Genomic DNA, 55604 nt, shown 5'->3' with positions numbered 1-55604 from the left:
CGGACTGATCGACACCACGGAGATGTATCTCCGCACCATCCTCGAGTTGGAAGAGGAAGGTGTGGTCCCCATGCGCGCCCGTATCGCCGAGCGGCTCGACCAGAGCGGGCCGACCGTCAGCCAGACGGTGGCGCGGATGGAGCGCGACGGCCTGGTGGCGGTCGCCAGCGACCGGCATCTGGAGCTCACGGACGAGGGCCGTCGGCTGGCCACGCGCGTGATGCGCAAGCACCGTCTCGCGGAGTGCCTGCTCGTCGACGTGATCGGTCTGGAGTGGGAGCAGGTGCACGCCGAGGCCTGCCGCTGGGAGCACGTGATGAGTGAGGCGGTCGAGCGGCGCGTACTGGAGCTGCTGCGCCACCCGACCGAGTCGCCGTACGGGAATCCGATCCCGGGCCTGGAGGAGCTGGGCGAGAAGGACGGCGCCGACCCGTTCCTGGACGAGGGCATGGTCTCGCTGGCGGACCTGGACCCCGGGACCGACGGCAAGACGGTCGTCGTACGCCGCATCGGTGAGCCCATCCAGACGGACGCGCAGCTGATGTACACGCTGCGGCGGGCCGGTGTGCAGCCCGGCTCGGTGGTCAGCGTGACGGAGTCCGCGGGCGGCGTCCTGGTGGGCAGCGGCGGCGAGGCGGCTGAGCTGGAGTCGGACACCGCCTCACATGTTTTCGTAGCGAAGCGCTGACGGCGAGTGATCGGTCGGGTTAGGGTTCCCATCTCCTCACAGGGTCGGCCGAAGGGGCGGCTCTGGCGTGGAGAGGTTGCCCCGGGCGCCGATCAGTGGGGGTGGTGCCCGGTCGGTTCACCCCTGCCACAGGGGTGGCCGAACGCACCACGCTCATCGAAGCCATCGATGACCCGGCCAGACACGTACGCCAACGGGCCTTTCTTTGCGGGCAGTTGACCGTTCCTGAGCGCAGCGCATTCACGGGTTGCGTGTAAGTCTGTCTCTGGGAGGAGGGGGGAGACATATGCGCCACGAAACGTTCGAGGGCCCCGGCGCCCTGCGGCGCCGGGGCCTGTCCTCCCCTGTGCTGACCCGGAGCCCCGAGCTCCCAGGGTCATCCCCTGCGGACCGATTTCCCCGAGCGGCCCGCCTCCCGCAGAAGATCTCCCCTCGGCGGCGGCGATCAATCCCGGAGCGAGGTCACTCGAACGAGGGGTGTTACCGTGCATGGAGCGCACTTTCGAACGTGTTTTCGATAACGTGGTGACGAAACCAGCGCACGGAACGCAGGAACAAGCAACGGGCACAACCAGCAAGCACAGGCACCAGGAGCAGCGGAACGACGAGCCAGTACGGGAGCGGCGGCCGACTCGTGTGGGACGAGGAAGCCGAGTGGATCAAGGGGGGTGCCAACGTATGGTGCGGCGCATCGACGTGACCGGAGCAGGCGGTGTAAGCCTCGCCGCCTGGGAGTTCGCCGATCCTCCCAAGACCGGGGAGGTCGACCGGACGCCGGGCGTGCTGTTACTGCACGGTCTGATGGGCCGCGCCTCGCACTGGGCGTCCACCGCCCGCTGGCTCTCCGAGCGGCATCGCGCCGTCGCACTCGACCAGCGCGGCCACGGCCAGAGCGACAAGCCCCCCGAGGGCCCGTACACCCGCGAGGCGTACGTCGACGACGCCGAGGCCGCACTCGAACAGCTCGGTCTCGCCCCGGCCGTACTGATCGGCCACTCCATGGGAGCGCTGACCGCCTGGCAGCTCGCCGCGAAGCGCCCCGACCTCGTCCGCGGCCTCATCATCTGCGATATGCGGGCCTCCGCGCTCGGCGCGGCCTCACAGCGCGAATGGGAGGCGTGGTTCAAGTCCTGGCCCGTCCCCTTCGCCACCCTCGCCGACGTCCGCAAGTGGTTCGGCGAGGACGACCCCTGGGTGGAGCGCCCGAACCCCTCCCGCGGCGAGTTCTACGCCGAGGTCATGGCCGAGTCCGACGACGGCTGGCGCCCCGTCTTCGACCCCGCCCAGATGCTCAAGTCCCGCGAGACCTGGGTCTACGACGCGCACTGGGAGGAACTGGCCCAGGTCCGCTGCCCCGCCCTCGTAGTCCGCGGCCTCGATGGAGAACTCGGCCGCGCCGAGTCCCAGGAGATGGTCCGCGTCCTCCCGCACGGCCAGTACGCGGAGGTCGCCGACGCCGGCCACCTCGTGCACTACGACCAGCCGGATGCTTGGCGGGCGGCGATCGAGCCGTTCTTGGACGGCGTGCTCACGGGGTGAGACGACGCGCGCTCAGGGGCGAGACCTTGGCCGAACCCCTGAGCGCGCCCCTGCCTCACCCCTTGCTCACCGCCGTCAGAATCTCCGGCAGCCGCGCCGCCGTCCGCGGTGCGGAGACTCGCAGCCCCAGCAGCGTGAGACCCGCGCCGTACGCCGTCCCGAGCGGCAGCAGCAGCCACGTCCAGTCCTCGCCGCCCGCCGACCCATGCAGCCAGATCGCGAGCGCGATGACCGGCGCGCACAACAGGGCCGCCGCGAGCATGCCGCCGAAGATGGAGATCCAGGCGAGGCCCCCCTGACCGGGGGCCACGTTCTTGTAGCCCTCCTGCGGGATCGAGTACGGGTAGCGCGCGGAGGACCAGGCGCCGGTGGCCAGCATCGCGCCGAGCAGGGCGAAGGACAGGCCCAGGGCTTCGGGCAGGGCGGGCCAGTCGCCGAGCATCGCCGTGGTCAGGACGGTCACGAACGTCGCGTACGGGAGCGTGATCACCAGGAGCGCCAACGCCCGGCCCCGCAGCTCGACATACGCGTCCCGCGTGGAAGAAATGGTCAGGGCGACCATCCAGAACGCGGACGTGTCCTGCCCGAACTGGTTGTACATCAGGACCCCGAGCATCCCGGCGGCGAAGCAGGCGATGTAGATCGATCCGGTGCCCTGCAGCGCGTTGAACACTGGCACGATCAGCCCGATCGCGAGGTAGGTCACCCAAGCGGCCTTCGTCTTCGGATCGCGCCACACATACCGCAGGCTGCGCTCCATGACCGTGCCCGTACGCCCCGCGGGCAGCAGCCGGAACAGACCGGACGAGCGGCCCGCCGTGTCCCGCGCGGGCTCGGCGGCCTGCAGCGTGGAGCCGTCCGGCGAGGTCATCAACTGGGTCAGACTCCGCTGCCAGAGTGCCAGCAGGACCACCAACGCTCCGGCGCTCAGGGCGAGTTGGGCGACTCCAGTGGCGTACGAACCCTCGCTCACCGAGTCCACAGCGCCGATCGCCGAGGCGGGCGGCACCCAGCGCAGCACCTCGGCCGCCGGATCCAGCGTCGACAGGCCTGAGGAACCGAGCTTCTGCGCCCCGAAGTTGACGAGCTGCGCGCCCACGGCGATCACCAGGCCGCTCAGTACGGCGAGATCGCGGCCCTTACGGCTGCTCAGCAGCCGGATGTTGGCCGCCGCGACGGCACGCGCGAGGGCCACACAGACCAGCAGCGCGAGGACGATCGCGACGACCCCGGTGACGTACGCGGCCATGCCGTGCGCCATCGCGATCACGGAACCGGCGAACATGCACAGCGTGAACAGCGGCCCGATCCCGACCAGCGAGGCCACCAGCAGGGCCCGCACGAGAGGGCGCGGTTGCAGCGGCAGCATCACCAGGCGGGTGGGGTCGAGGGTCTCGTCACCGCTGGGGAAGAACAGGGGCATCGTGGCCCAGCCGAGCGCCAGGATCGCGGTGAGCAGCACGGTGACGCTCGCCGCGTGCGCGTTGCCGCGCAGCACGATCAGGCCGATGAGCTGGAGCGCGGCGAAGAGCAGAGTGACGACGATCGACGCGACGTACGCGGCCCGCCGTCCGGCCGACTGCCGCAGACCGTTGCGCAGCAGGGACAGCTTCAGGCGTACGAAGACGGGGGTGATCGATTCTGCAGAGGTGGCCGTGGTCATCGGGCGCCGCCGCCCAGCCAGTCGAGGTCGGAGGTGGTGTCGCGGCCGTTCGCTCCGACGAGTTCGAGGAAGGCCTGCTGGAGGGAGCGTTCCGTGCCGCGCACCTCGGCGAGCGTTCCGTGGGCGCGGATGCGGCCCGCGGCCATCACGGCGACCCAGTCGCACAGCGACTCGACCAGCTCCATGACATGGGAGGAGAAGACGACGGTGGCGCCGGAGGCGGTGTAGCGCTCCAGGACGCCGCGGATCGTCTGCGCGGAGACGGGGTCGACGCCCTCGAACGGCTCGTCCAGGAAAAGGACTTCGGGGTTGTGGAGCAGGGCGGAGGCGAGGGCGATCTTCTTCCGCATCCCGGTCGAGTAGTCGACGACCAGCTTGTGCTGGGCACCGGCCAGGTCCAGTACGTCCAGGAGCTGGGTGGCCCGCTTGTCGACCTCGGCACCGGGCAGCCCCCGCAGCCGCCCGGTGTACGCGAGGAGTTCCCGCCCCGACAGCCGCTCGAACAGCCGCAGCCCCTCGGGCAGCACCCCGATACGCGCTTTGACTTGAGCCGGATCCCGCCACACGTCATGCCCGACGACCTCGACGGACCCCTGGTCGGGCCGAAGCAGCCCGGTCACCATCGACAGAGTCGTGGTCTTCCCGGCCCCATTAGGCCCGACCAGCCCGATGAACCGCCCAGCGGGCAACTCCAGATCAACCCCCGCAACAGCAATCTGCTCCCCGAACCGCTTCCACAACCCCTGCACGCGTACGGCGACTTGAACCGCCGTTGTTCCCTCGGTCATGGGGGCACGATACGGGGGAGCGCCCCGTCAGGGGCCCCGTAGGGGCGCGGGGAACTGCGCGACCAGCCCCATCCGGCCCGCAGATGACGAACTGCCTACCCGCGGAGCGACCGCCGCACATCCCGCCCACACGCATAAGCGATCGGCGAGATCAACTCCTCGGCATCCGGCAGCCAACGATTCTCGGACGTGGGCCGACAGGCCCACTGAACCCTCCCGTGCGCCCCGAACCGCGTAGGCGGCGCAGCCACATACGCCCCCTCCCCGAGCACATCCAGATCCAGCGACGCAAGCGGCCACCCCAACTTCCGTACAAGATCGGGCACCTTCACGTTCGCCCCCGGCAGCACAAAGAACTGCACCCGCCGATCCGGCGTGCACGTCACCGGCCCCAGCGACAGCTCCATCCGCTTCATCCGGGCCAGCGCGAGGAACCCCGCCGTCTCCGGAACGGAAATCGCGTCGAACGTACGGCCCGTGGGCAGCAGAATCGACGCGGTCGGCCGCTTCGCCCACAGCCGGCGCGCAACGGTCGCACTGCCCGTCGCCTGCGTCGGCCAGTCCTCCCGCGCCGGATGCGCGCCGGGCGCGGCGCACGCGGGCTCGCCGCACGAGCAGCGCTGCACCCCGTCGACGGCTTCCAGCCAAGTGCCGGGAAACACGTCCCAGTGGCGCTCTTCGGCGTAGCGCACGGCGATGTCCTGCAGAGTCTCCCCGCGCTGCTTGGGGATCCGCGCGGTTTCGGTGCTCGTGATCGTCTCTTCCATGCTCAGCTCAACTGCGTCACCCATTTGGCGTTACGGCCCCGGCGTGCGCGGTGGGGGAGCACCGTTTTCGCATGTGGGGCGCATGGATGCATGGGTGGGGGCGCGCACGGGCAACGGCAGCGGGGGCTGGGTAGCCAGGTGTGGGGGACGGCACCAGCCATTACCCCGGCAATCCTCATATGTCCCGCATCTTCAGTATGTGGGCGGGGCATTGATCTTCGAGGCCGGAACTTTTCGCTCCTTTCACGAGCCGGAAGTTCGGCCGCTGAGGACACGTCTACTCGGTGCGTGGGCAGGCACCGCAGCCACAGGGGGTACGCCATGGCCGCAAGGCCGCTCGTCGCAAGGCAGCCGAACGAACGGCTGCAGGCGCTCATCCAGGAAGCGGGCTGCTCGAACGCCGGGCTGGCCCGCCGGGTCAATATGTGCGGCGCGGAACACGGTCTCGATCTGCGCTACGACAAAACGTCCGTGGCGCGCTGGCTGCGCGGACAGCAGCCACGCGGCCGGGCGCCGGCCATCATCGCCGAGGCGCTGGGCCGCAAGCTGGGCCGGACGGTCACGGTCGACGAGATCGGGATGGCGAACGGCAAGAACCTCGCCTCCGGGGTGGGCTTGCAGTTCTCGCCGACGGTCGTCGGCGCCATAGAGCAGGTCTGCGAGCTGTGGCGCAGCGACGTGGGGCGCCGTGACTTCCTGTCCGGTTCGTCCGTCGCCGCCTCCGCGCTCGTCGAGCCGAGCCGCGACTGGCTGATCTCCTCGCCGGACGCACAGGTGGCGCGCTCGGCGGGGCCACGGGTCGGGTCGGCGGACGTGGCGGCCGTGAAGGCGATGACGCAGGCGCTGGTGGATCTGGACCACCAGTACGGCAGCGGGCACGTACGCCCGGTGGTCGTGCACTACCTGAACAGCGTGGTCTCCGGGCTGCTGGCGGGCTCGTACCGGGAAGCGGTGGGGCGTGAACTGTTCGCGGCGGTCGCGCGGTTGACGGAGCTGGCGGGCTATATGGCCGTCGACACCGGGCAGCCGGGGCTCGCGCAGCGCTACTACATCCAGGCGCTGCGGCTCGCGCAGGCGGCGGGCGACCGCGGGTACGGCGGGTACGTACTTGCCGCGTCTATGAGCCACCTGGCCGCGCAGCTCGGGAATCCGCGGGAGATCGCGCAGTTGGCGCGCGCGGCGCAGGAGGGGGCGCGTGGGCGGGTGACCCCGCGTGCGGAGGCGATGTTCCACGCCGCGGAGGCGCGCGGGCATGCGCTCATGGGAGACGCGCGGGCCGCCCAGGTGGCGTCGGGGCGGGCGGTCAACGCCATGGAGTCGGCCGACGACGCCTCCGGGGACGATCCGCGGTGGATCGCGCACTTCGACGAGGCATATCTGGCCGATGAGTTGGCGCATTGTCATCGGGACCTCGGGCAGGCGCAGGCGGCCGCGCGGTGCGCGGAGGAGTCCCTCGCCGGGCACCCGGAGTCGCGCGCCCGGCGCCGCGCGATCGGGTTCGTCCTGCTGGCCACCGCGCAGGTGCAGCAGCGGGAGGTGGAACAGGCCTGCCATACAGGGATGAAGGCGGTCGAACTCCTCGACACACTCCGCTCCAACCGTGGCGCCGAGTACCTGGAAGACTTCCAGCAGCGGCTGACGCCGTACCAGGACGAGCCTGCGGTACGGGAGTTCGGGGCGCGGCTGGATCTGCAGGCCGCGGCGTAACGGGGCCATTAACAGCGTCCCGCGCGGCGATTCCGTTACGCGTGCGCGGTGGGGCGAGAGTCACGTCCTGAGCTGCGTGGCATCGGGTTGTGGGGACCCGGTAGCGTGAACCGACGATTCCGTAGGTCCCCCATACGTAGGAGTCCCGGTGACGCAGAACGGACAGGGCGAGGAGCCCGCGCCGCGCCAAGCGCGCGAAGGCATCGTGCTGCCGTCCGACGGCAGCGCCCCCCTCCTGCCCGGCGCCGCACCGGACCACACAACCCCGGCAGGCGGCCAGTCCTGGGACCAGCCCTGGGGCCCGGGCCGACCGCCACAGACTCCGCCGGGTCCGGAGCACGGCGGCCAGCCGGAGGGTTGGCCGGACCCGGCACAGAACGGGCAGGCGTCCGCCCCGTCGTGGGGCGCGCAGTCCGACGCCTCGTCTGGGTGGGACGGCGACCTGGGGGCGGGGTCGGGGTACGGGGTGCAGGGCTCTGCCCCGGGAACGGGGTACGGAGCGCAGGTCTCCGATCAGGCGTCGCAGTACGGAGCACAGGGCTCAGCCCCGGCACCGCAGTACGGGACGCAGGCTTCCGCACCGGAGCCGCAGCACGGGACGCAGAACGCCGACGCGCCGCCCCAGTGGGGCGCCGCCCCGTCTGCGCCGGGCGAGGGGGGCCACCAGCCCCCTCCGGCCCACGCATCGGCTCCCCAGGCGGGGCAGTCGGCTGACGCGGGAGGGCTTCCTCCGGAGGGCCAGACCCCGCCGCCACAGGGGGCTGAGGGGTACGGGGCACCGCAGACGCCGGGCGGCTCTGCGGGGCAGCCCCAGATCGGATACGGCGCTCCGCAGGCGGCTGCCGGCTCCACTGGTTCGCAGGCGCCGGATGCGTACGGCATGTCGCAGGCTGCCGATGGCCAGAATGCGCCGCTGCCTCCGGCGGAGAACCCGACGCCGCAGATGCCGGGTGGCTCCGCGGGACAGCAGCCCCAGATCGGATACGGCGCTCCGCAGGCGGCCGCCGGCGCCGGTTCGCAGACGACAGATGCGCACGGCATGCCGCAGGCTGCTCTTGGTCAGACGGCGCCGCTGCCTCCGTCGGAGAATCCGGCACCGCAGATGCCGGGTGCCCCGGCTGGGGCGCAGGCGCCGGGCGGCTACGCGCCCTTGCCAGATTTCGCCGGGCAGTCGGTGCCGCACGGATCCGGCAGGCACGGCGCCCCGCACGGGCCTGCTGAGCCCGCCGCCTCGCAGGCGCCCGATGTCTACGGCGCCTCCCAGCCACAGTCGGGTCAGGCGTCGCCGCTTCCCTCGGCTCAGCATCCGGCACCGCAGGGGGCCGCCCGCTCCACAGCTCAGCAGACGCCCGGCGCCCCCGCAGGCTCCCCGGCACTAGCCGCGTACGACCCCTCGCAGACCTCAGCCGGTCAAGCGGCACCCCTTCCTCCCGCCGAGATTCCGGCGCAAGCGCAGGGCAGGCACTCGGCGCCCCTGCCGCCCGCAGCTGGTGCTGATGAAGGCGCCACCCAGTACCTGCCGCCGGTTCCGGCCGGGGCGCCCGGTGATGAGGGGGCCACCCAGTACATCCCTCCGGTGGGTCCGGGGGCTCTGCCGCCGGAGGCGCCGGCGGGGTCCGAGGCCGAGGCGACGCGGTTCCTCGGGCGGGTTCGGCAGGGCGGTCTGGGGCCGATGCCCGCCGCAGGAGCCGCCGCCGCAGGGGCGGGCGCCGGGCCCATGCCTCCCGCCGCCGACGGCGACCCGGACGCCCAGGCCACGCAGTACATCCCGCCGGTTCCCGCGCAGCCCGGCGGGGGCGGCGCGGCGTACGGGATACGGCCGGGTGCGCCGGGTGATCGGCAGCCGCCGGCCGAGTTCGACAACCTCTTTCGGGAGTCCTCGGACGGTCCGAACGCCACGCAGCAGTTGCCGCAGGTCGACCTGCCGGGGGCGCCCGGCGGACGGGCCGCAGCCCGGCGCGAGCGTGGGGCTGCGGACAGCGGCCATGGCAACGGCAACGGTGGCAGGAGCCGGGGCCGTATCCCCCTCATCGCCGCCGTGGGCGTCGGCATCGCCGTGCTCGGTATCGGCGCGGGCGCCATGCTCAGCGACAGCGGAGGTGACGACGGCGGCGACGAGAACAAGACCGTGGCAGCCACCGCCCCCACCGCGGAGGAGTCGCCGTCCGCCTCCGCCGACCCGGCCAAGGCGCAGGCCGTGGCCCTCGACAAGCTCCTGGCGGACAGCAACGACAGCCGTGACGCGGTGATCAGGGCCGTATCCAACGTACGGACGTGCACCAATCTCGGTCAGGCCGCCACCGACCTGCGTAACGCTGCCACTCAGCGCAACGGACTGGTCACCCGTCTCGCGGGCCTTTCCGTCGACAAGCTGCCCAACCACGCCCAGTTGACCGCCGCCCTCAACAGCGCCTGGAAGGCCTCCGCCGCGGCGGACAACCACTACGCGGCCTGGGCCGACCAGGTAGCCGCCAAGAAGGGCTGCCCCAAGGGCAAGGCCCGCACCACGCCCCAAACGCGGGCGGGCAACCGCGAATCCGGCACCGCAACTACCCAGAAGGCGAAGGCCGCTCCGCTGTGGAACGCCATCGCCCAGACGTACGGCTTGACGGAGCGTCAGCCCACGCAGCTGTGACCTTCGCCGGTCTGGCGGCGCCTACCGGGTGGGTGCGTTCGGTTCATGGGCGACTGCAGGCCCGTCGTGGCTGGTCGCGCAGTTCCCCGCGCCCCTGACGGGGCGCTAGCCGGCGTTTTCGAGGATCCGGGACACGTTAGTGAACCCCTTCCGAGCCGCCACCAGTTGCCCGTCCCGCACCACCTGGAACGTCACGTTCGAGTTGATCAGCCGCGGGAAGCCGCTCGCCGCGATCAAGTCCGAGAAGGCCCAGCTCAGCGTGGGCGTCAGCCCGGCCGTTTCGATCTTCAGGCCGTCGTCCAGCGCCCGCCGCACCGTGCGGGCGGACACCTCGCCGTCGCCCAGTGACTCGACGGTCTTCTTCAGGACCTCGTAGGCGATCCACGTGGTCTGCACGCCCGCGTCCGAGGCGTCGATCCGGTTGTCGCCGAAGGCTTCCTTCTGGATCACGTCGCGCATCGCTTTCCACCGCGAGTCGCTCGACGCGGGGTACCAGCCGGTGACGTACGACCCCTCGTACGTACGGCCCGTGGCGTTGATCACCGACTGGTCGACGCTGCCGAGCACGGTCGCGGTCCGCACCGACGGATAGTCGTCGGCGATGCGCCGGAAGGAGTCCATGAAGGTGCTGGTGCGGTCGCCGAGCGCGGGCACCACGCACCCCTTCTTGCCCGTGGGGTCGGAGGTGGCCCGCTCGATCGCCTGCTCGGCATGCCGCGAGTACTCCGTGGCGTCGTCGGCGGCCCGCAGATCGGCGGCCTCCGCGTGCTTCTCGGCGGAGAGCCCGGAGTCGAGCAGTACCGGCAGCTCGTCACCGGCGATCGTGTCGGGGCGTACGAGGGCGACGGGGCCGCAGTTCGTGGCGAGCTCCCGGCCGAGTCCGGCCAGCAGCGCCGGCTGGCCGCCGTTGACGGGATAGGAGAGCGGACTGGTGAACTCGTCGTCGGTGAGGCCGTATCCGCCTATGTACGGGATGCCGGCCGCCTCCAGCGGGGAGAGGAGGGAACGGCCGTACTGGCTGTACGAGCCCACGACCGCGACGACGTCCTCCTTGACCGCGCGCCGGGCACACTCGGCGGCGCGCACCGAGTCGTTCTGGTCGTTGCAGGTGATGACGTTCAGCTTGCGGCCGTTGATGCCGCCGCCCTTGTTGATCCAGCGGGCATAGGCCTTCGCCATGGCGGGCATACCGGGCTTGTTCGTCGCCTTGGTCTTCTCCGGCGCCATGGTCATGACGGTGACGGTGTCGCCTCCGGAGCCCCCCGTGACCCCGGAGACCACCCCGCATCCAGCGGCCAGGGAGGCACACGCCACCAGGGCGCCCGCGGACAGCATGCTGGCCTTGACGCGTCGGGAGCTGAGACGGTGGGGGGTGCTACGCCTGCCGGTCATGAGCATGCACGATTCCGCCACATTCCAAATGCCCGAGTGATCTTGCTTCAACATTCGGTTACGCAAAGGTGAATAGCAGGGGTCCATGAGGACTGTTTCGGGCGGGAACGTACGATCGGTGACCGTGCAAGGTTCGGAGAAGTCTTCCCGTCATGGCCGCCGCTCATCCACCATGGGCGGCATGGCACTCAACGACATGCCGTGGTGGCGCTGGCGCAGCAATGTGCGCTCCGCGCTGCACATGCTCTCCGACCCCGGATTCCAGCAGAACGTCTGGCTCGCGGGCGTGGACGGGTACGGCGACGTCACCGACGCCGTGTACCGCCTCGTCGAGGACACCTGGCTGGACAACTGGTCCGCCGAGAAATACGTCGGCACGATCTTCCGGGACTCGCAGGAGGCGGCACTCGTCGACACCGCCGTACTGCGCGTACTGCGGATCATGCACCAGGTGGGTCCGGACGCGCCCGTCTCCGCGTACCTCGACCACCAGGCGTGGCCCGAGGCCATACGGGCCGCCCGCGACGCGCATGTGCGAATGGCGGCGAGCGACGGGGAGGACCCGGACGTACCGCCGCGCACACTCGAGGTCCTCCGGATCATGACTCGGTCCGCCTGACCGTATTCACGTATGCCCACCCCTCCGGCCGTACGTCCGTGAAGTGGGACGAGTACTCATCGTGTCGTACCGATATGGGACCCTGGCAGGCATGACCGAGCAGTCCGTGCGCAGGGCCGAGCCCGCCGCCTACCAGGCCGACCAGTACGTGCTGACCCTCTCCTGCCCGGACAAGAAGGGGATCGTGCACGCCGTGTCGAGCTACCTCTTCATGACCGGGTGCAACATCGAGGACAGCCAGCAGTTCGGCGACCACGACACGGGACTGTTCTTCATGCGGGTCCACTTCTCCGCGGAACCTCCGGTCAGCCTGGACAAGCTGCGCGCCAGCTTCGCCGCGATCGGTGACTCCTTCCAGATGGACTGGCAGCTGGACCGCGCCGAGGAGAAGATGCGCGTCGTCCTCATGGTCAGCAAGTTCGGCCACTGCCTGAACGACCTGCTGTTCCGCGCCCGGATCGGCGCGCTGCCCGTCGAGATCGCCGCCGTGGTGTCCAACCACACCGACTTCGCCGAACTCGTCGCCTCGTACGACATCCCCTTCCACCACCTCCCGGTCGCCAAGGACACGAAGGCGCAGGCCGAGGCGCAGCTCCTGGAGCTCGTGCGCGAGGAGAAGGTCGAGCTGGTCGTTCTCGCCCGCTATATGCAGGTCCTCTCCGACGACCTGTGCAAGCAGTTGAGCGGCCGGATCATCAACATTCACCACTCCTTCCTGCCGAGCTTCAAGGGCGCGAAGCCGTATCACCAGGCGCACGCGCGCGGTGTGAAGCTGATCGGTGCCACCGCGCACTATGTGACGGCCGACCTCGACGAGGGCCCGATCATCGAGCAGGAGGTCGAGCGCGTGGGCCATGAGGTCACGCCGGAACAACTCGTCGCCGTAGGGCGCGATGTGGAGTGCCAGGCGCTGGCACGCGCGGTCAAGTGGCACGCGGAGCGCCGGATCCTGCTGAACGGACGGCGCACGGTCGTCTTCGCGTAGGCGCTCCGCTGGGGGTGCGGTTCGAAGCTGCGGGTTCGTTGTGGCTGGTCGGGCCCCGCGGCGGAGCCGCACATGTCACAGCCCCGCGCCCCTGACGGGGCGCCGTATCGCGCCGGACTTCGGGAAGTCGGCTCAGCACGCTTCAGAAGCGCCCTGACGCCTGGCGTGTGGGCGTACGCCCCCTACATCCGGCTCATTGAAGCCGCCGCGAACAATACGTCCCTGATCGCCTCCCGGTCGCCCTTCTGTCCGGCCGCCGCCTCCAGGGGTGAGATATGGCCGGCCGCCAGTCGGCAGAACTCGACGCCGTCGAGCGCCACATGGGCCACTTCGAGGTCGGCGGACGCCAGCGCGCCGGGGGAGTCGAGCGGGATGAGCCACTCGCCACCACCGGAGCCCTCGATCTCCAGGCGCAGGGTGCGGCCTGGCGTACCGGCCGGCACGAGATGCCGCGCGCTGCCGGGCCCGGCGAGCCCCGCCTGGCGGCGGGCGGCCAGCACCCGGGGCAGCATGCGGGCGGCGAGTTCGAGTATCCGGTACAGCTGCCGCGGCGCGGGCGGCTCGTACGGATAGTCCACGGCGTCCGCGATGTCCGCGGCATGCACCCAGCACTCGAAGGCCCGGTCCAGCATCGCGTCCCGCAGCGGGAGTTCGAAGTCGCCGTACGGCACGGACAGCTGCCCGGAGCCTCCGCCCGCGAACGACGCCGTACGCACGAGGTTGTGGCTCTGCTCGCGCCAGGGTCCCCGTACGGACCGGGTGTGCGGGAAGTGCGCCGCCTGCCAGAAGGCCTCGGTGCGGCCCGCCGGGGTCTGCGCGGGCGCGGTGATGTCGCCGAGCGGGTCGTCGAGGCCGAGGGCGAGGGTGACGAGGCCGTCGACGGCCAGCAGGTGGGCGATGACCTTGGCGACGGTCGTACGCCGGCTCGTGGGCTTGTCGCCCTCGAACCAGTGCAGCCGTACGGGCGCGTGCCACTCGGCGTCGCCGAAGTCCTGGAGCAGCGCGTCGAGGCGGGCGGCCTCCGCGTCGTACGGGACGGCCCAGTCGGGCACCGGGATACGGGGCGGGCGTCGCTCGAGAGCCCCCTCGAGGACCCGGCAGCGCAGCCGCGGATCCAGGTCGAGGCTCTCCGGTTTGTGCAGCAGCCCGACGGCCTCGCGCAGCCGCAGCGCCTCGTCGGCGCAGGCCCCGCAGAGGCCGAGGTGCTCTTCGACGGCCGCCGTCTCCTCCGGCGAGCACGCGGCCAGCGCCCAGGCGCCGAGCAACGACTGCAGCACCCGGTGTTCGAGCAGCAGCGGCGCCGGCGGCGGATCGGGCAGCGGCATCCCGGTGTCCTCCACGGAGGAACGCGGCATGGGGATGGGCAGCGGGCCTCCGGACTCTTGACCGCTGCCGGGGCCCTTGGAGTCGCCCGGACCTTGCGGTCCGTTGCTGCTGTCCCAGCCGTTCTGGCCGGGTGGTCCGGCTACTCCGGGCGGCCCCTTGCCCTGGGCACCCACAGGGCCGAGGTGCTCCCCCTCCGCTTCCGCGTGCTCCCCAGGCGCGGCCTGCGCGTCGTGGGTGTCGCCCTTCTCTTCTCCGTCGTTCCCGTCGTACGCCCCGAAGTGGTCCGCGTCGCTCACCGTCCACCCCCGTCTTCGGGCAGGGCCCCGGACGGTCCGCTGTCGTGGGCGGTGGCCAGCAGTTGGAGGCCGAGACGGAGCCGGCGGCGGGCCTCGTCCTCGGTGACGTCCAGGTCGGCGGCGGCCTGGCGGTAGTCGCGGCGCTGTACGTACGCCAGGTCCAGGGCCGCGCGCAGCGGGGCGGGCATCGCCGTGACGATGTAGTCGGCGCGGGCGGCCACCGAGGCGCGACGCACCCTGCGCTCCAGTTCCTCCGCGCTGCCCGGGCCGCCCTCGGCGAGCGCGGCCGCCTCGGTCTCCCGCAGGCGCCGCACAGCGAGCCGGTGGGTCAGCGTGGCGATCCAGGAGCGGAGGGGGCCCTGCCTGGGGTCGTACGCGTCCGGGTTCTCCCAGGCGTGGGCGAACACCTCGCGGGTGATGCTGTCGGCGGCGCGTTCGTCACTGAGCACGCGATAGGCAAGAGCGTGCACAAGTGAAGAGAAACGGTCGTAAAGCTCACCGAGTGCGGCAGCCTCCCCTCGTGCGAGCCGCTGCTGCATCTTGCGGTCCCAGCGGGGCGGCGCGTCCCTGTCGGCCATGCGGCCCCCCTCACCCCGGTCGTGCCCGGCACCTGTCCCTTGTTCACCGGATTCTCCTCGGACCTCGTCGGATCCGCGTCCCCGGCATCTTCCCGAATGTAGTCGTCGGCCCTTACGGCGCACGTCCCTTTACGGCAATGCGCGCCCCTGAGAGGGCCGCGGATGGTAGTGCTCTCCTCACGCTGTGCATGCGCCTACCCTTTCTGCTTCTGATCAGACAGGATCGAAGTAGACCGCGTACGACCGAATCGGGGGGCGCCCGGGACCCAATTCAATTCGGGATTCGGGTGTTTCACGGAGCGAAGGTGGGGCAGCCGCGCACCCAGGGAAGTGTAGGAATCACTTCCCCTTCCGTCCCCTGGCTCTGAGGGCCTGTCGGGATCTACGGGGTCTACAGGGACCTTTCGGGGCCCGGTGCAGGGGCGCCTGGTTCAAGGTCAGCATCGTCGAGGGAGAGGCAGGCGCGTGACGCTCAGGGTGACCGACGGCGAGCAGGGCGGCTGGGCCGTGCTCCAGGTATCGGGCGAGATGGATCTGGTGACGTCACCGGTACTGCGACAGCGGGTGCACGATGCCGTGGCCGACGGCCGCCGCAGCATCGTGGTCGACCTCTCCGAAGTGCTGTTCTGCGACTCCAGCGGCGTCGGCGTACTGATAGCCACCCGTCGGCTGATCCGCTCCTGTCAGGGCGAGCTCCGGCTCATCCTCCCCGCCCAGGGAGCCGTGGACGGTTCGCATGTCAACCGCGTCCTGGGCGCCCTCGGCGTACGCCGCCTCTTCGACGTCTACCCGGACGTCGACGCGGCCGTGGACGACGAGTCGAGCCCGCTGTCGGCCTGAGCACCTGCGGGCCGAGCACCCGAGAACCGTTTCTGTCGGCGTGATCTTCGTCACGCGTAAACGCCGACTGCCCCTGAAATATCGCCCTTGAGACTTCGCCACGGCGTTGTCGCGGAATTCCCCCGTCCTTGGCACAAGCGTCGTTTTCTGCTCCCCAGGAGCGCCCGGCGTCGTACGCTCCCTGCCAGACGCACCCCATCTGATGTGTAAGGCGGCCTGAAAAGACATGGTCAGCACCGAGTACGAGCGACGGATCGCCGCCCGGTTCGCCACCTTCGACCAGGACGGCAACGGCTATATCGACCGCGAGGACTTCAGCGGCGCGGCCAAGAAGCTGCTCGCCGAGTTCGATACGACGGCCCGGTCCGACAGAGGGCAGGCCCTCTACATCGGCGCTGAGGCCTTCTGGCAGGGCATGGCCGGGATAGCCGACCGGGACGGCGACCAGCGGATCACCCGCGAGGAGTTCGTGAACGGCGCCGTCAAGCGGCTCCGCGACAACCCGGACCGGTTCGCCGACATCGCCCGCCCGTTCCTGGACGCGGCCCTCGCCGTGGCCGACAGCGACCAGGACGGCGCGGTGACGATCGATGAAGCCGCGCGCGTCCTCAAGGTCCTCGGAGTACCCGACGACCTCGCCACCACCGCGGCCGGCACCCTCGACGCGGACGCCGACGGCCGCATCACCGAGCCGGAGATCGTGACCGCCTTCGCCCGCTACTTCACGGTGCCCGAGTAGTTTTCGCCCCCTACTTCGTCCCCTACGTAGAGGCCGCATTACTTGATGCGGCCCCTGTAGACCCCGAAAAACGCTCCCTCAGCTTGTACTTGAGGACCTTCCGCAGCGTCTCGTTGCGCGGAAGGGCGTCCACCACCTCCAACTGCTCAGGCAGCTTGTGTACGGACAGCCCTTCCGCGCGGAGATACGAAGTCACCGCCTCCAGTGTCAACGCCGAAGCCCCCGGCGGCTGTTCGACCACCGCGCACACCCGCTCCCCGCGCTCGGCGTCCGGCAGCCCGATCACCGCGGCGTCTCCGACGTCCGGATGCCGGTGCAGCAGATCCTCGATCTCCTTGGCCGATATGTTCTCGCCCTTGCGGATGATGACGTCCTTCAGGCGGCCGGTGAGGACCAGATGACCGCTCTCCGTGAGCCGCCCAAGGTCCCCGGTGATGAGAAAACCGTCCTCGTCGAAGGCCTCGGCGGTCTGCGCCGGGTCCAGATAGCCCTGGCATACGGCCTCCCCGCGCAGCCGCACCTCGCCGTCCACAATCCGTATCTCCATGCCCTCCGGAGGCCGCCCCTCGGTCGTCGCGAGGTCCTCAGGGGTGTCGTCCGGCGACCCCATCGTGATCATCGGCACCTCGGTCATGCCGTACCCGTGCGTGAGTTGGACCCCCAACTCGCGCACGACGGCATGGTGCAGCTCCGGCGGTTTCGGTGCCCCGCCGCCCGCGAGCAGCCGCAGCGTCGGGATGACCGGAGTGCCGGGCTGCTTGCGCTGCTCAGCGAGGAACATCGAGTAGAACGCCGTCGACCCGCCCGCCACCGTCACCCCGTGCTTGCGATACCCCTCCAGGGACTCCGGCAGCGCGAACTTCTCGAAAAGCACCGCCGGGAACCCGTACAGCAGCAGCATCACCAGATAGTCCGGGCCGCCGATATGCGCGAAGGGAAACGCGATCGAGCCGACATCGTCCGCCGACAGATGCAGCGCGTGCGCCAGACACGACCCGCCCGCGATCAGCGACCGGTCCGTGTGCAGTACGCCCTTGGGGTCGGAGGTGGTGCCCGAGGTCCAGTAGATCCAGCGCACGTCGGTGCCGTCGGTGGGCGGCGGGGGCAGTACGTCCGGATCGCCGTCGGGCAGCGAGTCGTACGCCTCGAAGACGCCCCGCGCCCCGATGCGGTGCGCCATCTCCGTGTGGTCGAAGCCGCGCCACTGGCCCGGCACGGCGAAGTACGCGGCCTCGGACTCCCGTAGCGCGAAGGCGACTTCACGGTCCCGGTAGAAGGGGATGACCGGAGTCTGCACGGCCCCGAGCCGCGCCAGGGCCATCGCCAGCAGCACCGTCTCGATCCGCGTGGGCAGCTGCCAGGCGACGACCGAGCCGGGGCGCACTCCCATGTCGTACAGGCCCGCAGCGGCCCTCTCCGCCCCCGAACGCAGCTCCTCGAAGGTGAGGGTGCGGTCGTCCTGGAGGAGGACGGGACGGCGGGGCGTGAGCTCGGCACGACGCTCGACGAGCTCCCAGAAGGTGCGCGAGGTACCGAGGGCATGCGCGGTATCAGCAGTCACGACGGCTCCCCCAAGAGGCCTAAAACTGACGGCTAGTCAGATCGTAGCCAGGAGCGTAGGCCGCGCCGCCTTGTCGGTCCAGGGGTGCGGAGCTAGCCTTCTTTCTGACGGTCCATCAGATACGGGCCCTCGTACCCGCCCGCCGGAGGGGACTGAACCCATGACCGAACTGCCTCGGATCATCAGCGTCGACGACCACGTCATCGAGCCCGCGCACCTCTTCGAGACCTGGCTGCCGAAGAAGTACCAGGACCGCGGGCCGAAGCCGCTGACCGCCGGCATCGGGGACCTCGCGTACGTGGGCGGCAAGTACCAGATCACGATGGACCCGGACGGGCCGCCGACCGACTGGTGGATCTACGAGGACCTCAAGTTCCCGTACAAGCGCAATATCGCCGCCGTCGGCTTCGACCGCGACGAGATGACGCTGGAGGGCATCACGCGCGCGGAGATGCGGCCGGGCTGCTGGGACCCGGTCGAGCGCCTCAAGGACATGGAAGCCAACCACGTCGAGGCGAGCCTGTGCTTCCCGACCTTTCCGCGCTTCTGCGGGCAGACCTTCGCCGAGGCGCACGACAAGGAAGTGGCCCTGGCCTGCGTGCGCGCGTACAACGACTTCATGGTCGAGGAGTGGTGCGGCGACAGCGGCGGCCGGCTCATCCCGCTGTGCATCATCCCCCTGTGGGACATCGACCTCGCGGTCGCCGAGATCAAGCGGAACGCGGCGCGCGGCGTCAAGGCGGTGACCTTCTCCGAGATCCCCACCTACCTGGGGCTGCCGTCCATCCACTCCGGCTACTGGGACCCGTTCTTCGCGATCTGCCAGGAGACCGGAACGGTCGTCAACATGCACATCGGGTCGTCCTCCCAGATGCCCGCCGCCTCCCCGGACGCACCCCCCGCCGTCCAGGCCTCGCTCAGCTTCAACAACGCGATGGCCTCGATGATGGACTTCCTGTTCAGCGGCGTCCTGGTGAAGTTCCCGCAGCTCAAGCTCGCCTACTCCGAAGGACAGATGGGCTGGATTCCGTACGCCCTGGAGCGCGCCGACGACGTCTGGGAGGAGCACCGCGCCTGGGGCGGGGTGCGCGACCTGATCCCCGAGCCCCCGTCGACGTACTACTACCGGCAGATCTTCTGCTGCTTCTTCCGCGACAAGCACGGCGTCGCCTCGCTGGACGTGGTCGGCCGCGACAACGCGACCTTCGAGACCGACTACCCGCACGTCGACTCGACCTTCCCGCACACCAAGGAGGTCGCCCTCGACCATGTGAAGGGCCTCGACGACGAGACGGTCTACAAGCTGATGCGCGGCAACGCGATCCGCATGCTGGACCTGGACTTCGACAAGTAATGGACCTCGCGTACACGCCCGAAGAGGAGGAGTTCCGAGCGCGGCTGCGTGAGTGGCTGGGCAAGGTGCTCCCCACGCTGCCCCCGAAGCCGTCCCCCGACGACTGGCCGGCCCGGCGCGCGTACGACCTCGGCTGGCAGCGCATGCTGCACGACGCCGGGTACGCGGGCCTGCACTGGCCCGTAGACGCGGGCGGGCGCGGGGCGACTCCGACCCAGCATCTGATCTTCCTGGAGGAGACGGAAAAGGCGGGCGCCCCCTACGTAGGGGCCAATTTCGTCGGCCTGCTGCACGCCGGGCCGACGATCGCGGCCGAGGGCACCGCCGAGCAGCGGGCGCGCTGGCTGCCGCCCGTGCTGCGCGGTGAGGAGGTGTGGTGCCAGGGGTTCAGCGAGCCGGACGCCGGCTCGGACCTCGCGGCGTTGCGCACGCGCGCGTGGCGGGACGGCGACGACTACGTAGTGAGTGGGTCCAAAATCTGGACTTCCCATGCGGAAGTCGCCGACTGGTGCGAGCTGTTGGTGCGTACGGATCCCCAGGCGCCCAAACACCGGGGCATCTCCTGGCTCGCGATGCCGATGGACGCCCCAGGGATCACGGTCCGCCCCTTGCGCACCCTCGCGGGCTCCACCGAGTTCGCGGAGGTCTTCCTCGACGAGGTGCGGGTCCCGGTGGCCAACCGAGTCGGCCCGGAGAACGACGGCTGGCGCGTGACCATGGTGACCCTCTCCTTCGAACGCGGCACGGCCTTCGTAGGCGAGGTCGTGGCCTGCCGTCGCGTACTGGGCGAACTGGCCCGCGAGGCACGGAAGAACGGCCGCTGGGACGACCCGGTGCTACGACGCCGACTGGGCAGGCTGAACGCCGAATTCCGTATCTTGTGGCGGCTCACGCAGTGGAACGTCGGTGAGTCCGAACGGACGGGTGGCGTCCCCGGCATCGGGGGTTCGGTTTTCAAACTGAGGTACTCACACGCGCGGCAGGAGCTGTACGACACCGCCGCCGACGTCCTCGGCCCCGAGTCGCTCGACCTCTCCACCGAATGGACCCTGGACCGGCTGTCATCCCTCTCCTACACCATCGCCGCCGGCACCTCACAGATCCAGCGGAACATCGTGGCCGAGCGGATCCTGGGCCTCCCGAAGGGGCGGTGACCCGACACATGCGCTTCCAACTCACGGAGGACCAGCGGGCGTTGCAAGCAGGCGTACGTGAACTCCTCACCCGCCGCTTCGGACGCGAACAGCTCCGGGCCGCCGTGGACACCCCGGGCCTCGACCGCGCCCTGTGGCGCGAACTCGGCGAGGCGGGCTTCTTCGCGCTGCGGCTCCCCGAGGCGGACGGCGGTGTCGGACTCGGACTCCCGGAGGCGGTCCTGGCCTTCGAGGAGGCGGGCCGCGCCCTGCTCCCAGGCCCGCTGGTGGCCACCCACCTGGCGGCCGGCGAGGTCCCCGGAGCCGCCACCGGCGAATGTGTCGTCGCAGCCGTGGACGGCACCCTCGTGGAGTGGCTGGACGAGGCCGACGTCGTACGCGGGGACGTGACGGGAGCGGTCGCGATGCGCTCGGCGGACCCGCTGACGCCCCTTCACCGTGTCCCGCAGGCCGCCCCACCCGATCCCGTCGCGGCCCTGCTCACCGCCGCCGAGCAACTCGGATCGGCAGCGCGTACCTGCGAAGCGGCCGTGCAACACGCCCGGGCGCGCGAGCAGTTCGGGCAGCCGATCGGGGCCTTTCAGGCGGTCAAGCACCTGTGCGCGGAGATGCTGGTGCGCGTGGAGGTGGCCCGCGTCGCGGTCTACGCGGCCGCCGTCACCGCCGACCCGCTCGACATCGCCGCGGCCGGACTGCTCGCCGACGAGGCAGCCGAACGGGGCGCCCGCGACTGCCTCCAGGTGCACGGCGGCATGGGCTTCACATGGGAGTCCGACGTGCACCTTCACCTCAAACGCGCCTGGGTGCGGGCCAGGCGGGGACGCGGCACGGCGGACGCCGAGGAGGCACTCGCGGAGGATCTGCTGTCCCCGGCGGCACGGTAGGCGAGCCCCGTGAACGGCCGCCGCACGAGCCCTTTGTCGCCGATCGTGGCACCCCGAAACGGACGGATGCCACGGAATGTGGCAGACCGGAATTACCGTGCGTCGATATCGGGTTGTGTCCGAGGTGTGACTCGTCACGGCCTGGAGTCAGCGGTGAGCTCCGGTACCTTGTGTGGGATGCGAGTGGTTCTGAGGCCGAGCCATCCCGGTGTTGCCTTTGAGGCGGCTCCGGACCCGGCGATGCGCCGCCCTCGCAGGGCGGGATCAAGCCCCGGTCCAGCCCGTTCGACTCCCCGTGACGAGCGTCGCACAGTATGCCGTACGCATACTCCTTCGCGCTGGAATATGCCCGAAGCGCTTGTTGGGGTGACTGTACGTCAACCATGCTGTCACGCAAGGGAATCACAGTCCGTGATCCCTGTTCTGCCCATGATTGTGGCCCTCGGTCACGAGGCGATGTGTCCGCCGGTTCGGATGGTGTGAGCGGTGCAGGTGCTTCAAGTGCAGCTGGAGATCCGGCCCGACCCCGCAGAGGTGGGGCGAGCCCGGAGATGGGTCCGTTCGCGGATTGCCGGCTCGGCCATAAGAGTCGACGAGCCACTGGCCGAGACACTGATCCTCCTCGTCTCCGAACTGGTCACCAACGCCGTGGTCCACACCGGCAGTCCAGCCGTACTGCGCTTGTCCCTGCCGGGTGCGGCGCCCGACGCGGGTGCGGTGGACGGCACTTCGGGCCAGGCCCCCGCCACAGTCCGCCTGGAAGTGGCCGACACAAGCGCCCGCCCACCACGCCCCCGCTGCGTCGACAACGACGAAACAGGCGGCCGCGGCCTGGCACTGGTAGACGGCCTGGCCGACCGCTGGGGCTGGAGCCCAGAGGGCGCAGGCAAACGCATCTGGTGCGAGGTAGACCGCAGTTCAGCCCACAGCGCGACCACGACAACGTGCGAGACGGCTCCTGCGACGTACGAGGGCGGCACGGGGGCGTACTGCGCCGGCAAGTCGGCGTACGAGGACTTGGCGTACGAGGCGGTCTGAGAAAGCCGCGCCTGAGGGGGGCCGCAGGCCCCTTCAGGGGCGCGGGGAACTGCGCGACCAGCCACGACGAACCCGCAGTGTCGAGCGCGCATCCAGTGCTGGGCAAGGCGCACCCAGGGCGCGCCATCCGAAGCAGCGGCGCGGTCCAGCGCCCCTTTAGGGGCGCGGGGAACTGCGCGACAAGCCACAGCGCACCCGCACCTTCGAACCGCACCGCCAGCGCAGCGATAGCGCACGGAACGCACTCCGTTCAGAACCCGGAGGGACGGCCTGGCCGAGTGCGCCGGTCAATGCTTCCAGAACCACCGGCCAGGTGTTGACGTGACGTGTCCGTTTGATCACGCTTGTGGTCAGCGATTCGCCGTGAGGGGACGACGAGGGTTCCGGTGACGGGGAACCCTCGACGAGTGCGAGTCGCAATTCGGCGTCGGCTCCTACAGGGCCACGGGGTGTCCTCGCACGAGCGGGGTTCGTCCGAGGGGCAGGGCGGGTACGCCGGAGCCGGATGGCGGCGCGCAGTGCCGTGCTCGGGGCAGCGGAGCGCGCCGCCAGCCGATCAGTGCGACACCGGATCGGTGCGAACTCAGGACTGGGAGCCCGGGGGATCGGGAGCTCAGAGGATGGCGACCGGCGCCACAGGAGTTCCCGTGCCGCCGACGAACGGTTCAGGCATCGCCGACAGCAGAGACGTATAGCGGGATTCTTGTCCACAGGCTGTGGACAACTCTTCGAGATTCCAGTTCTGACCCTGAAGCATGCCCATCTCAACGAGATCGAGGGCATGGACAGGCAGCCACAACCCCTCTATTTCCGGCGGAAACACCTCAAAGGTGAGGGTGTCATTCGCGACCGCCGCGACATCGCGCGCGTGAAACCACTCCGGAGTACGCACGGACAGCCCGGGTGAGGGGTACGCGTACGCGTGCTTGTCGCCCGCCAGATAGAGCTGAATCTGCCCGGTGCGTACGAGAACGATGTCACCGGAGCGGACCGTGGTGCCCGCCAACTCCTCGGCCGCCTCCAGATCCTCCGGCGTCACCGCATGATCGCCCGCCAGGCGATCCGTCCCGCGCGCCCGGGCCACATCCAGCAGGACGCCGCGCGACACGATGTGCCGAGGCTTGTCGATACCACTGAACTCCGCGCCCGCGTGCGCCGTGACGGTGTCGGCCGGACGACCGTTGTAGATCTTCCCCGAGTGCGAGACATGGCTGAGCGCATCCCAGTGGGTCGCCGCCTGCAGCCCCATCGTCACGGCGTCGTCGCTGCAGGCGACCGTGCCGGGACCGAAGATCTCCTGGTTGATCTGCACCATGGCGTGCAGCGGGTTGACGCGCCCCGGGATCATCCCGGTCTGCACCCCGTCCTGCTGGAGGGGGAGCGCGAGCGGGACGCGCCGGCCGGTGCGGACGGTCGCGGCGGCCTCGCGTACGACCTCGTCGGTGATCAGGTTCAGCGTGCCGATCTCGTCGTCGGCGCCCCAACGCCCCCAGTTGTTCACGCGCTTGGCGATGTCATGGAACTCGGCCGGCAGTGACATCGGGGCCTCCCGGGGCTTGTCGTCAGGTATCTGACGGGTCGTAGAATCGCACTGAATCCGAATCTAACGGTCCGTCAGAAACTGCGGGACGGGAAGGGGCCGGTGTGGGGAACTTCTTGGCAGACAAGGTCGTCGCCGTAACCGGAGCGGGACGGGGCATCGGACGCGCCGTCGCGCTCGCGGCAGCCGCCGAGGGAGCGCGAGTCGTCGTCAACGACTACGGAGTCTCCGTCGACGGCGGTTCACCGACCAGCGACATCGCCGACTCCGTGGTGAAGGAGATCCTGACGGCCGGCGGTGACGCGGTCGCCGTCGCCGACGACATCTCCACGATGGCGGGCGGACAGCGCGTCGTCGACACCGCGCTGTCGTCGTACGGCCGGCTCGACGGCGTCGTCTGCGTGGCCGGGATCCTGCGCGAACGCATGCTGTTCAACATGTCCGAGGAGGAGTGGGACCCGGTCCTCGCCACGCACCTGAAGGGCACGTTCACGGTCTTCCGCGCCGCCTCCGCGGTGATGCGGAAGCAGGGCTCGGGCACGCTGATCGGCTTCACCAGCGGCAACCACCAGGGGTCCGTCTCCCAGGCCAACTACAGCGCCGCGAAGGGCGGCATCATCTCGCTGGTACGGAGCGCCGCGCTCGGCCTGCACAAGTACGGGGTGACCGCCAACGCGGTGGCACCCGTCGCCCGTACGCGCATGTCGGCGAACGTACCCATGGAGCTCAAGGAAATCGGCGAACCGGAAGACGTGGCGGCACTGGTCGTCTACCTGCTGTCGGCCCGGGCCCGCGACGAGGGAATCACCGGGCAGGTCTACACGATCGCCGGACCCAAGATCGCGGTGTGGGCGCAGCCGAGGGAGCTGCGGGCGGCGTACGCGGAGGGCACGCCCTGGACCCCGGAGCGGATCGCGGACTTCCTGCCGGGGACGGTGGGTGTGGATCCGATGCCGATGCTGGAGCAGTTGGAGGCGATGGCCAAGGCGGCTTCGGAGAAGACGCGGCCGAACGCATAACAACGCACTAAGGGGTTGCGGACGTATGGAGTTCGGGTTCAGCGCCGAGGACGAGGCCTTCCGGAGTGAGGTACGAGCCTGGCTGCGTACGCACCTTGTCGGCGACCCGCCCCGGCGGGAGTGGGAGCGCGAGCTCGGCCGGGCCGGCTGGATCGGGCTCGGCTGGGAGGCCGGCGGATACGGCAACCGCACCGCCAGCCTCATCCAGCAGGTCGTTTGGGCCGAGGAGTACGCTCGTTCCGACGCCCCCGCCCGGTCGGGTCACATCGGGGAGAACCTGCTGGCCCCGACGCTCCTCGCGCACGGTTCCGAGGAACAGAAGAGCCGCTTTCTGCCGCCGATAGCCCGCGGCGAGGAGCTGTGGTGCCAGGGGTACAGCGAGCCGGGGGCGGGGTCGGACCTCGCCGGGGTGCGCACCGCTGCCGTACGCGACGGGGCTACGTACCGGGTGAGCGGCCAGAAGATCTGGACCTCCCTCGCCCATGAGGCGGACTGGTGCTTCGTGCTGGCCCGTACCGAGCCGGAGTCGCGGCGGCACCACGGGCTGAGCTTTCTGCTGGTTCCGATGGATCAGCCGGGGCGGATCGAGGTGCGGCCGATCCGGCAGATGACGGGGACCAGTGAGTTCAACGAGGTCTTCTTCGACGGGGCGCACGCGCGCGTGGAGCACGTTGTCGGCGGCGAAGGGCAGGGCTGGCGGGTCGCGATGGGGCTGCTCGGCTTCGAGCGGGGGGTCTCCACGCTGGCCCAGCAGGTGGGCTTCGCAGAGGAGTTGGGGCGGGTCCTGAAGACGGCTGTCTCGACGGGTGCGGCGGACGATCCCGTCGTACGCGACCGTCTGGTGCGGCAGTGGGCCGAGCTGCGGACCATGCGGTGGAACGCGCTGCGGACCCTGGGCAGTTGGGGTCCAGGGTCTTCTGCGGACGCCGGGGCTCCCAGTGTCGCCAAGCTGCTGTGGGGTCGCTGGCATCAGCGGCTCGGGGAGCTGGCGATGCAGGTACGGGGCGGCGAGGCGACGGTCGGGCCGGCGGACTGGGCGCCTTCAGAACCGTACGAACTGGACCCCCTGCAACACCTGTTCCTGTTCAGCCGGGCCGACACCATCTACGGCGGCTCGGACGAGATCCAGCGCACCATCATCGCCGAGCGGGTGCTCGGCCTGCCGAGGGAACCGAAGGGCTGAGGTGGCCAAATGCGGGGCGTGATCTTCGACGGGAAGCAGGCTCAGGTCGCGGACGACCTGGAGATACGGGACGTGGGGCCGGGCGAGGTGCAAGTGGCGATCTCGGCGGCTGGGCTGTGCCACAGCGACCTCTCGGTGGTGGACGGGACCATTCCGTTCCCCGTTCCCGTGGTGCTCGGGCATGAGGGCGCGGGTGTGGTCGAGGCGGTGGGCGCGGGCGTCACGCACGTCCGGCCCGGAGACCATGTGTCGCTCTCCACGCTGGCGAACTGCGGTGCCTGCGCGGAGTGCGACCGGGGGCGGCCGACGATGTGCCGCAAGGCGATCGGGCGGCCGGGGCAGCCGTTCTCGCGGGACGGCCGGCCGGTGTACCAGTTCGCGTCCAACTCGGCGTTCGCGGAACGCACCTTGGTGAAGGCCGTCCAGGCGGTCCGCATCCCCGACGACATCCCGCTGTCTTCCGCGGCCCTGATCGGCTGCGGGGTGCTCACCGGCGTAGGCGCGGTGCTCAACCGCGCGCGCGTGGACCATGGTGACAGCGTGCTCGTCATCGGTACGGGCGGGATCGGGCTGAACGTCATCCAGGGGGCCCGTATCGCGGGCGCGTCCACGATCGTCGCCGTGGACGCGAACCCGGCGAAGGAGGCGGCGGCGAGGCAGTTCGGCGCGACGCACTTCCTCACGTCGACCGAGGGTGTGCGGGACATCCTCCCGACGGGCGCGGACCACGCCTTCGAGTGCGTGGGCCGAGTCGAACTCATCCGCCAGGCCATCGACCTGCTCGACCGCCACGGCCAGGCAATCCTGCTCGGCGTCCCGCCCGCCACCGCGGAAGCGACCTTCCTCGTCTCCTCGATGTACCTGGACAAGTCGATCCTGGGCTGCCGCTACGGCTCCTCCCGCCCACAGCGCGACATCGCCCTGTACGCCCAGCTGTACCGCGAAGGCCGCCTGCTGCTGGACGAGCTGGTGACGGCGACCTATCCGGTCGAGGACTTCGAGAAGGCGAAGGCGGACGCGGAGGCGGGGCGGGTGGCGAGAGGGGTGCTGACCTTCTGAGGCCCGAGGCCCGAGGCCCGGGGATGCCTCAACTCCCGCTGTTCACACGGAGGTTGTCCGACCGGAACGTACGCCGGTACGCGCTCGGTGTGACCCCGAGCGCCGCCTGGAGGTGCTGCCGCATCGACTGAGCCGTGCCGAAGCCGGCGTCGCGGGCCACCTGGTCGATGGACAGGTCGGTGGACTCCAGGAGGTGGCGGGCGCGTTCGACGCGCTGCTGGGTGAGCCACTGACCGGGGCTGACACCGGCCTCCTCGCGGAAACGGCGCGTGAAGGTGCGTACCGACATGGACTCCTGCTCGGCCATGTCGCGTAGCTGGATCGGTTCGTGGAGGCGGGCCAGCGCCCAGGCGCGGGCGGCGGTCGTGGTCGCCACCTGCGGCTCGGGCACCGGCCGCTGGATGTACTGCGCCTGGCCGCCGTCACGGTGCGGCGGTACGACGGTGCGGCGGGCCACGTCGTTGGCGACGGCGGTGCCGTGATCGCGGCGTACGAGATGGATGCACAGGTCGATCCCGGCCGCGACCCCGGCGGAGGTGAGGACGTCCCCGTCGTCCACGAAGAGCACGTCCGCGTCGACCTTGATCTTCGGGAAGAGCCGCTGGAAGTGCTCGGCGTGGAACCAGTGCGTGGTCGCCGGGCGGCCGTCGAGGCAGCCGGCGGCGGCCAGGACGTAGGCGCCGGTGCAGATGGAGACCAGGCGGGTGCCGGGCCGGATGTGACCGAGGGCGGCGGCCAGTTCGTCGGTGAGCACACCCTCCTCGAAGACCGAGCCGAGTTCGTACGAGGAGGGCACGACGACGGTGTCGGCCGTGGCCAGCGCCTCGGGGCCGTTCTCGACGAGCACGGCGAAGTCGGCGTCGGTCTCGACCGGGCCGGGCGGCCGGATCGAGCAGGTGACGACCTCGTACAGCGGCCGCCCCTCGGCGGTCCTCGCGCGGCCGAAGATCCGCTGCGGGATGCCCAGTTCGAAGGGGAGGAGCCCGTCCAGGGCGAGGACGACGACGCGATGCCGAGGCGGAAGACCACTCATGGCCCGATCCTAGCGAAGGCTGTCCTTCGGGCCACTCGATCGCGGTCGTCGCAGCACAGAAGCTCTATGACGTGACGCAGTCGACCGAAGCCTCAGACGTTCAGGACGCCTCAGCCGTCCAGGACCAGGAACCCGAGAGCGAGAGAAAGCGGCGCCGGACCGTGCGCGTGCACCGTGCGTGGTTCGTCGCCGCCGTCACCTTCGTGACGATCCTCGGCGCCGCGGCCTTCCGCTCCCTGCCGGGCCTGCTCTTTGATCCGCTGCACCAGGAGTTCCACTGGTCGCGCGGCACGATCGGGCTCGCGGTGTCCGTCAATCTCGCGTTGTACGGGCTGACCGCGCCGTTCGCCGCTGCGCTGATGGACCGTTTCGGGATCCGCCGGGTGGTCGCGGTCGCGCTGCTCGTGATCGCGATCGGCTCGGGCACGACCGTATGGATGACGGCGGCGTGGCAGCTGATCCTGTGCTGGGGGCTGCTGGTCGGGCTGGGGTCGGGCTCGATGGCGCTGGCGTTCGCGGCGACGGTCACCAACCGGTGGTTCACCGAGCGGCGCGGACTGGTGACGGGCATCCTCACGGCGGCCTCGGCCTCAGGTCAGCTGATCTTCCTGCCGCTGCTGTCGTGGATCGTCTCGGAGCACGACTGGCGTCCAGCCGCCGTGACGGTGGCGCTGGCGGCCCTCGCCGTCGTCCCCTTCGTATGGCTGCTGCTGCGGGACCATCCGGCGGACGTGGGCCTGAAGCCGTACGGTGCACCGGAGTTCGTGGAGAAGCCGCCACCCGTGCCCGGCGCGGCCCGCCGCACGCTGAACGTCCTCTTCTCGGCAGTCCGTACGGGCCCCTTCTGGCTGCTGGCCGGTACCTTCGCGATCTGCGGAGCGTCGACGAACGGCCTGATCCAGACGCACTTCGTGCCCGCCGCCCACGACCATGGCATGCCGATCACGGCGGCGGCTTCGCTGCTCGCGGTCATCGGGGTCTTCGACGTCGTCGGCACGATCGCCTCCGGCTGGTTCACGGACCGCTTCGAACCACGGCGACTGCTGGCCGTCTACTACGCCCTGCGCGGCATATCGCTGCTGTTCCTGCCGATGCTGCTGGCGCCCTCGGTACAGCTCCCGATGCTCTTCTTCATCGTCTTCTACGGCCTCGACTGGGTGGCCACCGTCCCGCCGACCCTCGCCCTGTGCCGCGAGCAGTACGGCGACGACAGCGCGATCGTCTTCGGCTGGGTCCTGGCCTCCCACCAGGTGGGCGCCGCCCTCGTAGCCTTCCTCGGCGGCTTCGCCCGCGACACCTTCGGCTCGTACGACGTGGTCTGGTATGCCTCGGGGGCGCTGTGCGCGGCGGCGGCGCTGATGGCGCTGGTGATCCGGAGGCGGCCGGCCGTGGCGGCGGCCGGTCTCGCGGTCACACCCGGATGACCTGGACGCCGGGGAAGGCGGCGAAGCCGGCGTCTTGGGTGATGACGGGGACGCCGTGGGCGCGCGCTGTGGCGGCGATCCAGCCATCGTTGACGCGGGCCTTGGGCAGGCGACGGCCGGACCGGGTTATCTCAGACATCAGCTGGGACCATACGGAGGCGACGATGCGGTTGGGGGCCACCACTTCGTGCTCGGAAGCCATCAGCAGCGTGGCAAGCCGTCGACTGCGATCCGCTTCGGTGCGAGCAGCCTGAACACCGAGCGACAGCTCGCCGATGGTGATGGTCGAAATGAGAATGCCGCGCGACATGGCCGTGGCCATGGGGCGTCCAGTCTCGCGGGCCACGAAGAACGAGGTGTCCGCGAGGGCGGTGGTAGAGATCACCGAGGGTCCTCGCTGCCGTGCTCCGTGTACTCGTCCGTGTCGCAGAACATCGCGTCGATCTCGTCCAGCATCTCCCGGTCGATACCGCCGCCGGACTCCCAGAAGGCAATCATCTCTTCGGCAGTGAGCACCTTGTTCCGCCCGTCGATCACATGGATGACCTCGCCGTGGTCGGTGACCTCGATGGGCGTAGGACCGGCGACCAACTGGGTCAGTACGCCCGGTTCGTTGAGTTCGGATACATCGATCCGTGTTGGTTCATTCACGCCTCGACGGTAAGCCAGCCACTGCGCACAGTGAGAGTCCTGGTCCTACGAATCACTCGCACTGATGAACGCCTTCCGGGAAATCCCCGCTTCAGTCGCTCAAGCGTCCGAACCGTCCCCGGTAAAACAGCAAAGGCGCGCCGTCCCCGTCCATCGCCCCCAGCGCCTCCACCCTCCCCACCACGATCAAATGGTCCCCGCCGGTGTGCACGGCATGGATCGCGCAGTCGATCCACGCGAGCGCCCCCTCCAGCCGCGGCGACCCCGACACCGGGGCCGCGTCATAGACGACCCCAGCGAACTTGTCCGCCCCGCTCACCGCGAACCCACGGCACAACTCGCCCTGGTGCGCCGCCAGTACGTTTACGCAGAACACGCCCGCGCGAGCGATCCGCGGCCACGTCGTCGACGTACGCGCGACCATGAACACGACCAGCGGCGGATCGAGAGAGAGGGAGGAGAAGGACTGGCAGGCGAAGCCGGCGGGGCCATCCTCGCCGTCAGCGGCGGGTGCGGTGACAACGGTCACCCCGGTCGCGAAGTTCCCCAGTACGCGCCGGAATTCGCCCTGATCGACCGGCGCCCGCTCATCGTCCCCGACAGCCCGCAGATCCGGCCGCGGCAAGGCCTCGACCGGTCCCGCGACGGTGGAGACCCCGGCCGACCTGAGGTAACGGACGGCCGCTGCGGCCATCCCTGCGTGTCCCATCACGCCCTCCATTGAACCTGACGCACCGTCAGATAGGAAGCCTCCAGGCCATCCAGAAACCCCTCCAAGACCCTCCAAATCCCCTCAGCGCCCGCTGAACTCGGCCCCGCGCCGCTCCACGAACCCCGCCACCCCTTCCTTCGCGTCCGCCGTCGTCATATTGATCTCCTGCGCGGCGGCCTCGGCGGCGAACGCGGTGGCACGGTCGGAGTCCAGGGAGGCGTTGACGAGCTGCTTCGTGAGCGCTAGGGCCCGGGTCGGCCCGGCGGCGAGGCGCTCGGCCCACTCGCGGGCCGTCTTCTCCAACTCCTCGGCCGGTACGACGCGATTGACGAGCCCGAGGCGTTCCGCGTCCGTGGCACTCAGCGCGTCGCCGAAGAACATCAGCTCCTTGGCCCGCTGCGGTCCGACCAGCCGCGGGAGGAGGTAGGCGCCGCCCCCGTCGGGCACCAGACCGCGCCGTACGAACACCTCCACGAACCGGGCAGGTTCGGCTGCGATCACCAGGTCGCAGGCGAATGCGAGATGCGCGCCGATTCCCGCCGCGGTGCCGTTCACCGCGGCGATCACCGGCTTCTCGCAGTCGAGAACCGTGGCGATGAGGCGCTGGGCGCCGAGACGGATGACCCGGGCCACATCGCCGGCGACCCGTTCCGCGGCGACCGGCCCGCCGCGCAGGTCGGCGCCCGCACAGAAACCGCGGCCCGTCGCGGTGAGGACGACGGCCCGTACGGCCGGGTCGGCGGAGGCCTCGGAAAAAATTTGGATCAGGCGTTCTCGCTGGTCAGAGGTGATGGCGTTCATCGCCTCGGGGCGGTTGAGGGTGATCCACGCGACCTGATTGTCAGTGGCGTGCCGTACCAATGACTCGAGGGAAATTTCGGGGCCGGAGCGCTGGTCGGGACCGGCGCTCCGGGATGAGTGGGATGAGTCAGGGGATTCGCGGGGTTCACGGGGGGAGTCGGACATGGGGGTGCTCCGTTTCGTACGGGGGGTGAAGGGCGCCGTGCGCGAAAGGTGCGGTGCTGTACGCGGGACCGTCGGCGCTGTACGCGAAACCGTCGGGGCCGTACGCGGGATCGTCGGCGCCCTTGGCGGGACCGCCGGCGCCCTACGCGGGACCGTCGGAGCCGCACGCGGTATCGCGGGAGCCGTGCGCGCTGCTGCAGGGCGGTGGAGGTGGGAGTGGCGGTGGCGACGACCGCTCGCCTCAGCGGCACACCGCCATCGCGTCCAGCGCTACGGCCCCTTGGCCCCTGGGCAGCACCATCAACGGGTTGATGTCGAGCTCCGCCAGCTCGCCGTCGAGTTCGAGCGCCATGCGCTGTACCCGGAGGACGACCTCGACCAGCGCGTCGAGGTCGGACGGGGGGCGCCCGCGGACCCCGTCGAGCAGCGCCCGCCCGCGCAGCTCGTCGAGCATGGCCCGCGCCTGCTCCTCGCCGAACGGCGGCACGCGCACGGCCGTGTCCCGCAGCACCTCCACGAGGACGCCGCCGAGCCCGACCGTCACGGTCGGCCCGAAGAGCTCGTCCTGCGTGACGCCCACGACCATCTCGACTCCGGGATCGACCATCTGACACACCAGGACCCCGTCGAGCGAGACGCCCTCGTAGCGGGCGATGTCGGTCAGCTCCCGGTAGGCGTCGCGGACCTGACTGGCGGAGGTCAACCCGACCTTCACCAGGCCGAGTTCGGTCTTGTGGGCGAGCTGCGCGCCGGAGGCCTTCATCACGACGGGGTAGCCGACCAGCCCGGCCGCCCGCACGGCCGCCGCCGCGCTGGTCACCAACTGCTCGCGCGGTACGCGGATTCCGTACGCCCGCAGAAGCTGCTTCGCCGCATGCTCGCTCAGCTGCTGTCCCGGCCGCATCAGTGCCTGCGCCTTGCGGTAGGAGGGCGAGTGCGTGCGCGGCGCCTCGTCGAAGGGGGAGCGGTACGACGCGGTGAAGCGGGCGTGGTCGAGGTGGGCGCGGACGGCCGTGATGCAGTTCGCGAAGGTGCGGAACGTGGCGACGCGCGAGGAGCCCAGCAGGATCTCGCGGTACGCGGACTCGGTGCCGACCGGCGATCCCCACACCACGCACACCAGCTTGTCCGTCTGCTCCGCCGCGTCCACCAGGTCCTGCGCCAGCTGATCGCTCATCGGCGGGAAGGGCCCGGTGATCGGGCAGATCAGCACGCCCACCGCCGGGTCGTCCAGAATCGCGTCGATGATCTTGCGGCCACGCCAGTCGCCCACGGGGTGCCCGCCGTTGTCGACCGGGTTGGCGACATCGAGGTACTCCGGTATCCACTGGTGCAGCTCGGCCTGCTTGGCGTCCGACAGCCGCGGCAGAGGCAGCCCTGCCTCGGTCGCCAGGTCCGAGAAGTGCGCGCCCGTGCCGCCCGAGATCGAATACACGACGACGCCGTCGGCGCTCACGGGGCGGGCGCGGGCCAACAGGGCTGCGGTGTCCTGGAGTTCGTCGAGCCCGTCGACGCGGATCACGCCGTACTGCCGCATCGCCGCGTCCACCACCGCGTCGGCGCCGGTCAGCTTGCCGGTGTGTGAGGCGGCCGTGCGGGCGCCGGTCTCGGTGCGGCCGACCTTGACCGCGACCACGGGGACACCGCGCCGGGCGGCCCGGTCGGCGGCGAGCATGAAGGCGCGGCCGTCCTTCAGCCCTTCGACATAGCAGGCGATGGCGCCGACCTCCGGCTGCTCGGCGAAGTAGGAGATGAAGTCGGCCGTCTCCAGGTCGGCCTCGTTGCCGGTGGGCGCCCAGTGCGAGAGCCGTACGCCCAGCTCCTGCATCGTGAAGACGGGACGCCCCTGGTGCCCGGACTGGGTGATCAGTGCGATCGCCGGTCCGTCCAGGTCGTCGCGGAACTTCTCGAAGGCGTTGAGGTTGGTGTTCGGCCCGAGCAGCCGCAGCCCGGAGCGCTCCACGGCGGCGGCGAGGCGGGCCTGCGCGGCGGCGCCCTCCGCTCCGGTCTCGGCGAATCCGGAGGCGAAGGCGACCGCGAACTTCACCTTGGCCTCGGCGAGTTGCTCGACCACGGGAAGGGGATCGGAGACCAACAGCACGGCCAGATCGACCTGTTCGGGCAGGTCCGCGACAGAAGGGACGCAGGATATGCCGAAGACGGACTGACGGGTGGGGTGCACCGGGTGCAGCCGGGCACCGACCCGCTGGGCCCAGGAGAGCAGCTGCCTGGTGATGCCGGTGTTCGGCCGGCCCTCGGCGTCCGAGGCGCCGATGACGGCCACGGACTCGGGGCGGAAGAAGCGGTCGAGGTCGGGTACGCCGGCGTACAGCGGCCGGCCGCTGACGTCGAGGTCGTCGGTGGCGGCAGGCCTGCCGTGTACGGCAGGTGCCGGTTGCTCGCCGCAGGCGATGACCCGGGCCCGGCGGGAGTCGGTGGTGAGGGTGCCGTGGGTTGATCCAAGCATCGGTCCGCCCGCTCCTGTGTGGCTGCCAATAACTGACGCAGTGTCAGATTACTGAACTGACGCCTCGTCAGGAACCGGGCTGCACGCAAAGAAGTTGTGGCGGACACGTGTTTGGTACCCGCGACGGTCGTCACGGGAACATGGGCGGACGGCATCCGGATGCGTCAGGCGTCCCCGAACACCGGGTGCGTCAGGCTGCCGCGGTTACCGGATGCGCCGGGCGACCCCGGATGCCGTGTGCGCCTCCGTGTCCATTACCTCCGCCTGTCCGCCCTCGCGATCGCCTTCGCGATCTTCTGGGCGTCCAGGGCGAGTTCGCGGAGCATGCCGCTGATGGGGTTGGTGAAGCCGGTGAAGTAGAGGCCGGGGGCGTTTTTCGGGGTGTGGGGGCCGTGGACGACCGGGCGGCCGCGGTCGTCCAGGACGTCGAGGTGGCCGACGAGGTCCTCCAGGGCGCGGCGGTAGCCGGTTGCGGCGATGACGACGTCCGGGCCGATCCGGTCGCCGTTCGCGAGGACGACCTTGCCGTCCTCGAAGCCGTCGACGGCGGACACGATCTCGACCTGCCCCTTGCGTACGGCGTCGATCAGGCCGACGTCCTGCACCGGGATCGAGCCCTCGTTCACGCGGGAGTAGAGCCCGGTGTCGGGCCGCGGGAGGCCGTGGGCCGACAGGTCCGGCACGCTGATCTTCCCCACCGGACCGGCCAGCCGGTCCACCAAGGAGACCGGCAGCCGCCGTACGAGAATCCCGGTGCGCTGGGCGGGCCACCCGGCCGTGGACCGGCGCAGGATGTGCGGCGCGGTCCGCACCGAGAGTCGTACGCGCGAGGCGCCGCCCTCGACGAGGTCGACGGCGATCTCGGCGCCCGTGTTGCCGATGCCGACGACGAGGACGTCCCGGCCGGCGTAGGGGGCGGCGTTGCGGTACTGGCCCGCGTGCAGGAGCTCGCCGCTGTACGCGTCGCGGCCCGGCCAGTCGGGTACGTGGGGCGTGTGGTTGTAGCCGGTGGCGATCACGACCGCGCTGCCGGTCAGCTCGCGCCCGCCGGTGGCGCGCAACAGCCAGCCGGTGCCGTCCGCGGCGGGCTCCACGCGGGAAACCTCCACGCCGGTTACGACCTCGAGCTCGTGGTGCTCCGCGTACTTCTCCAGATAGCGCACCACGTTGTCCCGCGAGACCCAGCGCCCGAACGAGCGCGGCATCGCCAGGCCCGGCAGGGACGACAACCTCCGGGTCGTGTGCAGATGCAGCCGGTCGTAATGCCGCCGCCAGGACGCCCCGACATGCTCGGATCGCTCCAGTGCCACGGCTCGTACGCCCTGGGCGCGCAGGGCGTACGCGGCGGAGAGTCCGCCCGGGCCGCCGCCGATGACGTACACGGGTCGGTCTTCGTGGGACGGCACCGCGTGGTGCGTTTCAGGACGCGTCGCGTCGGAAGAGTCGGCCATGCGCCAGAGCGTATTCACCACGTCACTTGATGGGTATCGGTCAAGCCCGGAATCGATTGCGAATCGATCACGGCTGTGGGGAGAGTGGGTGGGATTCGTGGCGCTCCTCCTGCGGCACCGCGTACCCGGGTACGGACGGCCACCGCACGGTCAGTACCACCGACTCCTCCTCCGCGACCCAGGAGTGGTCCACTCCGTGGCCCCACACGACGTAGTCGCCCTGGCGTTCCAGCAGAACGCTGCGGCCGGGGAGTTCGACCCGGAAGCGGCCGCTGATGAGAACCAGCAGGGCCGTGCGTTCCTCGCCCCGCACCCACTGTGCTCGCTTGTCACCGCTGGGATGCACGCCCCACTTGATCTCGACCGCGTCGCTCTGACGGGGGTCGCCCGCGTCCTTGAAGTGCCCGAGCAGCCATCCGCGGTCCAGCGCCGCATCCTTGCCCGCGTTGCCCACGTACACGCCGTCGTCCATCGCGCCGTCGTCCATGCGGTCGAACGCTAACACCGGCCGACTGGGCCTCTGTCGCGGCCGGCCACGGGAAGAGTCTCACCTCCGCCCGGTCTTGCGTGACCGCCGCGCATCCGCTGAACTGACGTATCGTCAGATTCCTTCGACCGCAGGGAAATCCATGGACACGATCTGGCTCACCGGTGCGGAATGGGGCGCCGTGCTGCGTATCGGGCTCGGGCTGTGGTGGCTGGAGAGCTGGCGGCACAAGGACAAGAAGGCGTGGTTCGAGCGGGGAACGGGGATCGCCTGGGCGGCGGATGTCGCGGCGAAGCACCGCTGGACCGCCGTGCGCAGCGGCTTCGATGTCGTCGTCGCGCCGCGGCCGAGGGCCATGGCGTACGTCGTCGTGTATGCGGAACTCGCCCTGGGGCTGGGCCTGATCGCCGGATTCCTGACCCCGATCGCCCTGGTCGGCGGCCTGCTCCTCAACCTCCTCTACCTCGTCCTCATGATCCACGACTGGGCCGAGCAGGGGCAGAACTCGATGATGGCGCTGATTTCCCTGGTGGCCCTGTTCGGGATGTCCTGGCAGACGTGGTCGCTGGACAGCGCGCTGGGGCTCTTCTGATGGCGGCGGCACGATTCGATGTGCCGGAGGTGGATGCCTTCACGCGGGCGTACTGGGAGGCGGCCGGCCGCGGGCAGTTGCTCCTGCGGCGGTGCGGGGCGTGCGGGCGGGCCCATCACTACCCGCGCGAGTTCTGCCCGCACTGCTGGAGCGAGGACGTTGCCTGGGAGCGGGCGAGTGGGCGCGCCACGCTTTACACCTGGTCCGTCGTCCACCGTAACGATCTCCCGCCCTTCGGGAGTCGTACGCCGTACGTGGCTGCCGTCGTCGATCTCGCCGAGGGACCGCGGATGATGACCGAGGTGGTGGACTGCGAGGAGGGCGTGCTGCGGGCCGGGATGGGGTTGGAGGTGACGTTCCGGGGGGCGGGAGAAGGCGCGGCGGATGTCGTGGTGCCGGTGTTCCGGCCCCGGATGTGAGGCGTGAAGACGTACGGGTTTCAATGGAGCGATGGCCCATGTCCGAGCGCGGTTCCTCGACCATCCGTTCCCCGAACTGCACGGCCACGGACTGCGGTTGTGTGCCTGGGACCCGGAGTCCGACCGTGATATAGAGGCGTGGCTGCGGGGCAGGACCGACCCGGAGTTCCAGCGCTGGAACACGCCGCTCAAGACGGTCACCGACATCGACGGCGCCCGGGAGGCGCTCCGCTCGCGGGCCGAGAACGCGGCCGACGGCAGCGCCGCCTCCTTCCGCATCACGGACGAGACCACCGGCGCGACGCTCGGCGATATCGGCGTCCACACGATCAACACCGCCACAAGCTGCGCCCGCGTCGGCTACTGGGTCCTTCCAGAGGCCCGTGGTCACCGGGTCGCGACGCGTGCGCTGACGCTCGTCTCCCGCTGGGCGCTCACCGAACTCGGCCTCCACCGCCTGGAGTTGGGCCACGCCCTCGGCCACGACGCGTCCTGCCACATCGCGAAACGCTGCGGCTTTCTCCTCGAGGGCACCCTGCGCGACGCGATGTTCGAGGCGGGCCGACGCGACGCGTTCCGGGACGTCCACCTGCACGCACGGCTCGCCACGGATCCGGAGCCGGCCGCTCCGCGATGAGCTGCGAGTCACCCCTCCGTCCTCACGGCCACAGCAGCTGCCTGACCCAACCCCCGTCCGTACGGCGATAGTCGAGGCGTACGTGACGTCGCTGGGCGTCCCCCTGGAAGAACTCCACCTCGTTCGGCTGGACGTGGTACAGGGTCCAGGAGGGGGCCTGGGCGTCGGGCTCCCGTTGCGCCTGCTCCCAGGCGGATTTCGACGCGCGCGTCAACTCCCCGACGGAATCCAGTACTTCGCTCTGGTGGCCGACCAGAGCCGCGGCCAGGGCCCCGGTCGAGCGGGCGTGCAGGTCTGCCTGGGATTCCTGCGGCGAGGCGAGTGCCACCGGGCCGCGTACACGTACCTGGCGGCCCTGTGTCGGCCAGTAGAAGCCGAGGGCCGCGTAGGGGCGGGTGGCCAGGTGGCGGCCCTTGCGGCTGGTGGCGTGGGTGGCGAAGGACCAGCCGTTTGCGTCGGCGCCGTGCAGCATCACCGTGCGGACGTCGGGCAGGCCGTCCTCGTCCGATGTCGCGAGCGACATGGTGTGCGGCTCGGTCTGACCGGCCGCCACCGCCTCCGCGAGCCAGCGCGCGAAGAGGGGCAACGGCTCCTCGGGCGCCTCGGCCGGGTCGAAGCCGGGCAACTCGGTGTCCCACACGCGCAGGGAACGCAGCAGCTCGTGAAGATCCGTTTCCATACGGCGAGTATCGCCCGACAGGGCATCCCGCCGGTCGCGGGCGGCCGAAACCCGAGCCGTAAACCACGCCGCATACCAGGGCCCCACCAGACGAGCGGCGACTCGGGCCCGGCGTAAATCGCGAGCGTGGCGGGGGCGGTCCACGGGACCATTGCGTATGGCTTCCGTTGCGCCCGACTGGCACCTCACCCGTGACCTCGAGGTCTTCCTCGACTGCGCCGGGGGCTTCCTGCGCTCGGAACCCGCCCTGCACACCGTGCAGTTGACAGTCACCGACGCGCTGGCCAGGCAGGGATCGGCTGCATACGGGCCGAAGCCGCCGCACTTCGCGTGGCTCACGGACCGGGACGGTGCCGTGTGGGCCACCGCCCTGCGGACACCCCCGTACGAACTGAATCTCACCGCCACCGCCCCCGAAGCCGCCGACGCCCTCGCCGCGCGCCTCTCGGAGGCCGGTCACGCACTCCCCGGTGTCAACGGCCCCGCAGACACGGCCGCCGCCTTCGCGACCGCCTGGGAACGCCGTACCGGAGCCACCGCGCAGCTCACGACGAACCAGCGGCTTTACCGGCTCGGCACGCTCACACCACCCGACCCGGCCCCGCCCGGCAGGGCGAGGCTCGCCACCGGGGACGACCACGCGCTGGTCGCGCAGTGGCACGCCGAGTTCTCCACGGCGACGGGCGGGCGGCCCATGCGCGACCCGGGCCGCTGGGCCGAGGGCCGGATCGCCCACGGCGGCATCACCTTCTGGGAGACCCCAGACAGCACACCCGTCTCGATGGCGGGCGCCCTGCCGAAGGTCGCCGGGCAGATCCGTATCGCGCCCGTCTACACCCCGCCCGCCCTGCGGGGGCACGGTTACGCCGCTGCCGTCACCGCCGCAGTCAGCCGCGCTGCGCAGGCTGCGGGCGCCGACGAGGTGCTGCTCTTCACCGACCTCGCCAATCCGACCAGCAACGCGCTGTATCAGCGGATCGGCTATCGGCCGGTACGGGACTTCGCCGTCCACACGTTCCGTACGTAACGCCCCGTACGTGACGCCCCGTACGTGACGCCCCGTACGTAACGTCCCGTACGGGACGCGCCTCAGACCTGCCCGAGGTCTGACGACAGGCAGTGCTCGGGGCGCATACGGACGACCACCTGCTCGCCGTGTTCCTTCCAGGCGAAGTCGACGTAGCCGTCGACCTTCTCGGGCGGGAGGTAGCGGGTGGCGAGTTCCCGGAGGTGCTCGATGGTGGCGGGGATCGTGTCGATGACCGGGCCCTCGACCGATACGTACCGGATGGTGGGTTCGAGTCGGTCGACCAGCAGGGAGAACCGGCCCGCCGCGCCGATCAGCCGGTTCTTGCGGGAATCGAGCCCGGTCAGGATCCATACGGTGCCGTCGGACGCGTACTGGTACCAGACCGGCACGGTGACCGGACCCCGCCCCTCCCCGGCATCCACCGCGAACGCGGCGATGTGCGGCTCAGCCAGGAACTGCTCACGCTCTTCGCGACTCAGCGCCATCTCGGTCTCCTCCACCCTTCAGGATGCGGACAGTACGGAGGTTCTCCTCAAATTCAGCGTGCCCCGTACTGCCCGGTATTCCGAGCCGGCTGCGTGCCGCGACGGCCGGCTCACGCCTGCCGCTGCGTACCGCGACGGCCGGCTCACGCCTGCAGATAGGCGAGTACGGCCAGTACCCGCCGGTGATGTTCCAGATCCGGCTCCATGCCCAGCTTCATGAAGATGCTGCGCACATGCGTCTCGACGGTTTTGCCGCCGATGCGCAGGCAGCGGCTGATGGACTCGTTGGAGCGGCCCTCCGCCATCAGTGCCAGCACCTCGCCCTCGCGCCGGGTGAGCGTTTCGAGGGCGCCGTCCACGCGTCGGCGGCCCAGGAGGCGGCGGACGATCTCCGGGTCGATGAAGGGTTCGCCGGCCGCCACGCGCTTGATTCCCTCGGTGAGTTCCGAAGGGTCGGCGATGCGGTCCTTGAGGAGGTAGCCGAAGCCGCCCGGCGCGCGGGAGAGCTCCTGGACCGCGGTGCCGGTCTCGACGTACTGAGAGAGCAACAGGACCCCGGTCTCCGGGAATCGGTCCCGTATCCGCGCGGCTGCCCGTATGCCCTCGTCCGTGTGGGTCGGGGGCATGCGGATGTCGACCAGCGCCACGTCGGGGCGCAGCTCGGCGACCAGGCGGAGGAGCGTGTCCGCGCAGCCTGCCTGGCCGACGACGGTGAGTCCCGCGTCCCGCAGCAGCCGTACGAGGCCCTCGCGCAGCAGTACGGAGTCCTCGGCCACGATCAGTCGCACGGCAGCTCCACTCGTACTCGTGTCCCGCCCCCGGTTGGGCTGTCCACGTGCAGTGTGCCGCCGGAGGCGGTGACCCGGTCGGTGAGGCCGCGCAGCCCGGTGCCGAGTGCCGGGTCGGCTCCGCCGACGCCGTCGTCGGCCACCTCGATCACCAGCCGGTCGCCCTCGCGCCGCCCGGAGATGCTGACCGCCTCGGCCTTGGCGTGCTTCGCCGCGTTCGCCAGCGCCTCGGAGACGACGAAGTACGCGGTGGTCTCCGTCAGCGGCGCGAAACGTCCGGGCTCGACCATGACGACGACCGGGACCTCCGCCTGTTCCGCGAGGGCGGTGACGGCCGGCGCGAGACCATCCCGGGTGAGCACGGCCGGGTGGATGCCGTGGGCGAGGTCTCGCAGCTCGTCCAGCGCCTGGCGCAGGGACCGTTCGGCCTCGGCGACCGTGAGCCGCAGCGCGGGGTCGGGGCCCCGGGACAGCCCGGCGTCCAGGCGGCGCAGCGTCATCAGGGCGAAGACCAGCCTCGTCTGGGCGCCGTCGTGCAGATCCCGTTCCAGCCGCCGCCGTTCCTCGTCCACGGCCCGCAACAGCCGCGAACCGAAGTCGGCCGCCTCCCGAGCGCGCGTGGCGACCTCCGCCCGCAGCCGGCCGGCCCGCAGACACAGCCGGACCGCCCCGCACACGGCCGACATCAACTCCTTGTCCTCGTCGAGCGCGACGTCATGCACCAGCACCGCCATGGGTCTCCCGGAGCCGGCCGGGTCCTCCACGGCCGTGGCACTCAGCCCACTGCCGGGCCGGGGGAGCGGGAGGGACCGCCCGTCGGGGTCGACGTAGGCGCCCGTGCCCTCCGTAGTGCCCTCCTCGGCCCGCAGGCCGAGCCGCAGGGAAGGATCTCCGAGCACCCGCACCAGTACGTCCTGCACCTGCCGCGGTGTCGGATCCGCGCCGACCTCGATGACCAGGTTGCCCACCGAGGCCCGGTGCAGCCGCATACGCAGCAGGCCGGCCAGGAAGGCGAACGGTACGGCGATCTGGCTCGCGTCCGACGGCCAGGTCAGCAGCGCGTTCGCGGCATCGAGGGCGCCCGGGGCCAGGACGTAGAGGACCTCCCACCCCACGAAGGCCACGGCGACGGCGATCGCCACCCAGGCCGGCATCAGCACACGCCGCCGTGCCGGGCAGGCGAGCCGCCAGCGCCGTACGAGCGCCACCAGGCATACGACGGTGAGCAGCGCCCCCGCCCAGCGGTAGACCAGGTCGACCGCGTCGAACAGCCCCGGCTCTGACCACAGGAGCAGGGCGTTCGCGTCCGGGCCGCAGTCACCGCAGGACAGATAGCTGGCCTCGGAGCTGACCGCCGGGTCGTACAGGGTCACCCGCAGCAGTCCGCCGACGGCCACCAGGCCGTAACCGACCGCCACCACGCCCCGGTCCAGGGCCGTGGCGAGCCGCCCGTCGGGAAACGCGAGCAGCAGATGCGCCAGCACGGCCAGGTTCAGCGCCTCGCCCCAGGCGCCGAGGGTGAACAGCAGCGGTACGCCGGTGCCTTGCAGGTTTCCGATGAACCAGGTGATCCCTTCGGCCAGCATCAGCCGCCCGGTGCGATTGGCGGGCCGCCGCCACCAGGCGATCAGCCCGGCAGCCGCGTACGACCAGCCCACCGCCACATCGCGTACGAGATCCGCCCGGGACGCCCCCGCGCGGCCGTAGGCCCAGGCCCCGCAGACCCCGGCCGCGAGCGCGACCACGGCCCAAAGCAGCAGCGGCGAGCGGAAGTTGGTTCTCCCCCCGGTCCCTTCCACGGCATGACGATAAAGCGCCGCCGGTCGGCACGGTGCGCCGCAGCACGGAACCGGCCGGGCGCGCGGGGCCGGCCACCATGCACCGCTGGCTTGTTTGTGACTCAGGGCCAGCCCCGATGTGCCCCGGGCCACAGGTACGTACGTTGTGGTCGTCGCGGCGCACCGGGACTCCACCGAGCGGGAGGGGGGTTCGGTGGATCTCCCGGGCGCCGCCTCCCCGCGGCGGCAATTGTCCCAAGTCGCTGCGTTTTCAAAGGAGTCCGAATCCTTCGGTTCCCTGCAGTGTGCACATGAACGGCAGGCGAGTGGGTCGACCTGCGGTCTTGTACGCCCGCACCTCGGCGAGAAGCCGGTCCATGTCGGCCCGCTTCTCCTCGGGCGACCGGACCGGGATCCCCGCAGCCCTCTGCTGTTCGTGGACCCGGCGCTTGACTTCCTCCCAGCGGACGGTGCTCATCCGTACTCCTTCGTTGCCGGCTCACCGATGTGGGCCAGAGAGCTTCTCGGCGATCGGGATGCTGGTGTCGTACCAGCCGCTCCAGTCTCCGGCCTTCGGAGGGTGGGTCACGCCCGGTTCACCCGAACGAGGAGCCTGCCCCGTTCCTCACTCCCGCCCCAACACCACCGTCCCCGAAGAGCAGAACCACCCACCCGTACCGGACGCGACGGCCAACTGGGGCAATTCCCCGTCCCTCCGGCGCACTTGACGCGCAGCCGCCTCCCCCCGCAACTGCCGCACCGCCTCCACGAGCAGGAACAGCCCCCGCATGCCCGGGTGTTGGGCCGACAGGCCGCCTCCGTCCGTGTTCACCGGCAGGTCCCCGCCCACCAGCAACCGGCCCTTCTCGACGAACGCGCCGCCCTCGCCCTTCTCGCAGAAACCCAGGTCCTCCAGGGTTACGAGCGTCATGTAGGTGAAGGCGTCGTAGATCTCGGCGAAGTCGATCTCGTCCGGTCGTACGCCCGCCCGGTCGAAGGCGAGCCGGCCGCTCTCCGCCGCCGGGGACACCGTGAAGTCCTGCCACTCGGACATGGTCGTGTGGGAGACGTGTTCGCCGGTGCCGAGGATCCAGATCGGGGGTGTGCGGCAGTCTCGTACGTACTCCTCCGCTGCCAGAAGGACCGCCGCGCCGCCGTCGGAGCGTAGGCAGCAGTGGAGTTTGGTGAAGGGGTCCGCGATCATCGGGCCCGAGAGGACGTCGTCGATCGTGATCGGCTCGCGGAACATGGCTTCCGGGTTGAGCGTCGCGTTGGCGCGCGCCTGGACGGCGACGGAGGCCAGCTGCTCGATCGTGGTGCCGTATTCGATCATGTGGCGGCGGGCGGCCATGGCGTACTTGGCGATCAGGGTGTGCCCGTACGGGACCTCGAACTGCAGCGGGCCGCGTGCGCCGAACGACAGGTTCCCGGTACGGCGGCCCGCCTTGATGTCCGCGCGGGCCGTGGACCCGTACACGAGCAGGACCGCGTTCGCGTGCCCGGCGGCGATCGCGTCCGCCGCGTGGGCCGCCATGACCTCCCACGTCGAGCCGCCCACCGACGTCGAGTCGACCCACGTCGGCCGCAGGCCCAGATACTCCGCCACCTCGACGGGTGCGAGCGTACCGAGGCCCGCAGAGGCGAAACCGTCGACGACCTCGCGGCCCAGGCCCGAGTCCGCCAGGGCTCGGCGGGCCGCCTGCGCGTGCAGGGCGTACGGGGTTGCCTCGTCCACCCGGCCGCAGTCGGAGAGGGAGACGCCGACCACCGCCACCTTCCGGGCCTTACTCGCCTTCCGCTGAGCCCGAGATCGAGACCGAGGCTGGGGCTGAGACCGAGACTGACTCATGAATCTGACGGTACATCAGATATCGCTGACTCCGGGAGAGCGTCGCAGCTTGCGCACACCCCTGTGCATCTCGCGGCCCCCGCTCTACCATGACGCGCCGTCAGATTTCCAGGAGGAGGGGCCCATGGACGCCCGCTTCACCGCCGAACAGGACGAGATCCGCCGCACCCTGCGCGAACTGCTCCTCAAACGCTGCGGCCCGGAGGAGGTCAGGGCCGCCGTGGAAACCGCCGACGGTCATGACCCGGCCCTCTGGGAAGCCCTCGCCGGACAGCTCGGCCTGCCGGGGCTCGCGCTCCCCGAGACGTACGGCGGGGTCGGCTGCTCGACCACCGAACTCGCCCTGGCGAATGAGGAGTTGGGCCGCGTTCTGGCCCCCTCGCCTCTCCTGTCCACCGCCGTACTGAGCGGGCCACTGCTCCTCGCCCTCGGTACCGAGGAGCAGCGAAGCAAACTACTGCCGCGCATCGCTTCCGGCGAGCTGGCCGCCGCCCTCGCCGTACCCGGTACGTGTCTCGCCACCGCCCTCGGTCTGACCGGCGGCAACCACGGCGACTGGGCGGGCGGCGGGCGGGCGGGAGGCGTGCAGGCCAAGCGCTCGGAGGGCGGTGACTGGCGGCTCTACGGGCAGGTCGATCAGGTGCTGGACGGGCACAGCGCGGGGCTGCTGGTCGTGGCCGCGCACACCGGTGGGTTCTCCCGCTCCCGCACGCTGCTGTTCCTCGTACGGGAGGGGGCCGACGGGCTCGTACGCGTACGGCAGACGTCGCTCGATCAGACGCGTCCGCAGGCGCGTATCCAACTCCGGGATGTGCAGGCGGAGTTGGTCGGCGAGGACGAGTCCGCCGATGTCGTCGGCGCGCTCTCCGCCGTCGGGGACACCGCGGCCGCTGCCCTTGCCGCCGAAGCGGTCGGTGCCGCCGATCGCGTACTGGAGCGGACCGTCGAGTACGTCAAGCAGCGGGAGCAGTTCGGGCGGGCGCTCGGGTCGTTCCAGGCGGTCAAGCATCGGCTGGCCGACCTGTATGTGCAGGTCCAGGCGGCCCGCTCGGCCGCCTACTACGCGGCCTGGGCGACAGCTGCGGCGGCTGCGACTGCCACGAGCCCCGCGACCACCGATGCGACCACCTCGAGCGGCGAGCGCGTAGGCGGGCTTGCGCTCGCCCAGGCCCTGGAGGCCTTGCGCGCCACCGCCTCCGAGGGCGTCCAGCTACACGGCGGGATCGGGTTCACCTGGGAACACGAGGCGCATCTGTACTTCAAGCGGGCGGCCGGCGACGAGCTGCTCTTCGGGCCGGTGCACCGGCTGCGGGCCTACGCTGCAGAGGAAGCGCACCTCTTCGACGGCGGCGAGGTGGCGGTCTGATGCCCCACGGAGCACACGGATCACAGGGAGCACACCAGGTGCCGAACGCCCGGCGCGTACCCGAAGCGGTACGGAAGGCCGTACAGCGCGTGTCCTCGACCCGGACCTTCGCCCGCGTCGCCCCGCGTCTCATCCCCGCGATGGACCGCGCCGTACACCGGCTCACTCGCGGAAAAGTCCTGCTCAGCGCCCAACTGCTGCCCGGCGTCATCCTCACGGCGCGCGGGGCGAGGAGCGGGCTCCCCCGGCGTACGCCGCTCGCCTGCATGCCGGAAGAAGGCGGAACCTGGATTCTCATCGGATCCAACTTCGGCCGTACGGACCACCCGGCCTGGACCGCCAACCTCCTCGCCCACCCTGACGCGGAGATCAACTGGAAGGGCCGGGACATCCCTGTCACCGCCCAGCTCCTGCAGGGCGAGGACCGGGACACGGTATGGAAGGCGCTGCTGGACTTCTGGCCGCCGTACGCGACGTATCAGGCACGGGTCGCTCGAGAGATACGGATCTTCAGGCTCGTACGACGTGGAGAGGGTCCCTAACGCCGGGCCCGTAGCGCGACAACGCGAGGGACCCGTAACGCGACAAACGGCAGCTCACCGGAGCGGACTCCGAAGTGAACTGCCGTCTGGCTGACAGGATTTGGGCCTACGAAGCGTGGGGGAGTGTGGGGGGTACCAAACCGTACTAACAATGACTGAGGGTGAACTATCTCGTCGGTTTCCTACCGGTCACGCCCATATGCACCAACAGGGCCAGATTCGGCTTGAGTTCGGCCTGCTTCACGCCCCAGGACTGGAAGCCCTTCTGGTGCGAGGCGACCGCGGCGAGCATCGCGACGAGTGAGCCGGCCATCGCCGCCGGGCTCACGTCCTTGTCGATCTTGCCCTTGGCCTGAAGCTCCTTGACCGTGTTCGTAAGGGAATTGTTCACGGAGTTCAGGATCTTCATACGGATCTTGTAGAACCGTTTGTCCCCCTCCGCTGCTCCCAGGTCGACGACGCGCAGGATGGCATCGTTTTTGCGCCAGAAGTCGAGGAAGCCGTCGACGAGGTCCTGAGAGGTCTGCCAGCCGGCCTTGCCGACCCACGATCGCCCCTCGAGGAGTTCGGTCAACGCCGCACCCTCCGCGGCCATTTGCTCGGCGATCTCCAGGACGGCGCCCTCGACGTCCGGGAAGTACTGGTAGAAAGTCGCCGGTGACGTGCCCGCCTTCCGCGCGACGTCAATGACTTTGACGTCCCGGTAGGGCGACGAGCTGAGCATTTCGCTGAGGCAGTCGAGCAGCTTCTGCCGAGTCGCCTGCCCACGCCGTCCGGCCACTCGGCCGTCGACGGTACGCACTTGTCCTGTCATGCCGTCAGCTTACCGAGGGGTGATCGGGGCGCGATTCGGCCGACTGCAAATGGGGTGCGGCTGCCCTGCGAGATGTGGGGGAGGCGCTTAGCTTGGCAGTATGGCCGAATCCCAGTCTTCTGCCACGGGCGCCGGTGGCGCCGGTTTCGGGGAGGGTGTCCCCTGCTGGGTCGACGCCCAGCTCCCCGATGTGGAGGCGGGCAAGCGCTTCTACGGCGAGCTCTTCGGGTGGACCTTCGAGGCGGGGTACGGGGCCTCCACCTGGGCCTACAGCGAGGGGCGGGCGGTCGCGGCGCTCACGCCCAAGCGGGACGGGCGGATGCCCACCGTGTGGACGGTGTACTTCGCGACTCCGGACGCCTTCGGCCTGGCCGGGCGGATCCGGGAAGCGGGCGGTCAGGTGATCACGGATCCGGTGCCGGTGGACACGTATGGAACGGTGGCGCTGGCTGCGGATCCGGAGGGTGCGGTGTTCGGGCTGTGGGAGGGCGGCGAGCACGCCGGTTTCGAGCGGCGGCACGAGCCGCGAAGCTTCGCCTGGGTCGAGCTGTACGCCCGGGACACCAAGGTCGCCGACGACTTCTACGGCGAGCTCTTTCACGACAGCCTCCTGGGGCCCGATGCCGCGCCCGACTTCGGCCGCGTGGCGATCGCCGATGTCTTCCCGGCCGAGATGCCACCGCACTTTCTTGTCCACTTCGGGGTGGCGGACTGTGATGAGGCAATGGGTACGGTGAGCCGACTGGGCGGCCGAATCCAGGTGCTTCCCTTCGAAGCGTCGTACGGCAGTGTGGCGGTCGTCACCGACAATCAAGGAGCGTCTTTCGCGGTGCTCCAGCGCTGAAGACAGACGAGAAGCGCTGAAAAAGTACAGAAAGGTACTGAGCGGCGAGTGAGACGTGACGTAATTGTCCCGGAACGCCCTGAGACATCCACGTCCGGCCCCGGGTTCGCAACCGGTGGCCGGGCCAGGAAGAATCGGAGTGCGTGCCGCCGGAGCGGTTCGGTGGTGAGACGCTGCGCAGTGGCTGGAAACACAGCCGCGTACGGGGAGGTGGCAGGCAAGTGGTGGATCAGCTGACGCAGCACGATCCGCGACGGATCGGGCCGTTCGAGGTTCTGGGACGGCTGGGTGCCGGCGGCATGGGGCTGGTCTATCTGGCGCGCTCGGCTTCGGGCCGGCGGGTGGCGATCAAGACGGTCCGTACGGAACTCGCCGAGGACCAGCTGTTCCGGGTCCGCTTCGCGCGCGAGGTCGAGGCGGCGCGTGCCGTGTCCGGCTTCTACACGGCGGCCGTGGTCGACGCCGACCCGCGTGCGGCCGTGCCGTGGCTGGCCACCGCGTTCGTGCCCGCGCCCTCCCTCGAGGAGATAGTGACCGAGTGCGGGCCGCTCCCGGCCCAGGCGGTGCGCTGGCTGGCGGCGGGCGTCGCGGAGGCGCTGCAGTCCATCCATGGCGCCGGGCTCGTCCACCGCGACCTCAAGCCGTCCAATGTGCTCGTGGTCGAGGACGGACCTCGCGTGATCGACTTCGGTATCGCGTCCGGTGTCTCCAACACCCGGCTGACGATGACCAACGTCGCCGTCGGTACCCCGGCATACATGTCGCCCGAGCAGGCCAAGGACTCACGCAGCGTGACCGGCGCGAGCGATGTGTTCTCGCTCGGCTCGATGCTCGTGTTCGCCGCCACCGGCCATGCGCCCTTCCACGGCGCGAACCCCGTCGAGACCGTCTTCATGCTCCTGCGGGAAGGCCCGGACCTCGAAGGCCTTCCCGAGGAACTGCGCCCGCTGATCGAGTCCTGTATGCAGATGGAGGCCACGGCCCGCCCCAACCCCGCCGACCTCCAGGCCCAGCTCGCCCCGCATCTGTTCGGCTCCGGCTCCGACGACAGCGGTACGGCGTCCGCGTGGCTGCCCGAGCGGGCGGTGAGCCTGATCGAGACGCGGCGCGGGGGGCGTCCGGCGAAGCCGTCGTCGTCCGGCGGCGGCCGCAGTGGCGGACGGGGTGCGCCCGATGCAGGGGCCGCCGCCGGGCCCGCGGCGCCCGCGGTGCCTGCGGTGCCGCCTCCGCCGGCGCATGACCCGCCCGTGCCCGTCGGCGCGGGTGCGGGCCGGCACGGTGGCGCTCCCGACAACGGGCCCGTACGTCTCGCAGGGGCCCCCGTGCCCATCGGGCCGGGCCCGCGGGTCTCCGACGCCCGCGCCGCTGCCGTGAAGGCGCCTCCTCCGGACGCGGGACTCGCCGCCTCCTGGGCCCGGCCGCGCCCCGGCGTCAACGGCGCCGATCCCGCCGTACCCGCGCCCACGTCGGCCCCCGAGCCCGACTCCGGCTCGTCCTGGCGACCGTGGCGCTTCCGTATGTCGAACGACGTGTGGGGTACGCCCGCCGTCGCCGGCGATCTCGTCTACGTCACCTCCTTCGAAGTGCACGCCCTGGACGTGGGGACCGGCCGCCGCCGCTTCAAGACGCGGGACGTCGCCTGGTCGATGACCGTCTCGGACGGCCGGATCCACGCCTCCGACGGGCCCACCCTCTTCGCCCTGGACGCCCGCGAGGGCGGCGACCTGTGGCGGCTGCCGACAGACGCCTGGGTGTACTCCCTCAAGGCCGACCGCGGCACCGTCGTCACCGGCACCCGCGGCGGCGGCGTACAGGCCTGGGAGGCTTCCAGCGGCCAGAAGCTCTGGGAACTCACCGGCGCCCAGGCCGACTTCGAGTCTCCCGAGGCCGGGCCCGTCATCCACGACGGAACGGTGTACGTGTGGAAGGACGCCCGGCTGCGCGCCCTCGACGCGCGTACGGGCGACGAGCGCTGGTCCTATCCGATCGGCGACGCGGCCTCCTGTGGCGGCGTTCCTCTCCGCCTCACCCATGGCGACGACGGGTACGTGTACGTGTCTGCCGGCACCCGCGTTCTCGCCATCGATGTCGCCGGCGGGCACGTCCGCTGGCACTTCGAGGCGCCCGCCGTCTTCCTGAGCCCGCCCACCTTCGCGCCGGGCCCCGCCGTCACGGGCGGTGGGGTCTACCTCGCCGACTACCTCGGTACGGTGTACGCGCTCGACGCCACGGATGGCCGTGACCGCTGGCGTATCGCCACCGAGTCCCGGGCCTCGATCGATCCCGTGCTCGTCGAGGCCGGGCACGTCCACGTGGGCAGCGGCAAGGGCCTCTACACCCTGAACGCCGTCACCGGCACGCCCCAGTGGCGCTTCCAGGCCGGTGGCGACCTCGTCGGTTCCCCCGCGGTGGCCGACGGCCGCATCCACTTCGGCTCCACGGACCACCTGCTGTACACCCTGAAGGCCGACGACGGCCGCCTGCGCTGGAAGCTCGCCACGGGCGGGGAGATCACGGGTGCGCCGGTCGTCAAGGACGGGGTGGTGTACGCGTGCAGCAAGGATCGGTGCGTGTACGCGTTGGACGCGGAGAAGGGGACGGGGACGGCGCGGACGTCGTGACGGGGTTTGTTTCGCCCCGCCGCCCCTACCCGTCCCATACCGGGGCCAGCCCCGGACCCCGGCCATGGGCTGCGCCCCTGGCCCCCGCTCGGGGCTCCGCCCCGGACCCCGTTCGGGGGCCAGCCCCCGAACCCCCGCTCCTCAAACGCCGGAGGGGCTGATTTTTCAGCCCGTCCGGCGTTTGAGGACGAGGCCGCCAGGCCGATAGCGGGGTCTGGGGCGCAGCCCCAGCGGGGTCCAGGGGCGGAGCCCCTTGGTATGGGACGGGTAGGGGCGGCGGGGGCGAAGACAACCCCCACGCCCCCTCACCGCACCCTGAACTCCCGCCGCCGCCCCGCAAAAAGCCCGGCCTGCCGATCGCCCGGCAAGTTGCCGAGCGAGATGAGATGCGGGGCCTGCGCGAACCCCTGCGCCAGGCCGGCCTCCTTCGCTGCCCACAGTGCGCGGACAGTGCCCTGCACGCCCTCCGCCGGATACCCGGCGATGACACCGGCGCAGGTGACCGCGGCGTCCAACGCCCCGCCCGCCTCGGTGAGTTCGGACACCAGCCCGACCTCGTACGCCCGCCGCGCCGAGATCCGCTCCGCCGTCCCCATCAGCATCATCCGCGCGACTTCTCCGTACGGCATCCGCTGTGCCATCAGCACCGACTCGTACGCGCTGACCATGCCGTACGTGGTGTGCGGGTCGAAGAAGGTGGCGTCGGCACCGGCGATGAGGAAGTCGCTCTCGCCGAGCAGGTAGAAGGCCCCGCCACAGGCCATCCCCTCCACGGCGGTGACGACCGGCTTCCACAGGTCGTTCGTCTTCGGTCCGATCCGCAGCAGCGGATCGTCCTGCATGTACGGCGAATTCGGCTGCGGCACGAGGGCGTCCCGGTCGAGACCGGTACAGAACGCCCGCTCACCGGCCCCCGTCAGCACGATGGCCCGTACGGAGTCGTCGAACCGCAACTCGCGCCACACCTGGGTGAGTTCGTCGGCCATGGCGACATCGATCGCGTTCAGCCGCTCGGGGCGGTCGAGGGTGACGACGGCGACGCCGGTGTCCTTGTCCGTGGTGAGGCGTATGGTCACGGGCGCTCCAGGGTCCACTGGGGGAGGTGGGCCGTCCCCTCGAACACCACCTGCACCTTCGCGCCGATCCGAATCCGTTCCGGCGGAAGGGAGTTGAGGGCGGCGCTGGCGCAGCTGACCAGGTTTCCGACGAGCCGGATGTGCGGCGCCTCGGCGAGCTCGACGACGATCACGTTGTACGGCGCCAGCTCCGCGTACGCCGGAAGCAGTGGCGGATGCGGGACGACGTACGACCAGATACGCCCCTTCCCGCTCATCAGCCGCCACTCGCTCGCGAAGGACTGGCAGTGCGGGCAGCAGGGCCGCGGCGGGAACCGGAGTTCGCCGCAGTCGGCGCAGGCCTGGACGCGGAGTTCGCCTCGGGCGGCGTACTCCCAGAAGGGGGCGCCGTCGTCGTCGAGGACGGGGGACAGGAGGGACGGGGATTCTCCCGGCACTGGCATCGTCAACTCCTCATACTCCTCATAGCCCACATACTCCTCATGGTCCTCAACTCGTCAGTTCCTTAGGAGGATCGCGGATGTCGGTACGCCCTCGCCCGCCGTGACCAGGCAGGTCGAAGCGCCCGGGACCTGGGCGGTGCTCGTCCCGCGCAACTGCTTCACGCCCTCGTTGATGAGGTTGAAGCCATGGACGTACGCCTCGGAGAGTCCTCCGCCGCTGGTGTTGATCGGCAGCCGCCCTCCCATCTCTAGAGCGCCCCCTTCCGTGAACGCCCCGCCTTCGCCGCGATCGCAGAAGCCGTAGCCCTCCAGGGAGAGCGGGATGAGTGCCGTGAAAGCGTCGTAGATCTGGGCGACGTCCACGTCATGCGGCCCGAAGTCCGCTTGCTTCCACAGGTGTCGGGCCGCGGTCCACGCCGGGCCGGTCAGCGGGTCGTCGTTCCAGTAGTTGACCATGCCGTGGTGCTGGGCGGGCAGGCCCTGGGCGGCGGAGTGGACGTACACGGGGGTGTGCCGGCAGTCGCGGGCCCGTTCCTTCGACACGATCACGCAGGCCAACGCCCCGTCCGTCTCGAGGCAGTTGTCGAAGAGGCAGAGGGGTTCGCTGATCCAGCGGGAGGTCATGTACATCTCGCGGGTCAGCGGGCGCTCGTACATCATCGCGGCGGGGTTCTGGTTGGCGCGGTTGCGGCAGGCGAGGGCGACGTTGAAGAGGTGGTCGCGGGTCGCGCCGTACTCGTGCATATAGCGGCGCGCGAGCATGGCGATCTCGTCGGCCGGGCGGAGGAGGCCGAAGGGGCGGGTCCACTGGGCGGGGGTGGGGAGTTGGACGGCGGTGTTCTTCCAGGGCCTCGGCCCGGAACCCCGCTTCCGCGACCGCCAGGCGACCCCGACGGAGGCTTGCCCGGTGGCGATCGCGGCCGCGAGATGGGCGACGGTGGCGCACGAACCACCCCCGCCGTAGCCCACTTTGCTGAAGAAGGTGAGATCCCCGGCGCCGATCGCCTTCGCCAGCTCGACCTCGTCGGTCTCCTCCATCGTGTACGAGGCGAGCGCGTCGACCTCGCTCGGCGGGATCCCGGCGTCGTCGAGCGCGGCGAGTACGGCCCGGCAGGCCAAGGTCTTCTCGGACTCCGGGAGTTGCTTGGCGAAGGGGGTCTGACCGATCCCGACGATGGCGGTCGCGTCCTTGAGCCCGGCCATGGGTACGTACCTCCCTGGAGTCCGCACTGCTGACAGTGCGTCAGGCTACAGCTAATCTGACGGGTAGTCAGCTAGTGGTGCGCCTGTTGGTATGGGGAGGCTTGCGATGCGCGGGGACCTGGAGTGGGGCAGCATCCCGGGGCTGGTCCGTGCGGCGGCCGACCGGTACGGGGACGCCGAGGCGGTCGTGGAGGGCCGTACGCGCATCTCGTACGCCGAACTGGGCGCCCGCGTGGAGCGAGCCGCCGCGGCCTGCGTCGCGAACGGTGTCCGGACCGGCGACCGCGTGGCCATCTGGGCCCCGAACTCGCTGGACTGGATCGTCTCGGCCCTGGGCGCGGTGTCGGCCGGGGCGGTGCTCGTACCGCTGAACACGCGCTTCAAGGGGGCCGAGGCGGCGTATGTGCTGGAGCGCAGCCGGGCCAGGTTGTTGTTCGTGACGGGGACGTTCCTGGGGACGTCGTATGTGGCGTCGCTGCGGCGGGCGGCTTCGGAGGGGCCGACGTCGGAAGGGCCCGGTGCCGGGCCGCTCCCCGGACTGCCGCACCTGGAGCAGGTGGTGGTGCTGTCGGACGACGCGCCCGCCGACTTCCGTACGTGGAAGGACTTCCTGGCGAGCGGAGACGGGGTGGGGGAGGCGGAGGTACGGGCGCGCTCAGAGGCCCTGACGCCCGACTCACCCTCCGACATCATCTTCACCTCGGGTACGACCGGCCGTCCCAAGGGCGCCGTGATCACGCATGCCCAGACCCTGCGGGCGTACGAGGTGTGGAGCGACCTGGCAGGCCTCCGCACCGGCGACCGCTACCTGATCGTGAACCCCTTCTTCCACACCTTCGGCTACAAGGCCGGTGTCATCGCCTGCCTGATGCGGGGCGCGACGATGGTCCCGCAGCCGGTGTTCAACATCGACACGGCGCTGGCGAACATCGCCTCGGAACGCATCTCGGTGCTCCCCGGCCCGCCGACCCTCCACCAGTCCCTCCTGGACCACCCGTCCCGGGACTCGTACGACCTCTCGGCCCTGCGCCTGGTGGTGACGGGCGCGGCCGTCGTCCCCCTCCAGCTCGTCGAACGTCTCCGTACGGAACTCGGTGTCGGAACGGTCCTGACCGCGTACGGACTCTCCGAAGCGAGCGGCATCGTCACGATGTGCCGCCGCGGGGACGAACCGGCGGTGATCGCGTCCACGTCGGGGCGGGCGATCCCGGACACGGAGGTGAAGGTGGTGGACCCGACGGGAGCGGCCCTGCCGCCCGACACCCCGGGAGAGGTCCTGGTCCGCGGCTTCAACGTCATGCAGGGCTACTTCGAGGACCCGCAGTCGACGGCCGCTGTGCTGACGCCGGATGGCTGGGTGCGTACGGGGGATGTCGGCGTCCTGGATTCCGAGGGCAACCTCCGCATCACCGACCGGATCAAGGACATGTTCATCGTCGGCGGCTTCAACGCGTACCCGGCGGAGATCGAGCAACTCCTCGGCCTCCACCCGGATGTGGCCGACGTCGCGGTGATCGGCATCCCGGACGGCCGGCTCGGCGAGGTGGGCAAGGCCTATGTCGTACGCCGCCCCGGGTCGACCTTGACCTCGGACGACCTGATCGCGTGGGCACGACGCGAGATGGCGAACTACAAGGTGCCGCGGGTGGTGGAGTTCTTGGGGGAGCTGCCTCGGAATGCGAGCGGGAAGGTGGTTAAGGGGGAGTTGCGGGGGCGTTGAAGCGGGCCCGACCCTCCGCCGGGTGAGGGCCTACGTCAGTTGATGAAGGTGCCGTGGGGGCCGCCCGCTTCTTGGTCAGTGTCGTGCTTCCACGTCCCGAGTAAAGGGCGCTCCGCTGCGCTACGCGTCGGCTACGCCGATCGGCCTCCGGCCGACCCTTGACTCGGGCCGTT

The 55604-nt window shown here is 70.5% G+C and carries 51 protein-coding genes (1 of these 51 running past the window's edge); 25 read left to right on the top strand and 26 right to left on the bottom strand.

What is annotated here, in order from left to right; genetic code table 11:
- A protein-coding gene (locus ACQEVY_RS20080) for a metal-dependent transcriptional regulator (RefSeq protein WP_432950408.1) crosses the window boundary here: on the top strand, nt 1-688 show its 3' portion. The gene continues 5 nt to the left of window position 1, outside the view; 688 of the gene's 693 nt are visible here — the last part of the coding sequence; the start codon falls outside the window, past its left edge; its stop codon occupies nt 686-688.
- A 678-nt stretch (nt 689-1366) separates the two neighbouring features.
- Nucleotides 1367-2227, top strand: coding sequence for an alpha/beta fold hydrolase (locus tag ACQEVY_RS20075; RefSeq protein ID WP_165341077.1), 861 nt, complete (start codon nt 1367-1369; stop codon nt 2225-2227).
- A gap of 55 nt (nt 2228-2282) precedes the next feature.
- Here ACQEVY_RS20075 and ACQEVY_RS20070 read toward each other — a convergent pair whose 3' ends face one another.
- From ACQEVY_RS20070 to ACQEVY_RS20060, 3 genes are all read right to left on the bottom strand, one after another.
- Complete coding sequence (locus tag ACQEVY_RS20070; protein WP_432950406.1) at nt 2283-3890, bottom strand: transporter; 1608 nt, start codon at nt 3888-3890, stop codon at nt 2283-2285.
- On the bottom strand, nt 3887-4678 hold the full coding sequence (locus ACQEVY_RS20065) for an ABC transporter ATP-binding protein (protein WP_432950404.1): 792 nt from the start codon (nt 4676-4678) through the stop codon (nt 3887-3889). The genes ACQEVY_RS20070 and ACQEVY_RS20065 overlap by 4 nt, the downstream gene beginning before the upstream one ends.
- A 95-nt stretch (nt 4679-4773) precedes the next feature.
- Nucleotides 4774-5445, bottom strand: coding sequence for a bifunctional DNA primase/polymerase (locus ACQEVY_RS20060; RefSeq protein WP_432950402.1), 672 nt, complete (start codon nt 5443-5445; stop codon nt 4774-4776).
- 321 nt (nt 5446-5766) lie between these two features.
- On the opposite strand from ACQEVY_RS20060, the gene ACQEVY_RS20055 reads away from it, so the two are divergent.
- Nucleotides 5767-7152 (top strand): transcriptional regulator, encoded by a 1386-nt coding sequence (locus ACQEVY_RS20055; RefSeq protein WP_432950400.1) that lies wholly within the window; start codon nt 5767-5769, stop codon nt 7150-7152.
- Between the two features lie 1039 nt (nt 7153-8191).
- Nucleotides 8192-9787, top strand: a complete 1596-nt coding sequence (locus ACQEVY_RS20050) for a hypothetical protein (protein WP_432955308.1) — start codon at nt 8192-8194, stop codon at nt 9785-9787.
- Between the two features lie 105 nt (nt 9788-9892).
- Here the strand turns inward: ACQEVY_RS20050 and ACQEVY_RS20045 are convergent, their stop codons facing one another.
- Nucleotides 9893-11179: an ABC transporter substrate-binding protein gene (locus ACQEVY_RS20045; protein WP_432950398.1), complete on the bottom strand. Its 1287-nt coding sequence runs from the start codon at nt 11177-11179 to the stop codon at nt 9893-9895.
- 118 nt (nt 11180-11297) lie between these two features.
- Between ACQEVY_RS20045 and ACQEVY_RS20040 the strand changes: the two genes are divergently transcribed.
- A complete protein-coding gene (locus tag ACQEVY_RS20040) occupies nt 11298-11798 on the top strand; it encodes an SCO4402 family protein (RefSeq protein ID WP_432950396.1) in 501 nt (166 codons plus the stop codon).
- 91 nt (nt 11799-11889) lie between these two features.
- Nucleotides 11890-12783 carry a formyltetrahydrofolate deformylase gene (gene purU, locus ACQEVY_RS20035; protein ID WP_432950394.1) on the top strand — a complete coding sequence of 298 codons (894 nt, stop codon included), beginning with the start codon at nt 11890-11892 and terminating at the stop codon, nt 12781-12783.
- Between the two features lie 182 nt (nt 12784-12965).
- On the opposite strand, the gene ACQEVY_RS20030 is transcribed toward purU, so the two are convergent.
- Together ACQEVY_RS20030 and ACQEVY_RS20025 are read right to left on the bottom strand one after the other, a co-directional pair.
- Nucleotides 12966-14405 (bottom strand): zf-HC2 domain-containing protein, encoded by a 1440-nt coding sequence (locus ACQEVY_RS20030; RefSeq protein WP_432950392.1) that lies wholly within the window; start codon nt 14403-14405, stop codon nt 12966-12968.
- Nucleotides 14402-14983 (bottom strand): RNA polymerase sigma factor, encoded by a 582-nt coding sequence (locus ACQEVY_RS20025; protein ID WP_328769655.1) that lies wholly within the window; start codon nt 14981-14983, stop codon nt 14402-14404. Before ACQEVY_RS20025 ends, ACQEVY_RS20030 begins: the two co-directional genes overlap by 4 nt.
- 465 nt (nt 14984-15448) lie before the next feature.
- On the opposite strand from ACQEVY_RS20025, the gene ACQEVY_RS20020 reads away from it, so the two are divergent.
- Nucleotides 15449-15823 carry an STAS domain-containing protein gene (locus ACQEVY_RS20020; RefSeq protein WP_328769654.1) on the top strand — a complete coding sequence of 125 codons (375 nt, stop codon included), beginning with the start codon at nt 15449-15451 and terminating at the stop codon, nt 15821-15823.
- Between the two features lie 226 nt (nt 15824-16049).
- Entirely contained in the window at nt 16050-16562 is a 513-nt protein-coding gene (locus ACQEVY_RS20015; RefSeq protein ID WP_432950389.1) for an EF-hand domain-containing protein, read from the top strand.
- Nucleotides 16563-16584: 22 nt separating this feature from the next.
- On the opposite strand, the gene ACQEVY_RS20010 is transcribed toward ACQEVY_RS20015, so the two are convergent.
- Nucleotides 16585-18123 (bottom strand): class I adenylate-forming enzyme family protein, encoded by a 1539-nt coding sequence (locus ACQEVY_RS20010; protein WP_432950388.1) that lies wholly within the window; start codon nt 18121-18123, stop codon nt 16585-16587.
- A gap of 160 nt (nt 18124-18283) precedes the next feature.
- Between ACQEVY_RS20010 and ACQEVY_RS20005 the strand changes: the two genes are divergently transcribed.
- The 4 genes from ACQEVY_RS20005 to ACQEVY_RS19990 all read left to right on the top strand — a co-directional run bounded on the left by ACQEVY_RS20005 (nt 18284) and on the right by ACQEVY_RS19990 (nt 22553).
- Nucleotides 18284-19477, top strand: a complete 1194-nt coding sequence (locus ACQEVY_RS20005) for an amidohydrolase family protein (RefSeq protein ID WP_432950386.1) — start codon at nt 18284-18286, stop codon at nt 19475-19477.
- Nucleotides 19477-20631, top strand: a complete 1155-nt coding sequence (locus tag ACQEVY_RS20000) for an acyl-CoA dehydrogenase (protein ID WP_432950384.1) — start codon at nt 19477-19479, stop codon at nt 20629-20631. The genes ACQEVY_RS20005 and ACQEVY_RS20000 overlap by 1 nt, the downstream gene beginning before the upstream one ends.
- Before the next feature lie 8 nt (nt 20632-20639).
- Complete coding sequence (locus ACQEVY_RS19995) at nt 20640-21515, top strand: acyl-CoA dehydrogenase family protein (protein ID WP_432955306.1); 876 nt, start codon at nt 20640-20642, stop codon at nt 21513-21515.
- A gap of 486 nt (nt 21516-22001) precedes the next feature.
- Nucleotides 22002-22553 (top strand): ATP-binding protein, encoded by a 552-nt coding sequence (locus ACQEVY_RS19990; protein ID WP_432950382.1) that lies wholly within the window; start codon nt 22002-22004, stop codon nt 22551-22553.
- Nucleotides 22554-23166: 613 nt separating this feature from the next.
- Here the strand turns inward: ACQEVY_RS19990 and ACQEVY_RS19985 are convergent.
- A complete protein-coding gene (locus ACQEVY_RS19985) occupies nt 23167-24093 on the bottom strand; it encodes a cyclase family protein (RefSeq protein ID WP_432950380.1) in 927 nt (308 codons plus the stop codon).
- Between the two features lie 104 nt (nt 24094-24197).
- On the opposite strand from ACQEVY_RS19985, the gene ACQEVY_RS19980 reads away from it, so the two are divergent.
- The 3 genes from ACQEVY_RS19980 to ACQEVY_RS19970 are packed head-to-tail and all read left to right on the top strand — an operon-like array spanning nt 24198 to nt 27354.
- The gene (locus tag ACQEVY_RS19980; protein WP_432950378.1) at nt 24198-25112 is read left to right on the top strand and encodes an SDR family oxidoreductase; all 915 of its coding nucleotides are present in this window, start codon (nt 24198-24200) and stop codon (nt 25110-25112) included.
- 25 nt (nt 25113-25137) lie between these two features.
- The gene (locus ACQEVY_RS19975) at nt 25138-26295 is read left to right on the top strand and encodes an acyl-CoA dehydrogenase family protein (protein WP_432950376.1); all 1158 of its coding nucleotides are present in this window, start codon (nt 25138-25140) and stop codon (nt 26293-26295) included.
- A gap of 9 nt (nt 26296-26304) precedes the next feature.
- Complete coding sequence (locus tag ACQEVY_RS19970; protein ID WP_432950374.1) at nt 26305-27354, top strand: Zn-dependent alcohol dehydrogenase; 1050 nt, start codon at nt 26305-26307, stop codon at nt 27352-27354.
- Nucleotides 27355-27382: 28 nt separating this feature from the next.
- On the opposite strand, the gene ACQEVY_RS19965 is transcribed toward ACQEVY_RS19970, so the two are convergent.
- Nucleotides 27383-28387: a GlxA family transcriptional regulator gene (locus tag ACQEVY_RS19965; protein ID WP_432950372.1), complete on the bottom strand. Its 1005-nt coding sequence runs from the start codon at nt 28385-28387 to the stop codon at nt 27383-27385.
- Nucleotides 28388-28458: 71 nt separating this feature from the next.
- Between ACQEVY_RS19965 and ACQEVY_RS19960 the strand changes: the two genes are divergently transcribed.
- The gene (locus ACQEVY_RS19960; RefSeq protein ID WP_432950370.1) at nt 28459-29811 is read left to right on the top strand and encodes an MFS transporter; all 1353 of its coding nucleotides are present in this window, start codon (nt 28459-28461) and stop codon (nt 29809-29811) included.
- Here the strand turns inward: ACQEVY_RS19960 and ACQEVY_RS19955 are convergent.
- From ACQEVY_RS19955 to ACQEVY_RS19925, 7 genes are all read right to left on the bottom strand, one after another.
- The gene (locus tag ACQEVY_RS19955; protein WP_432950368.1) at nt 29798-30196 is read right to left on the bottom strand and encodes a PIN domain-containing protein; all 399 of its coding nucleotides are present in this window, start codon (nt 30194-30196) and stop codon (nt 29798-29800) included. The two genes, ACQEVY_RS19960 and ACQEVY_RS19955, sit on opposite strands and share 14 nt — an antisense overlap.
- A complete protein-coding gene (locus tag ACQEVY_RS19950; RefSeq protein ID WP_165344920.1) occupies nt 30193-30462 on the bottom strand; it encodes a hypothetical protein in 270 nt (89 codons plus the stop codon). Before ACQEVY_RS19950 ends, ACQEVY_RS19955 begins: the two co-directional genes overlap by 4 nt.
- Nucleotides 30463-30553: 91 nt before the next feature.
- Nucleotides 30554-31171, bottom strand: coding sequence for a flavin reductase family protein (locus tag ACQEVY_RS19945; protein WP_432950365.1), 618 nt, complete (start codon nt 31169-31171; stop codon nt 30554-30556).
- A gap of 84 nt (nt 31172-31255) precedes the next feature.
- A complete protein-coding gene (locus ACQEVY_RS19940; protein WP_432950363.1) occupies nt 31256-32140 on the bottom strand; it encodes an enoyl-CoA hydratase/isomerase family protein in 885 nt (294 codons plus the stop codon).
- A gap of 241 nt (nt 32141-32381) precedes the next feature.
- A complete protein-coding gene (locus ACQEVY_RS19935) occupies nt 32382-34607 on the bottom strand; it encodes an acetate--CoA ligase family protein (RefSeq protein ID WP_432950361.1) in 2226 nt (741 codons plus the stop codon).
- A 254-nt stretch (nt 34608-34861) separates the two neighbouring features.
- Nucleotides 34862-36058 (bottom strand): flavin-containing monooxygenase, encoded by a 1197-nt coding sequence (locus ACQEVY_RS19930; protein ID WP_432950359.1) that lies wholly within the window; start codon nt 36056-36058, stop codon nt 34862-34864.
- A 67-nt stretch (nt 36059-36125) separates the two neighbouring features.
- Nucleotides 36126-36530 (bottom strand): signal peptidase I, encoded by a 405-nt coding sequence (locus ACQEVY_RS19925; protein WP_432955305.1) that lies wholly within the window; start codon nt 36528-36530, stop codon nt 36126-36128.
- A gap of 157 nt (nt 36531-36687) precedes the next feature.
- Here ACQEVY_RS19925 and ACQEVY_RS19920 point away from each other — a divergent pair, with 157 nt between their 5' ends.
- Genes ACQEVY_RS19920 through ACQEVY_RS19910 form a run of 3 tightly spaced genes read left to right on the top strand, consistent with a single transcriptional unit; the run spans nt 36688 to nt 38193 of the window.
- Nucleotides 36688-37137: a DoxX family protein gene (locus ACQEVY_RS19920; protein WP_432950357.1), complete on the top strand. Its 450-nt coding sequence runs from the start codon at nt 36688-36690 to the stop codon at nt 37135-37137.
- A complete protein-coding gene (locus ACQEVY_RS19915) occupies nt 37137-37556 on the top strand; it encodes a Zn-ribbon domain-containing OB-fold protein (protein ID WP_432950355.1) in 420 nt (139 codons plus the stop codon). The genes ACQEVY_RS19920 and ACQEVY_RS19915 overlap by 1 nt, the downstream gene beginning before the upstream one ends.
- A 31-nt stretch (nt 37557-37587) precedes the next feature.
- The gene (locus ACQEVY_RS19910; protein ID WP_432950353.1) at nt 37588-38193 is read left to right on the top strand and encodes a GNAT family N-acetyltransferase; all 606 of its coding nucleotides are present in this window, start codon (nt 37588-37590) and stop codon (nt 38191-38193) included.
- 22 nt (nt 38194-38215) lie between these two features.
- Here ACQEVY_RS19910 and ACQEVY_RS19905 read toward each other — a convergent pair whose 3' ends face one another.
- Nucleotides 38216-38872 carry a pyridoxine/pyridoxamine 5'-phosphate oxidase gene (locus ACQEVY_RS19905; RefSeq protein ID WP_432950351.1) on the bottom strand — a complete coding sequence of 219 codons (657 nt, stop codon included), beginning with the start codon at nt 38870-38872 and terminating at the stop codon, nt 38216-38218.
- A gap of 157 nt (nt 38873-39029) precedes the next feature.
- On the opposite strand from ACQEVY_RS19905, the gene ACQEVY_RS19900 reads away from it, so the two are divergent.
- The gene (locus ACQEVY_RS19900) at nt 39030-39899 is read left to right on the top strand and encodes a GNAT family N-acetyltransferase (RefSeq protein WP_432950349.1); all 870 of its coding nucleotides are present in this window, start codon (nt 39030-39032) and stop codon (nt 39897-39899) included.
- A gap of 62 nt (nt 39900-39961) precedes the next feature.
- Here ACQEVY_RS19900 and ACQEVY_RS19895 read toward each other — a convergent pair whose 3' ends face one another.
- The 5 genes from ACQEVY_RS19895 to ACQEVY_RS19875 all read right to left on the bottom strand — a co-directional run bounded on the left by ACQEVY_RS19895 (nt 39962) and on the right by ACQEVY_RS19875 (nt 44721).
- A complete protein-coding gene (locus ACQEVY_RS19895; protein ID WP_432950345.1) occupies nt 39962-40387 on the bottom strand; it encodes a pyridoxamine 5'-phosphate oxidase family protein in 426 nt (141 codons plus the stop codon).
- Between the two features lie 143 nt (nt 40388-40530).
- Nucleotides 40531-41169, bottom strand: a complete 639-nt coding sequence (locus ACQEVY_RS19890; protein ID WP_432955304.1) for a response regulator transcription factor — start codon at nt 41167-41169, stop codon at nt 40531-40533.
- Nucleotides 41166-42974, bottom strand: a complete 1809-nt coding sequence (locus ACQEVY_RS19885; RefSeq protein WP_432950343.1) for a sensor histidine kinase — start codon at nt 42972-42974, stop codon at nt 41166-41168. Before ACQEVY_RS19885 ends, ACQEVY_RS19890 begins: the two co-directional genes overlap by 4 nt.
- A 250-nt stretch (nt 42975-43224) precedes the next feature.
- A complete protein-coding gene (locus tag ACQEVY_RS19880) occupies nt 43225-43431 on the bottom strand; it encodes a hypothetical protein (protein WP_432950341.1) in 207 nt (68 codons plus the stop codon).
- 147 nt (nt 43432-43578) lie between these two features.
- Complete coding sequence (locus ACQEVY_RS19875) at nt 43579-44721, bottom strand: thiolase C-terminal domain-containing protein (protein WP_432955303.1); 1143 nt, start codon at nt 44719-44721, stop codon at nt 43579-43581.
- A gap of 205 nt (nt 44722-44926) precedes the next feature.
- Between ACQEVY_RS19875 and ACQEVY_RS19870 the strand changes: the two genes are divergently transcribed.
- Both ACQEVY_RS19870 and ACQEVY_RS19865 read left to right on the top strand, forming a co-directional pair.
- Nucleotides 44927-46168, top strand: a complete 1242-nt coding sequence (locus tag ACQEVY_RS19870; RefSeq protein WP_432950339.1) for an acyl-CoA dehydrogenase family protein — start codon at nt 44927-44929, stop codon at nt 46166-46168.
- 38 nt (nt 46169-46206) lie between these two features.
- The gene (locus tag ACQEVY_RS19865) at nt 46207-46710 is read left to right on the top strand and encodes a nitroreductase family deazaflavin-dependent oxidoreductase (protein ID WP_432950337.1); all 504 of its coding nucleotides are present in this window, start codon (nt 46207-46209) and stop codon (nt 46708-46710) included.
- Nucleotides 46711-46876: 166 nt separating this feature from the next.
- Here ACQEVY_RS19865 and ACQEVY_RS19860 read toward each other — a convergent pair whose 3' ends face one another.
- The gene (locus ACQEVY_RS19860; RefSeq protein ID WP_432950335.1) at nt 46877-47524 is read right to left on the bottom strand and encodes a TetR family transcriptional regulator; all 648 of its coding nucleotides are present in this window, start codon (nt 47522-47524) and stop codon (nt 46877-46879) included.
- A 100-nt stretch (nt 47525-47624) separates the two neighbouring features.
- On the opposite strand from ACQEVY_RS19860, the gene ACQEVY_RS19855 reads away from it, so the two are divergent.
- On the top strand, nt 47625-48368 hold the full coding sequence (locus ACQEVY_RS19855; RefSeq protein ID WP_432950333.1) for a VOC family protein: 744 nt from the start codon (nt 47625-47627) through the stop codon (nt 48366-48368).
- 221 nt (nt 48369-48589) lie between these two features.
- The gene (locus ACQEVY_RS19850; protein ID WP_432950331.1) at nt 48590-50989 is read left to right on the top strand and encodes a PQQ-binding-like beta-propeller repeat protein; all 2400 of its coding nucleotides are present in this window, start codon (nt 48590-48592) and stop codon (nt 50987-50989) included.
- A 305-nt stretch (nt 50990-51294) separates the two neighbouring features.
- On the opposite strand, the gene ACQEVY_RS19845 is transcribed toward ACQEVY_RS19850, so the two are convergent.
- From ACQEVY_RS19845 to ACQEVY_RS19835, 3 genes are read right to left on the bottom strand one after another with little or no spacing between them, the layout of a single operon-like run.
- Entirely contained in the window at nt 51295-52065 is a 771-nt protein-coding gene (locus tag ACQEVY_RS19845) for an enoyl-CoA hydratase/isomerase family protein (RefSeq protein WP_432950329.1), read from the bottom strand.
- Nucleotides 52062-52508, bottom strand: a complete 447-nt coding sequence (locus ACQEVY_RS19840; protein ID WP_432950327.1) for a Zn-ribbon domain-containing OB-fold protein — start codon at nt 52506-52508, stop codon at nt 52062-52064. Before ACQEVY_RS19840 ends, ACQEVY_RS19845 begins: the two co-directional genes overlap by 4 nt.
- A gap of 54 nt (nt 52509-52562) precedes the next feature.
- Nucleotides 52563-53711, bottom strand: a complete 1149-nt coding sequence (locus tag ACQEVY_RS19835; RefSeq protein WP_432950325.1) for a lipid-transfer protein — start codon at nt 53709-53711, stop codon at nt 52563-52565.
- Between the two features lie 106 nt (nt 53712-53817).
- Between ACQEVY_RS19835 and ACQEVY_RS19830 the strand changes: the two genes are divergently transcribed.
- Nucleotides 53818-55431: a FadD3 family acyl-CoA ligase gene (locus ACQEVY_RS19830; protein WP_432950323.1), complete on the top strand. Its 1614-nt coding sequence runs from the start codon at nt 53818-53820 to the stop codon at nt 55429-55431.
- Nucleotides 55432-55604: the final 173 nt, after the last annotated feature.

The sequence above is a fragment of the Streptomyces sp. CA-288835 genome (assembly GCF_050936385.1).
Lineage (GTDB): Bacteria > Actinomycetota > Actinomycetes > Streptomycetales > Streptomycetaceae > Streptomyces.
This window is presented reverse-complemented; position numbering and strand designations above follow the sequence as displayed.

Excerpts from the sequence above, each read along its gene's own strand:
- ACQEVY_RS20075 (WP_165341077.1), top strand. The coding sequence starts at position 1,367 with ATGGTGCGGCGCATCGACGTGACCGGAGCAGGCGGTGTAAGCCTCGCC.
- ACQEVY_RS20070 (WP_432950406.1), bottom strand. The coding sequence starts at position 3,890 with ATGACCACGGCCACCTCTGCAGAATCGATCACCCCCGTCTTCGTACGC.
- ACQEVY_RS20065 (WP_432950404.1), bottom strand. The coding sequence starts at position 4,678 with ATGACCGAGGGAACAACGGCGGTTCAAGTCGCCGTACGCGTGCAGGGG.
- ACQEVY_RS20060 (WP_432950402.1), bottom strand. The coding sequence starts at position 5,445 with ATGGAAGAGACGATCACGAGCACCGAAACCGCGCGGATCCCCAAGCAG.
- ACQEVY_RS20055 (WP_432950400.1), top strand. The coding sequence starts at position 5,767 with ATGGCCGCAAGGCCGCTCGTCGCAAGGCAGCCGAACGAACGGCTGCAG.
- ACQEVY_RS20050 (WP_432955308.1), top strand. The coding sequence starts at position 8,192 with ATGCCGCAGGCTGCTCTTGGTCAGACGGCGCCGCTGCCTCCGTCGGAG.
- ACQEVY_RS20045 (WP_432950398.1), bottom strand. The coding sequence starts at position 11,179 with ATGACCGGCAGGCGTAGCACCCCCCACCGTCTCAGCTCCCGACGCGTC.
- purU (WP_432950394.1), top strand. The coding sequence starts at position 11,890 with ATGACCGAGCAGTCCGTGCGCAGGGCCGAGCCCGCCGCCTACCAGGCC.
- ACQEVY_RS20025 (WP_328769655.1), bottom strand. The coding sequence starts at position 14,983 with ATGGCCGACAGGGACGCGCCGCCCCGCTGGGACCGCAAGATGCAGCAG.
- ACQEVY_RS20015 (WP_432950389.1), top strand. The coding sequence starts at position 16,050 with ATGGTCAGCACCGAGTACGAGCGACGGATCGCCGCCCGGTTCGCCACC.
- ACQEVY_RS20005 (WP_432950386.1), top strand. The coding sequence starts at position 18,284 with ATGACCGAACTGCCTCGGATCATCAGCGTCGACGACCACGTCATCGAG.
- ACQEVY_RS20000 (WP_432950384.1), top strand. The coding sequence starts at position 19,477 with ATGGACCTCGCGTACACGCCCGAAGAGGAGGAGTTCCGAGCGCGGCTG.
- ACQEVY_RS19995 (WP_432955306.1), top strand. The coding sequence starts at position 20,640 with ATGCGCTTCCAACTCACGGAGGACCAGCGGGCGTTGCAAGCAGGCGTA.
- ACQEVY_RS19985 (WP_432950380.1), bottom strand. The coding sequence starts at position 24,093 with ATGTCACTGCCGGCCGAGTTCCATGACATCGCCAAGCGCGTGAACAAC.
- ACQEVY_RS19975 (WP_432950376.1), top strand. The coding sequence starts at position 25,138 with ATGGAGTTCGGGTTCAGCGCCGAGGACGAGGCCTTCCGGAGTGAGGTA.
- ACQEVY_RS19970 (WP_432950374.1), top strand. The coding sequence starts at position 26,305 with ATGCGGGGCGTGATCTTCGACGGGAAGCAGGCTCAGGTCGCGGACGAC.
- ACQEVY_RS19965 (WP_432950372.1), bottom strand. The coding sequence starts at position 28,387 with ATGAGTGGTCTTCCGCCTCGGCATCGCGTCGTCGTCCTCGCCCTGGAC.
- ACQEVY_RS19945 (WP_432950365.1), bottom strand. The coding sequence starts at position 31,171 with ATGGGACACGCAGGGATGGCCGCAGCGGCCGTCCGTTACCTCAGGTCG.
- ACQEVY_RS19940 (WP_432950363.1), bottom strand. The coding sequence starts at position 32,140 with ATGTCCGACTCCCCCCGTGAACCCCGCGAATCCCCTGACTCATCCCAC.
- ACQEVY_RS19935 (WP_432950361.1), bottom strand. The coding sequence starts at position 34,607 with ATGCTTGGATCAACCCACGGCACCCTCACCACCGACTCCCGCCGGGCC.
- ACQEVY_RS19930 (WP_432950359.1), bottom strand. The coding sequence starts at position 36,058 with ATGGCCGACTCTTCCGACGCGACGCGTCCTGAAACGCACCACGCGGTG.
- ACQEVY_RS19925 (WP_432955305.1), bottom strand. The coding sequence starts at position 36,530 with ATGGACGACGGCGTGTACGTGGGCAACGCGGGCAAGGATGCGGCGCTG.
- ACQEVY_RS19920 (WP_432950357.1), top strand. The coding sequence starts at position 36,688 with ATGGACACGATCTGGCTCACCGGTGCGGAATGGGGCGCCGTGCTGCGT.
- ACQEVY_RS19915 (WP_432950355.1), top strand. The coding sequence starts at position 37,137 with ATGGCGGCGGCACGATTCGATGTGCCGGAGGTGGATGCCTTCACGCGG.
- ACQEVY_RS19910 (WP_432950353.1), top strand. The coding sequence starts at position 37,588 with ATGGCCCATGTCCGAGCGCGGTTCCTCGACCATCCGTTCCCCGAACTG.
- ACQEVY_RS19905 (WP_432950351.1), bottom strand. The coding sequence starts at position 38,872 with ATGGAAACGGATCTTCACGAGCTGCTGCGTTCCCTGCGCGTGTGGGAC.
- ACQEVY_RS19900 (WP_432950349.1), top strand. The coding sequence starts at position 39,030 with ATGGCTTCCGTTGCGCCCGACTGGCACCTCACCCGTGACCTCGAGGTC.
- ACQEVY_RS19895 (WP_432950345.1), bottom strand. The coding sequence starts at position 40,387 with ATGGCGCTGAGTCGCGAAGAGCGTGAGCAGTTCCTGGCTGAGCCGCAC.
- ACQEVY_RS19880 (WP_432950341.1), bottom strand. The coding sequence starts at position 43,431 with ATGAGCACCGTCCGCTGGGAGGAAGTCAAGCGCCGGGTCCACGAACAG.
- ACQEVY_RS19870 (WP_432950339.1), top strand. The coding sequence starts at position 44,927 with ATGGACGCCCGCTTCACCGCCGAACAGGACGAGATCCGCCGCACCCTG.
- ACQEVY_RS19860 (WP_432950335.1), bottom strand. The coding sequence starts at position 47,524 with ATGACAGGACAAGTGCGTACCGTCGACGGCCGAGTGGCCGGACGGCGT.
- ACQEVY_RS19855 (WP_432950333.1), top strand. The coding sequence starts at position 47,625 with ATGGCCGAATCCCAGTCTTCTGCCACGGGCGCCGGTGGCGCCGGTTTC.
- ACQEVY_RS19840 (WP_432950327.1), bottom strand. The coding sequence starts at position 52,508 with ATGCCAGTGCCGGGAGAATCCCCGTCCCTCCTGTCCCCCGTCCTCGAC.
- ACQEVY_RS19835 (WP_432950325.1), bottom strand. The coding sequence starts at position 53,711 with ATGGCCGGGCTCAAGGACGCGACCGCCATCGTCGGGATCGGTCAGACC.
- ACQEVY_RS19830 (WP_432950323.1), top strand. The coding sequence starts at position 53,818 with ATGCGCGGGGACCTGGAGTGGGGCAGCATCCCGGGGCTGGTCCGTGCG.